Origin of the sequence: Serratia quinivorans, from assembly GCF_052113645.1 — a bacterium.
GTDB classification, from domain to species: Bacteria; Pseudomonadota; Gammaproteobacteria; order Enterobacterales; family Enterobacteriaceae; genus Serratia; species Serratia quinivorans_B.
The window spans coordinates 1-57,671 of record NZ_JBIEIU010000012.1; the positions used below are offsets into that span (position 1 = coordinate 1).

Here is a 57,671-nt window from a genome sequence, read left to right on the forward strand (position 1 = left end):
ATTTTTTCGAACCCGAAGGTTCTGGATATCGTCTTGTGGAGTGCCCACACAGATTGTCTGATAAATTGTTAAAGAGCAGTGAGTTAGCCGCCGCAGCTTGCTATCTCGAGGTGGCGTATAATACGCTTTCCTCTTTCAGAGTCAACCCCTAAATTTCAGGATTTTTTCTCTTCGAACCCCGGAGACTCTGTGAAGTTGTTCACATGTTCCGTGTCGATGGAGGCGCATTATAGGGAGCTGGTTCAGAATGACAAGGGTTTATATTCACTTTTTATCTGACCGCTCACTATTCATGCATAACGTCTACTAAACCCGCTTTTTGATGGCTTCCGGTAGGTCTGCCAGGCTGTTTAACACCCAATCCGCCAGTTTCTCACCTTGTTCAGTAACCGGTTTGCCGGTACGCACCAGCACTTTAGTGCCAACGCCTGCCGCTATTGCTGCCTGCATGTCTTCCGGTTTGTCACCAACCATATAAGAAGCAGCCATATCGATGTTTAATTCCTGCTGCGCCTGCAACAACATGCCCGGTTGAGGTTTACGGCAGTCGCACACCTGACGGAACTCTTCTATTACTGCATCAGGATGGTGCGGACAGAAATAGATGCCGTCCAGGTCAACATCGCGATCGGCCAGCGACCAGTCCATCCACTCGGTCAGGTACATAAATTGATCTTCGCTGAACTTGCCACGTGCGATGCCGGATTGGTTGGTCACCAATACCAGAGCAAAGCCCATCTTTTTCAGTTCGCGGCAGGCGTCAATCACGCCCTCTATAAAGTGGAAATTATCGATCTCATGGACGTAGCCATGGTCAACATTAATCGTGCCATCACGATCGAGGAAAATTGCTGGAACGCTTTGTGTCACCGGTTTGCTCCTGAGGGCCTGAAAACGCGGACAGTATCGCATGTTTTACCCGCTGCTGAGAACGGCAGAGAACAGCGTTGATCGTTGACTTAGACGTCTAGACGCCTTAACATCTGACTTATACCTTGGTCCACGCCAAGGTTTACTTTTATCTAGCCACGGGCAACCACGCTAAAATAAGAAGAATATGATTAAACTTTCTAACATCACCAAAGTGTTCCAGCAGGGTTCGCGCACGATTAACGCGCTCTCTGACGTGACTCTTCACGTCCCTGCCGGACAAATTTATGGCGTTATCGGGGCATCAGGCGCCGGTAAAAGTACACTGATCCGCTGCGCCAACATGCTTGAGCGCCCAACTTCCGGCCAGGTGCTGGTCGATGGCCAGGATCTGACCTCGCTGTCTGAAAGTGAACTGACGCGCGCACGCCGCCAAATCGGCATGATTTTCCAACACTTCAATCTGCTGTCGTCCCGTACGGTATTTGGCAACGTTTCGTTGCCGCTGGAGCTGGACAACACCCCGCGGGCTGAAATCAAAAAACGCGTAACTGAATTGTTGGAGCTGGTCGGGCTGTCAGACAAGCATGACGCCTACCCGGCCAACCTGTCAGGCGGCCAGAAGCAACGCGTGGCGATTGCCCGTGCGCTGGCAAGCCAACCTAAAGTCCTGTTGTGTGACGAAGCCACCAGCGCGCTGGATCCGGCCACTACCCGTTCCATTCTGGAACTGCTGAAAGACATTAACCGTCGTCTCGGCCTGACCATCTTGCTGATCACCCATGAGATGGATGTGGTGAAACGCATCTGCGATCAGGTTGCGGTCATCAGCCAGGGCCAGTTGATTGAAAAAGACAGCGTCAGCGAAGTGTTCTCTCACCCGAAAACACCACTGGCTCAACAATTCATTCAATCCACACTGCATCTGGATATCCCGGATGACTATGCCAAGCGTCTGGCGCCGGAACGCAGCGGTAGTCGTCAGCCACTGTTGCGTTTGGAATTCACCGGTCAGTCCGTTGATGCACCGTTGCTGTCGGAAGCCGCCCGTCGCTTCAACGTTAACAACAACATCATCAGTGCTCAGATGGATTACGCCGGTGGCGTCAAATTCGGCGTGATGCTGGCAGAGCTGCACGGCAGCGATGAAGACGCGCTGGCAACAATTAAGTTCCTGCAGGAAAATCAGGTAAAAGTAGAGGTTCTGGGTTATGTCTGAGGCAATGATGTGGTTAATGGCACGTGGCGTGTGGGAAACCGTCATGATGACCTTTGTCTCCGGCTTCTTCGGTTTCGTACTTGGCTTGCCGGTTGGCGTGCTGTTGTATGTGACTCGCCCGGGGCAAATCGCCGCCAACAATACGCTATATAGAACGCTGTCTGGGTTGGTGAACATTTTCCGTTCCATTCCGTTCATTATCCTGCTGGTATGGATGATTCCATTTACCCGGATGATCGTCGGCACCTCTATCGGTCTGCAGGCGGCTATCGTTCCGCTGACCGTAGGTGCAGCGCCGTTTATTGCCCGCATGGTAGAAAACGCCCTGCTGGAGATCCCTTCCGGCCTGGTGGAGGCGGCCCGCGCAATGGGCGCAACCCCGATGCAAATCATCAAAAAGGTGCTGCTGCCGGAAGCCCTGCCGGGCCTGGTCAACGCCGCCACCATTACCTTGATCACTTTGGTGGGTTACTCCGCCATGGGTGGCGCAGTCGGCGCCGGCGGCCTGGGGCAGATCGGCTATCAGTACGGTTATATCGGTTATAACGCCACAGTAATGAATACCGTATTAGTATTACTGGTGGTGCTGGTCTATCTGATTCAGTTCTTTGGTGACCGGATCGTCAAAGCCGTCACCCATAAATAATTTTCACAGCAACTGCGCTCACACAGCGTATTTCAAATGCGAGTCTAATGAGGAAGGGATATGTCGTTAAAATTTAAATCCATCGCGGCAATCGGCGCACTGATCGGTACTCTGGCTCTGGCAGGCTGCGGTCAGGAAGAAAAAGATCCGAACCATATCAAAATCGGCGTCATTGTCGGTGCTGAGCAGCAGGTTGCTGAAATCGCGCAGAAAGTGGCGAAAGAGAAATACGGTCTGGACGTCGAACTGGTGACCTTCAATGACTACGTGCTGCCAAACGAAGCGCTGAGCAAAGGCGACATCGATCTGAATGCCTTCCAGCACAAACCGTATCTGGATCAGCAAATCAAGGATCGCGGTTACAAGCTGGTGCCGGTCGGCAACACCTTCGTTTACCCGATTGCCGGTTACTCCAAGAAGATCAAATCTCTGGATGAGCTGAAAGACGGTTCTCAGGTTGCTCTGCCTAACGATCCAACCAATCTGGGCCGCTCCCTGCTGCTGCTGCAGAAGGTTAATCTGATTAAACTGAAAGACGGTGTTGGCCTGCTGCCTACCGTGTTGGACGTGACTGAAAACCCGAAAAACCTGAAACTGGTTGAGCTGGAAGCCCCCCAACTGCCACGCTCACTGGACGATCAGCAAATCGCTCTGGCGGTGATCAACACCACTTACGCCAGCCAGATTGGCCTGACGCCAGCGAAAGACGGCCTGTTCGTTGAAGATAAAGACTCACCGTACGTTAACCTGCTGGTTGCCCGCGAAGATAACAAAGACGCGGAAAACGTGAAGAAATTCGTTCAGGCTTACCAGTCTGACGAAGTGAACGAAGCGGCCAACAAAATCTTTAACGGCGGTGCCGTTAAAGGCTGGTAATCATTAATTACCGAATTTATTCCTATAATTGCAAGACGGGCTCCGGCCCGTCGAGACAGTTGATATAGTTCTTTGCGGCTAAAAGTAATGATTTAGTCCTAATGAAAACAAAGAATTAGAACTTCCGAATTACCCCAAACACTCGAAAACCACGTTTTTCGGGTGTTTGTCTTATCTCTGGACGGGCTCCGGCCCGTCTTGTTATTTCCACCATAGATTGCTTCAATAGCGCCACTTACCTATTCCATCAAGGCAGAGGAATCTCAATGCGTGCTTTACCTCTCTGTTTGTTAGCGCTCGCGCTGGCAGGGTGTTCGTCGCAGCGTTTCGCGCCCCCTTCAACAAACAGCACCAGCAAACCTGTCACCACCACACCGACAAAAACCACGCCTGCCGCACGTCCGGCACCGGTAAAACTGTATAAAAGTGCAGAAGAATTAGTCGGTAAACCCTTCCGTGATCTGGGTGAAGTCTCCGGCGAGTCTTGCCAGACGACGGTACAGGATTCGCCGCCAAACCTGGCTACCGCCCGTAAACGCATGCAAATCCGCGCGTCTTACATGAAGGCTAATGCCGTGCTGTTGCATGACTGCCAAATTGTCAGCGGCGTGGCCGGCTGTTACCAACAGGCCATTTGCCAAGGTTCAGCGCTTAACGTTTCGTCCAAATGACCGAGTTTGTCTTCAATCAGATCGGCACTATCCGCTCACCGTATAAAGAAAAGTTCGCCGTACCCCGCCAGCCGGGGTTAGTCGAAGACGGTGGCGGCGAGTTGTTGTTGCTGCCACCTTATAACCAGCCGGAAGCGGTACGCGGCCTCAGCGATTTCAGCCATCTGTGGGTGATGTTCATTTTCCATCAAACCCTGGACGGCGGCTGGCGGCCTACCGTTCGGCCCCCTCGCCTCGGCGGTAATGCCCGGATGGGAGTATTCGCGACTCGTTCGACCTTTCGCCCCAATCCGCTCGGCATGTCGCTGATCGAATTAAAAGGCGTACGTACTCAGGGCAGCGAAGTGGTGCTGGAGTTAGGCAGCCTGGATCTGGTTGACGGCACACCGGTGGTGGATATCAAACCCTATCTGCCGTTTGCCGAAAGCCAGCCACAGGCACGCGCCGGGTTTGCTCAGGCAGCGCCGACCGGCGATATGCCGGTCCGCTTTGCTCCCGAGGCGGAACACCAGTTGCAGCAACATCAACAGCGTTATCCGCAGCTACGCCGTTTTATCACTCAGGTACTGGCTCAGGATCCGCGGCCGGCTTACCGCAAGGGGCAACAGGCGGAACGGGATTATGCCGTCTGGCTGTTGGATTTCAACGTGCGCTGGCGGGTAGTGGATCAGCAAACCGAGGTGCTGTCTCTCGACCTGCGTTAAAATTACACCGTCTCTCTTTTGACAACCCGCTTGCACTGGTAAACTAAACCACTTTTGTCAATTTTGGCCGCCACTGTGGCTGCCCGATGCAATTTGCAGTTCTAACGGAACCAAAACACCATGCGTACTAGCCAATATTTGCTCTCCACTCTGAAGGAGACACCTGCCGATGCCGAAGTGATCAGCCACCAGCTGATGCTGCGCGCCGGGATGATTCGCAAGCTTGCCTCCGGCCTTTATACCTGGTTGCCGACTGGCCTGCGCGTTTTGAAAAAGGTTGAAAACATCGTTCGCGAAGAAATGAACAATGCTAACGCGATCGAAGTTTGCATGCCGGTGGTACAGCCTGCCGATCTGTGGCAAGAAAGCGGCCGTTGGGAGCAGTATGGTCCTGAACTGCTGCGCTTTGTCGATCGTGGCGATCGTCCATTCGTGCTGGGTCCAACGCACGAAGAGGTGATCACCGACCTGATCCGCAACGAGATCAGCTCTTACAAGCAGCTGCCGCTGAACTTCTTCCAGATTCAGACCAAGTTCCGCGATGAAGTGCGCCCGCGTTTCGGCGTGATGCGCTCGCGTGAATTCCTAATGAAGGACGCTTACTCGTTCCACACCTCGCAGGAATCTCTGCAGGCGACTTACGATGCGATGTATGAAGCCTACAGCAAGATCTTCAGCCGCATGGGCCTGGACTTCCGCCCGGTGCATGCCGATACCGGCTCAATCGGCGGCAGCGCCTCACACGAGTTCCAGGTGCTGGCCGACAGCGGTGAAGACGATATCGTGTTTTCCACCGAGTCCGACTTTGCGGCCAATATCGAACTGGCAGAAGCGGTTGCTCCGGCTCAGCCACGTGCCGCAGCCAGCGAAGAACTGCGCATTGTGGATACGCCGCACGCCAAAACCATCGCCGAACTGGTAGAGCAATTCCAACTGCCGGTCGAGAAAACGGTCAAAACGCTGCTGGTGCACGCCAAAGAAGAAAGCGGCCACAAGCTGGTTGCCCTGTTGGTGCGTGGCGATCACGAACTGAACGAAGTCAAAGCCGAGAAGCTGCCGCAGGTTGCCGTTCCGCTGACTTTCTCCACCGAAGAAGAGATCCGTGCCATCGTCGGCGCAGGCCCTGGCTCACTCGGCCCGGTCAATCTGCAGGTTCCGGTCGTAGCCGACCGCAGCGTAGCGGCGATGAGCGATTTTGGCGCCGGTGCCAACATTGACGGCAAACACTACTTCGGCATCAACTGGGAGCGTGATTTACCGCTGCCGCAGATCGCCGATATCCGTAACGTGGTGGATGGCGATGCCAGTCCGGACGGTAAAGGTACCTTGCTGATTAAACGCGGTATCGAAGTGGGTCATATCTTCCAGCTCGGCACCAAATACTCTGAAGCGATGAAAGCTACCGTTCAGGGTGAAGACGGCCGTAACCAGATCCTGACCATGGGGTGCTACGGTATTGGGGTCACCCGCGTGGTGGCGGCGGCTATCGAGCAGAACCATGACGATCGCGGCATCATCTGGCCAGACGCTATCGCGCCGTTCCAGGTTGCCATTCTGCCAATGAACATGCACAAATCTTTCCGCGTGCAGGCGCTGGCGGAAGAACTGTACAACACCCTGCGTTCGCATGGCATCGACGTGATCCTCGATGACCGTAAAGAGCGTCCGGGCGTGATGTTCGCTGATATGGAACTGATTGGCGTACCGCACTCTATCGTGATCGGCGACCGTAACCTCGACAGCGAAGAGATTGAGTACAAAAACCGCCGTGTCGGCGAGAAGCGAATGATTAAAACCGGCGAAATCGTTGATTTCCTGCTGGGGCAGATCAAACGCTGATCCGCAGTGACAGAAAGAAAAAACCCGCCGAGGCGGGTTTTTTTATAGTTGTTATTTGCTGTCGCAATTTTTGCTGCGGTCGAAAACGAGTTTACCGTCCGGCACCAGCGCCTTTTCGGTCAGCCCCTCTTCCATCGACGGTTGGACACTGAAATGGCCATTCAACGTCAGGAATACCGGCTCACCCGGCGTTTTGTACGCTTTGGCATAGCCTTGTTCCAACGCGATAGTATTGTCTACCGGGAACGTCTTGCCGGTAGCGCAGTCTTTAAACACTGCCGCATCCGCCATGTAGGTGTAGCTGCCTTTCAGCGCCATCGGCGTTTTAGGCAAGGCTTTCTCTACCGGATCCAGACGATAATTCAATTTGGACTCGATAACCGCACCGCTTTGATCCAGCATTTCCAGGCTTTTGCCTGCCGGTCGGAAATAGCGCTTACCGCCATGGCTGTCGGTCAGCACCAGCTTATCGGCAGTTCGCGCCCACTTGCCGTAGTCGGCGAAAGTCTGGTCACCGTCTTTGGTACCGCGATAGGTTTCTTGCAGCACGAAAGTGCCGTCTTCATCCAGGAACAGCGCAGTATCCAGGCCACCGCAGTCTGCACAAGGCAACACGCCCTGATAACTTTGCTGCATCGCCTGGAGGGGCTGTTCTTTCGGTTGATACTGGTTATTACATCCCAATAATGAGAGTGCCCCTGCTGCTAAAAACAGAGCTATTGTTATTTTCTTCACAGCTATTCTCCTACTGTGTCCATGTGTCCTTAAGTGCGGATTTTGCCGCGCAGCGCTTTAGTGGCGCCTTTACGTACCTTGCCTTCCAGCCGACGTAATTTAGCCCCTTTAGTGGGCTTGGTCGCTCTGCGCGTTTTTTCCACCACCATCGCCTGCTGAATCAGCGCCACCAATCTGGCCAACGCCGCTTCGCGATTTAATTCCTGACTGCGATATTCCTGCGCTTTAATAATCACCACCCCATCGGCGGTAATTAAATGATTATTCAGGGCCAGCAGTCTTTCCTTGTAATACTCTGGCAGGCTGGATGCCCGGATGTCAAAGCGCAAATGGATAGCCGTTGAGGCTTTGTTCACGTGTTGGCCGCCCGCTCCCTGCGCGCGGATCGCCGTCAATTCCAGCTCGTTATCCGGTATGGCAACGCTTCTAGACAGTTCCAGCACCGGTCACACCTGCGCCTGTTGCCATTCGGCAAACTGGATTTCCAGACTATTCTGAGCGTCAGAAAGCCAGATAGTTCCCTCTTGCAGCGTAGCCTGCAGCGTCATATTGCGACTGGCCAACGCCGCCAACTTGCTTAATTGTTCATCATCCAGGAAACGGATGCTTAGGTTTTTGTGGTTTGCCACTTTGCCCTGCATCGATTGCCACCATACATGGCCGGCGCGTTCTCCGTAGGCGTACAGCACCACTCGCGGCGACTGATTGCAGGCTTTCTTGATGCGCTTCTCGTCAGGCAGCCCCATTTCGATCCACATTTCCAGCCCGTTATGATCATTACGCCGCCAGATTTCCGGCTCGTCATCGGCACTCAGGCCTTTGGTAAACACCAGGCGCTCGTCGGCATGGCAGATCCAGGCCAGCAGACGCAGCATCATGCGCTGTTCGGTTTCAGAAGGGTGTTGGGCCAGGGTTAGCGTGGCGTCGTGGTAGAAATGACGATCCATATCAGCGATATTGACCGTGGCTTTATAAATGGTAGCTTTCAGCGCCATGGGTGACCTCATAATTATCAGGCGACAGTGTACTTGATTTGGCCCAACCGCTGCCAGCACGGCCGGGCAAAGCAGGGTGCGAAAGCCGCGCGGAGGTGCTAATAACTCCAGAATAGCTGTGCTATAGTCGTCTAGGATAGCGTCAAGCTCCGAGAGCCTGCGCCTCATCGCCAAAGGGTTTCGATGACGCAGAGGTTCTTAAGGGAGGAAACTGTGCAACAATACTGTGAGTTAGTACGCCGTTTTTACGCCGAGATCGGCAGTGGTGATCGCGGCTACGTGCCTGATGCGTTAGCATGTGTATTAAAGGCATTGGACGAAGTTGCTGCGGATAACGCACTACCGTCCTCCGTTAGGGAACAGGCGGCTTTTGCTGCCGCTAACTTATTGGTGAGCGACTATGTTGATGAATGATGAGTACCAATCCATCAATTGCGATGACTATGAAAGCCTGGAACTCGCCTGTCAGCATAACTACATTCTGAAGCTGGAGTTACGCGACGGAGATAAACTCGAAGGCAAAGCCACCGAGCTGAAGTTTACCAAGGGCGTTGAGTACCTGATTATCGATCAGGCCGGCAATGCTCTCAGCTTGCGTCTGGATCACATCCTCAGTTTCAGTCATCCGGAAATCGGTACCGTGGTCGTCAGCCTGTCTGACTGATTTAGCGGTAACGCCATCCCAACAGGGCAGCCCAACGGCTGCCCTCGTCATTTAGGGCTTTAGGCTGGGCTAAGGTTTGAGGCTGGCCTAAGGTTTGAGACTGGCATAATAAGCCGCCAGGTCAGCAATATCATCATCGGACAACGCGGAAACATAGGCTTTCATCACTTCAGCCTGACCGCCGTTACGCTCGCCTTTCTTATACGCCTGCAATGCATGTTCCAGGTACATCGCGTTTTGCCCGGCCAGATTCGGGTACATCGGCACCGTAACCTTCCCTTCTGCTCCGTGACACGCCATGCAACTGGCAGATTTATCCTTGCCCGCCGCCGCATCGCCCGCCGCCATGGCCGGCAGACTGCACAGGCCGACCATCACCGCTATTGCGCTCACAAATTTCATCATCGCTCCTTACTCTCTTATTATTTTTTACGCCAATGCAGCCGCAGGGGTTGCTGCCCCTCGGATGTCTGACCGGCCTCGCTGACAAAAACGCCCAGCGCAGCGATAAGCTGGTCATCATAATAGATCAACGGAGTGCGCTCACGCTGCCAGGGAGGAATACCCAACTCTTGCCACAGTTTTTTGATCGACCGGGAATGCGTGCGGCCCAAGATACGGAGTGTGCCCTGAGCGCTAAAGCGGACGCTCACCTTTTGCTGTGGTTGCGGCGCACACAGGCAAATGTCCCCTTCCCCACTGACCAATTCACCCAGCCCATCCGGCAGCGTCAGCGGCGCTGACAGTGCCCAGTCCAGACTGATTTGACGCAGACTGGCCATCAACGGCAGCAGGTATAAGCGTCGACGGAAGCGGCGGAACTGATATTGCCCCAACTGTAGCTGAGGTTCGGCATCGTCCCGGCTGAGCGCTACTTCGTCCCATAACCGTTGTAACTGTTCCCGGGAAGGCATGCTTGCCCCCAATAACGCGATCCACCGGCGCAACAAAGCAAAACGCCGGGCCGGCGAGCACGCCAGCAAACCGTCGATCATCAACGCATTTTCTTCATCGAGCAGCGCGTGGAGCTGCTCCGTCAACAGCTCATCCAAAAGCTGCTCTTGCTCCGCGCACAGGCTGGCACTGCGTGCCGTCGCGGCGGCAAAATGCGGCCAGCGCTGATTCAGCAATGGCAACACCTGCAGACGCAGAAAGTTGCGATCAAAACGCGGGTCCTGATTGCTGTCGTCTTCAATCCAACTGAGCTGATGCTGCTGCGCATAGGCCTCCAACTGCTTGCGTGAGCTACCGAGCAACGGGCGCAACAAGCCGTGGTGACCTAACGATGTCCGGGCAGCCATTGCCGACAGGCCCGCCGGGCCGCTGCCGCGCTTTAACGCCAAAAGAAAGGTTTCACATTGATCGTCAAGGTGTTGCGCGGTGAGCAAGGTTTCATCGGCGGTCAGCGTAGCGGCAAAGGCAGAGTAGCGGGCTGCGCGGGCTGCGGCTTCGATACCGTCCTGTCGACCATCAACCTGCACATGCTGCACCACCAGCGGCAACTGCCAGGCGGCGCATTGTTGGCGGCAGTGTTCCACCCACCGATCGGCAAAAGAGCTCAGGCCGTGGTGCACGTGCACCGCACGTAACTGTAAATCCGGCCACTGATGGCGTAACTGCACCAGCAGGTGCAACAGTACGCTGGAATCCAGCCCGCCACTGAATGCCACCAGCAAATGCCGGTGCGCACCCAATTGGCGGGCAAGCTGTGCAGATAATTGATTGCTATTCATTGATTAGGCTTAATGACGTCCAGATAGCTGCACGTTAACCCCCGCCATACCATCAATCAAGCATTAACCACACGCAGATGACGACCGGCCAGCAACCACCACATGGCCAATACCGCGATCACCGCCGCAGTGCACCCCAGCGCCCACCAGCCGATTTGAGAAAACAGGTGCGCGTAGGCCTGCGCCGTCGCCCCCGTGGCCGGGTCGTCTGCGGTCTGGCCCGCGATAATACCCGCCAGATAGTTCGCTATCGAGCCGGTGGTCAGCATGTAGATCCCCGTCAGCACCCCGGTGGCGCCGGGAATATTCAGCCGGGTGATTTGCGCCATGGCAACCGGATCGATAAACAACTCGGCCAACCCCATGACGGAAAGCCCGGCGATCATCAGGAACATCGAGCCCTGGCCGTAACGGGCATTAAGCGCCATCAGGGTGAAACCGACGCCAATCAGCAGCAAGCCAAAGGCGAATTTCCCCCAGATGCGCAGCGTACGGCTACCGCTGCCGTTTCCCCGCACCAACCAGGCCAGCATCACACCGCCAAACATCACGGCAAACGCGTTCACCGACTGGAACAACGCCGTAGGAACCGTCCAGGAAAACCATTGGCGATCGACATAGTGATCGATAAACAGGCTGATAGAACTGCCGCCTTGTTGCGCGAAGGCCCAGAATAAGGTGCCCAACAGCATCAGCATGACTATTTGCCACAGCCCGCGACGTTGCGCCGTCGTTGCCCGGATCATAATGCGCGCTACCATCACCACCGCAGCGGCACACACCAGCATCAGTAATTGGCCCGCCAGGCCGTAAATGAACAGTGAGGTGAAGAACAAGGGGGCCAGCAACAACATGGCGCTTAACCACACCCAGTTCGGTACCTTCAGCGTGTTGGCACACATCTGCGCACGGTCCACGCCGCGCGTATGGCTGAAATGGCGGCTGCCAAACAGGAAGATAGTCAGCCCGGCCAGCATGCCGATCCCCGCCAGCGCAAAGCCGACGTGCCAGCCATAACGCTCTGCCGCCAGCCCGCAGGCGATAGGCGCCAGAATCGACCCTACATTGCCGGCCGCGTACAGCAGTGAAAAGCCCCCTTCACGGCGCGAGTCTTGCGGTTGGTACAACTCGCCCAGCAGGCAGCTGATATTGGATTTAAACAGACCGTAGCCGCAGATGATGATCGCCAGGGCCAGATAAAGTGAATGCGTAGAGACGGCGCTTAACCCGAGGACAATGTGGCCCAGCGTCATTAACACGGCCCCGGCTATCACCGCAACGCGGTTGCCCAGCAGGCGATCGGCCAGCAGGCCGCCAAGGATTGGCGTGACGTAAACCAGAGAGGCGTAGGCGCTATAGAGGCTGATAGCGCGGCTGTCGGAATAACCAAGTTGGTGAGTAAGATAGAGAATAAGTAATGCACGCATGCCGTAAAAGCTGAAATATTCCCAAATTTGTATGGCTACGACATAGTAGATTGCGCGCGGCTGTGAGGGTGTTTTCATGGGTTTCTCCCATCAGTCGGTGAACGACAAAGGGGAGGCGCGAACGCCTCCCTGTTATTTCAGTTATTTATCGTTTTTCAACACCTTCACGGTGTAACGTCCATCCGCCTGGCGGTAAGCGCCGTGGATATCAGTTTCGAAGCCCGGATAATGCGCGCCGATTTCGCACAGCATCTGCAGGAACTCCAGCACCGGACGACTTTCTTCGGTGAGCATTTCACCCGGCATAACCAGTGGAACACCTGGAGGATATGGCAGGATCATGTTGGCATTCACTTTGCCGACCATGTCTTCCAAATAAACCTCTTCCACTTCACCGTGCAGTTCTTTCTGGAACGCCTTGAACGGGTTCATGACCAGCTTTGGCAGCACTTCAAATGCGCGGTACATCAGATCCGGCAGGTTGTGCTCCACAACCAGGTTGTGAATGTTCTGTGCCAGGTCCTGAATGCGCATGTTTTCATAGAACTCAGGCGCCTCTTTGTACAGTGACGGCAACATGTTTTTCACCCGCAGGTTCAGATCGAACGAGCGTTTAAAGTCAGTCAGGCCACGCAGCAGGCTGAGAGCTTTGGTTTTGTCGATACCGATACTGAACAGGAACAACAGGTTATATGGGCCGGTTTTCTCGACGATGATACCGTGCTCGTCCAGATATTTCGCTACCAGGCTGGCTGGAATACCGAACTCCTGCATTTCACCCTCTTTGCTCATCCCTGGGGTCAGGATGGTCACTTTGATCGGGTCGAGATACATGTGTTCGTTATCGATATCTTTGAAACCGTGCCACGCGTTGTCAGGCTTCAGTGGCCAGCATTCAGGCTGATCGATGTGCTCTGGCTGCCAGACGTCAAAGAACCAACCTTCGGACTCAACATTCAGCTGTTTGATTTCTTTACGGAACTTAATAGCACGTTCAATAGAACCGTTAATCAGACGCTTACCGGCGTTGCCTTTCATCATCGCCGCTGCGGTTTCGGTCGAGGCCACAATACCGTAGTGCGGTGAAGTGGTGGTTTGCATCATGTAGGCTTCGTTGAAGGTTTCTTCGTTGATATCGCCTTTCACGTGGATCATCGAAGCCTGCGAGAACGCCGCCAGCAGTTTATGGGTGGATTGGGTTTCGTAAATTACCTTCCCTTCCACACGGCCGCCGCTCATGCCGCATTTGCCTTTATAAATCGGGTGGAAATTGGTGTAAGGCACCCAGGCGGAGTCAAAGTGGATGGATTTCACATCCAGCGTGTTTTTAATATGATCGGTGTTGTACAGCAGGCCGTCATAGGTGGAGTTGGTGATTACCGCATGCACCGGCCAGGTAGCGTTTGGTGTTTCTTCAACGCGTTTGGCAATGGTGTCACGAGTGAATTCGCTCTGCGGGATACCACCGAGAATACCGTATGCATTACGGGTTGGGCGGAAATAGATCGGCGTAATGTCGCTCATCATCATCAGATGGGTCAGCGATTTGTGGCAGTTACGGTCAATCAGTACGGTGCTGCCGGCAGGCGCACTGTACATACCGACAATTTTGTTGGCGGTAGAGGTGCCGTTAGTCACCATATAGCTGCGTTCAGCGTTGAATACGCGGGCAATATACTCTTCCGCTTCTTTGTGCGGGCCGGTGTGATCCAGCAATGAACCCAGCTCGGAAACCGAAATCGAAATGTCGGATTTCATGGCATTGGCGCCAAAGAAATCATAGAACAGGCTGCCGACCGGGCTTTTCTGGAAGGCGGTGCCCCCCATGTGGCCTGGGGTACAGAAGGTGTATTTACCTTCACGCACGTATTTGAACAGCGCTTTGGTCAGCGGTGGCAGAATGGTGTCGATGTATTCATCGGTATTTTGTTTGATTTTGGCGGCAATATCAGTCGCCGCGCCCAGCGCATATTCAAAGAAACGTACCTGCATGCGCAGATCGTTCAGGCTGACATCAAGGGTTGAATGCGTATTGGCAAATGCATACAGAGGCATATATTCATTCAACTGGCTGATTTCTTCACACAACTCAAGGTTGTATTTATCCCAGTCGAAAATCACCCCGCACAAGCGCGCATTATTCTCGATCAGCTTTAGCAGGTCTTCGCGGTCGTTAGGATATACGACGCGGAAGTCCAGGCTTTCCAATGCTTTGTGCAGTTCGCGGATAGGCTCTTCTTTAAAGTAGACACCCATGTGGTTCATGATAGCAATAACGTTCATAATCATTTCTCCAGGTAAAGCGAGCCCCTTGCCATCACGAGTGACAATTACTGCAAGGGGCTAAATTAAGAAGTGGGTCAGTGCGTGCTTAGTGCGCTTTGGCCGTCGTGTTGCTGTCGAGGGCTACGGCTTTGGCCGTCTGACGAGTATTCATTTTGCGGGCGTAGAACATCAGGATGATCAGGCTGATGATGAAGGTACCGGACAGTTCGAACGAGTCGGCACCCATCAGTGCGATGAAGCAGAAGCCACAACCCAGCACCGAGGCAATCAGGCTCAGCAGGTTACGGATATTGACGCCTTCGAAGCGGATCAGGTCTACGCAAGAGTAGAAGTAAGGCAGCATGGTCAGCAGCACCGCGATACCGGTCAACATGCCGAACAGGTCGGAAGCTTTGCCACCGCCGGAGCTCATGGCGGTAATCAGCACCATCAGGGCGGTCATTTTGCAACTAGCCAGCAGCAGGCCTTTTTTAGGGATGCCGTTTTTATCCATTTCGCCATAAACTTTCGGGAAGTTGCCGTCGTTGGCAGCACGAACCCCAGCTTGACCTACCAGCATCATCCAGGAACCCAGGGATGTCAGACAGGCGAAGGCGGTGAAGGCAGAGACCATAGGTGCAGCCCAATTGCCCATAATGGTTGAGGCGCTGATGGCGAACGGTGCGCCGGAAGCCGCCATCTCAGCAGCCGGATACATGCCGCTGATGACCTGAGTTGCCGCGACATAGATGATGCCAGCCAGTGCAGTACCCAGCATGGTGGCCAGTGGTACGGTACGTTTCGGGTTTTTCACCATGCCGGTGCTCACAGCGGCAGACTCTACGCCGATAAACGCCCACAGGCACAGCAGGATACTTTTAACCACGGCATGAATGTCCGTAGTCCCGGAAGTGTTCCAGTTAGCGTGATAGGTGGCAGCGTCGAACCAATGCCAGCCCGCGGTCGCAGTGACAATCACCGGGATCAGCACCAATACCAGGCCCATGGTAGTCAAACGACTGACCCAGGAACCGCCGAGCAGGTTAATAAAGGTAAACACCCATACAATAGCGATACAGGCAATCCCCGCCGGTACCGGATTATTCAGTGCAGGGAAGAAGGTAGAAAGATAAGAAACCGCGGTAATGCCGATAGCCAGATTACCGATCCAGTTTGCATGGTAATAAAGCACGCCGGTTTGGAAGCCGAACGCCGGGGAAATTTCACCCGCGTAAGCAATAGGACCACCCTGCTGAGGATTTTTGGTGGCCAGACGGGCATAAACATAAGCCAGCGACATCGCGCCAATAATGGATATTACCCAACCCCAAATAGCGATGGATCCGAGACTTGCCAGGTTCGCGGGTAATAAGGCAATGCCGCTCCCCATCATATTACCGGCGACGACACCGGTGCAGGCAATAAGCCCTATTTTCTTGGATGAAGCCATGGTCAGTTTCTCCTGATTTTGATTTCTTATAAGTCCAGGTCGTTATGCAATTTTGCTAATGACCCGACTTGATGGTCAGGATGCTAATGAATGGCGTCAGTAAAGTCCTAAAGATAAAGTGATATTACGGTCATGATCATACAAATGATAACTTGAGCTTTTCCATTAACAAGTAAAGAGCTAAACCCGTCATCAAGAAAAGATCAATATCATTATAAAACAGCTGGATGGGTGTGTTATTTTTCATCTACAAACGTGAACAACAAAGAATAAATCACCAACCGATATATTTATTTAATTTAACAAATAAAACACAATAAATAACACCGTCGGTCAAATAAGCTGAACCGACGGCATTAACGGATGTTATTCATCTGGGGTGTAGTTGTTGAGATAGGGAACCACGGTATTTATTGAGGTATGAAATACGGCATTACTGATCCAATGCAACGTATTTTCTCCAGGGCGGAGATTAAAGGCGGTGATATAAGAATCTGCGGCCAGGTGGTTGAAGCCTTGCATTTCATAAACCTTACCCAGTAATACATAATTCATCCAGGACATCTGCAGCTCGATGCCTCTGTCGATTGCCTGGTGGGCCTGATCGGTATTGCCCTCCCCCAGCGCCTGTATCGTATGTATTTGCTGAATAATGGGGCTGTCTTTTAACGCCGGTAGCGTATCAAGACGGGTGATTTCAGCCTGCAATTGCGCTAACTGTACACCGTCAAAAGGTTGATAAGAGTTACGTAATAAATCTGCCAGCGCTTTTTCCGCAGAGAGATAGATAAAATTCGGCGTGGTTTTTAGCATTTCACCCAGCATGTTACTCGCATGGGTCAGGGAATCCATGTCCCCCTGAATCAATAACTGATGCGCCTGATAATACTGTTGCAAGGCCGGACCGGAGTTCGGCAACAGCTGCGTCAGACGTTGCTGCAACTGCGGCGGCCAGGGCTGCTTGAGAGCAGTAGACAGACTACTGAGGAAATCCTCCTGGATTTTCAGCTGGTTGTCATCGGTAACGAAGTAACGCTTATCCAACATGATGGAGCTGTCCGCATTGTTCACCAGGCGGACCGACAGGAAACACTGCTGAGCGCGATAGTGGCGCTGATTAACGAACTCAATAGTCAGAGACTTACCCGAACTGCTAGGCCCGGTGTAGTTGTAATTGGTCTGATCGTGCACCAGGAAGGTCGAGTAAGTATTCAGCGAATCCGTCACCACTTCGCTCAGGCCGACGACATAGGAAAGCTGCGGTGTCCAATTGCTGCAGCTGTTACCCCCCTGAATGCGGATGTCGATATCACGCGGATTCATCAGCACCGGCATGGTGGATTCCGGTATGCGTTGCGACAAGGTTGCGATAGCGACGAACACCACACAGGCGCTCAGTGCGGCAAGAAAGGCCAGCCATACCCAGAACGGCGATTGACGGTAAAAAGGCACCCTTGACGCTGCCGACGGCGTTTTTACCTTGGTGGGTTTTGGCGGTTCATAGGCGACTTCGTCTTCTTCGCTGCCGTCTTCCGGCTCATGCACGATCACCGCGACCTGCGGCACTGCCGGCGTTGCCGCATCTTCCCCTTCACACCACATGACCGGCGCAGCCAGTTTATAACCGCGCTTGGGCACGGTAATAATGTATTCCGGGCTGTCGCCATCGCCGTCTTTCAGGTATTTGCGCAGCTCTGAAATACTCTGAGTGACCACGTGGTTAGTGACGATGTTGCGTTTCCACACGTTATCGATCAGCTCATCACGGCTCAGCACCACATCCGGATGCCGGGCGAAATATTGCAGCATATCGATTAAGCGAGGTTCCAACGTCTGTTGGCGCCCGTCACGGCTTATTTTGTTGTCTGCGGGAGTAACTAACCACTCTCCAACGCGAAAAACAGGCTCTTGCATAGTGAAAATAACTCAAAAGGGGCGTGCGGCAAGCGCGGGATAATAGCATATGCGGATGCCGCCTGCGCCGATACGGCCCGATTAAGCATTCATAGCTCATATAATTCTAGAGGCAACCCATCAGGATCGCTGAAAAAAGTGAAACGCGACTGGGTATAAGGATCGACACGTACCGGTTCACACACCACCCCAGCATTCTGCAAATGCAAGATGGCCTGTTCGATATCGTCAACGCTGAACGCCAAATGACGCAGGCCGCAGGCTTCCGGGCGGCTGACGCGGGCTGGCGGTGACGGGAAGGAAAACAGTTCGATGCTGTATTGACCGTTGAGCGCTAAATCCGCTTTCCAGGAATCACGCTCCGCGCGGTAAAACTCGCCCAACAGGGTAAAACCCAGAATATCGCAGTAAAAATGCTTGCTGGTCGCATAATCTGAACCAATAACTGCGATGTGATGTACCTGACGTATTGCCAACATAGTGCTGCCTCTTTATCTGTTTGATAAGGCAAGGTATCCGGCGGCGGCGGCATCGTCAACGGCAAAAAGCCCCGCAGGATAAAGACGGGGCTGTTATTCAGTTACCAGCAACGCAGTGAGTCGATCAGGCTTTAAGATCCGCCAATGCCGCACCGTAGTTGATGTGCAGCACCTGCCCATCCACCACCAGCGCCGGTACGCTCTGTACCCCGGCCTTTTCCGCTTCGGCGATACGCGCCGGCTTTTCGCCCAGATGAACCACATCCACCTGCACATCCTGGCTCAACAGGCCCAATAACTGCTGCTCTGCACTGATGCAAACCGGGCAACCGGCATGATAGAAAACGGCCTTAGTCATGATAATTCTCCTTGATTCTGACTGTTGCGGGCGAAATGATGCCACCCATTTAGTTTCGACTCGAAACCAAATGCACAATAAATCCTCTATCACGCCTTGTCAATATAGTTTTTAATCGATACTATTTTATCCTGCTAACGAGGATCCCATGTTGAGACTGTTTGATTTACTGGAACGGCTGAATAGCCTGCAACGCAGCTGGCTGCGGAGTCATGAAGAACTGGAAAACCTGCCGCCGGTGCAGCTGAGTGCCCTGTATTATCTGGCGCGCTGCAACCATTATTCCAACACGCCGATGGCGGTGGCGGAATACCTCGGCCTGACGAAGGGCACGGTATCGCAATCGCTGAAAAAATTGGAAAGTAACGGCATGATCGCCCGTACGGCAGACGAGAAGGATCGCCGCAGCGTCAGGCTAAAGCTGACCGAAAAATCACGCTCGTTGATGGATGCCCTGTTCCCGCCGGCCTATTTGCAGCAAGCACAGGATGCCATGCAGCAGGATGGCGGGCAGTTGCTGGAATTGCTGACGCAGTTGCTGCGCCAGTTGCAAAAACAGGATGAGAATGTGGCGTTGTTCGGCGAATGCCATCGCTGCCGCTATCACCAGCGGCATGACGGCCAACCGTTTTGCGGTCTGACGCAGGAACCGCTGCCGACAAGCAGCGTGAACCTGATCTGCCGTGAGTTTGCTTAAAGCTGCGGTGCTTTGAGCACTTTCACCAGATAACGCCCGTCCTCGGTCAGTTTCGCACCGTGGATATCGGTTTCAAAACCCGGATAGCGTTCGCCGATAGAACACAGCATCAGCAAGAAATCGAGCACTGCCCGGCTCTCTTCGGTGATCATCTCACCCGGCATCACCAGCGGCACCCCAGGCGGATAAGGCAGGATCATATTCGCCGCGACTTTGCCGACCAACTGATCCAGTTCGCAGGTTTCTACGTTGCCGCGCACCTGCTGTTGGAACATCTGGTGCGGCGTCAGCTTCATTTCCGGCAACACGTCGAACGCGCGCTGCATCAGGCCCGGCAGATCATGTCGGCGGATCAAACTGTGGATCCCGGCCGCCAGATCCTGAATACGCATATTGCGGTAGAAATCCGGATCCTCTGCAAACAGATCCGGCAGCATGTTCTTCACCCGCAGGTTGAGATCGTAGGCGCGTTTAAAATCGGTCAGGCCACGCAGCAGGCTCATCGCCTTGGTTTTATCGATGCCGATACTGAACAGGAACAACAGGTTATAAGGTCCGGTTTTTTCCACCACGATACCGCGTTCGTCCAGGTACTTCGCCACCAGCGCCGCCGGTATCCCACTCTCTTCCAGCGCGCCAAGTTCGTTCATTCCCGGCGTCAGGATGGTGACCTTGATGGGATCGAGATACATATGATCGCGGTCGGTCTTGCCAAAGCCGTGCCAGTTGTCGTCCGGGTTCAGCGGCCAGCACTGCGCCTCGTCAATCTCCTCCGGCTGCCAGATGTCGAAGAACCAGCTATCGCTCTCCTCTCGCAAGCGCCGCACCTCGCGACGGAAATGCAGGGCACGCTCCACCGAACGGTTAATCAACCGCCGCCCCGGATTGCCGCGCAGCATCGCCGCCGCGGTTTCCATCGACGCCACAATGCCGTAATTCGGCGAAGTCGTGGTGTGCATCATGTAGGCTTCGTTAAAGGTGCTTTCGTCGTAATCACCCTTAATGTGGATCATCGAGGCCTGCGAAAACGCCGCCAGCAGTTTGTGAGTCGACTGAGTTTCGTAGATCACCTTACCGGGCGTACGTTCACCGCTCATGCCGCTCTTGCCGTCGTAAATCGGGTGGAAGTTGGTATAGGGTACCCAGGCAGAGTCAAAGTGTATTGAGGGGACGTCCAGCGTCTGCTTGATGTAATCGGTGTTGTACAGCAAGCCGTCGTAGGTCGAGTTGGTGATTACCGCATGTACCGGCCAACTGGCGTTAGCGGTAGTCGCTACCCGGGCGGCAATGCTGTCGTGAGTGAATTCACGTTGCGGGATACCGCCAAGAATGCCGTAGGCATTGCGCAGCGGGCGCAAATAAATCGGGACGATATCGCTCATCATCAGCAGGTGGCACAGGGATTTGTGGCAGTTGCGGTCGATCAATACCGTGCTGCCGCTCGGCGCAGAATACATGCCGACAATTTTATTGGCGGTGGAAGTCCCGTTGGTGACCAAATAACTCTGCTCGGCGTTAAAAGTACGCGCAATATACTCTTCGGCTTCCAGATGGGGACCGGTGTGATCCAGCAGCGAGCCCAGCTCAGTAACCGAAATCGACACGTCGGCTTTCAGAGTATTGGCACCGAAAAAATCGTAAAACAGGCAGCCGACCGGGCTTTTTTGAAAGGCCGTGCCGGCCATGTGGCCGGGGGTACAGAAGGTGTATTTCCCTTCACGCACGTAGTTGAACAGCGCCTTGGTCAGCGGCGGCGTAATAGTATCGATGTATTCCGCGGTATATTGCTGGATGCGCTGTGCAATATCATCTGCCGCATTCAGACCGTACTCGAAGAAATACAGCACCATACGCATTTCATGCAGGCTAACGTCGAAGATGGAATGGGTGTTGATAAACGCATACAGCGGCAAATATTCGTTCAGCTCGTTGATTTCGCTGCACAGTTCCAGGCTGTAGTCGTCCCAGTCGAAAATCACCCCGCAGATGCGTGCGTTAGCCTCAACCAGCTTTAACAGGTCGCCGCTGTTTTTGGGATACACCAGTTGGAAATCCATTGCAGCCAGTGCGGTGTGAAGCTCGCGGATCGGCTCGTCTTTGTAATAAACACCCGCTGGGCTCATGATCGCGATGATATTCATCGGCTGCTCCTGTCAGTTAACCGCCAAACCGCTATAACAACATGAAAATACGGCGGTGTGTAGACAAAAAAAACCGCCCGGAGGCGGTTTCTTGCAACGCATGACAACACTCAGCAATAGCCGTAGTTCATCAGGCGCTGATAGCGGCGGTTGAGCAGCTCTTCAGTGTTCAGACCGTCGAGATCTTTCAGGTCAGCCAGCAGTTGCGCTTTCAACGCTTCCGCCATCGCCGGCACATCGCGGTGGGCAGAACCCAGCGGCTCCGGGATCACCGAGTCGATCAGCTTCAGCTCTTTCAGGCGCGGTGCGGTAATGCCCATGGCTTCTGCGGCAATCGGCGCCTTGTCGGCGCTCTTCCACAGAATGGAGGCACAGCCTTCCGGCGAGATCACCGAGTAGGTGCTGTACTGCAGCATATTCACTTTGTCGCCAACGCCGATGGCCAATGCACCGCCCGAACCGCCTTCGCCGATCACCGTACAGATCACCGGGATTTTCAGGCGAGACATTTCGCGCAGGTTATGGGCAATCGCTTCTGACTGGCCGCGCTCTTCCGCGCCCACGCCCGGGTAGGCCCCTGGGGTGTCGATGAAAGTGATCAGCGGCATCTTGAAGCGAGAAGCCATTTCCATCAGGCGCAGCGCTTTGCGATAGCCTTCTGGTGCCGGCATGCCGAAGTTACGGCGGATTTTCTCTTTGGTCTCGCGGCCCTTCTGATGACCGATGATCATCACCGGACGGCCATCCAGGCGCGCAATACCCCCGACTATCGCTTTGTCATCGGCATAGGCGCGATCGCCAGCCAGTTCTTCGAAGTCGGTAAAGATGTGTTTGATATAATCCAGGGTATAAGGACGGCGCGGGTGGCGTGCCAATTGGGCAACTTGCCAAGCCCCAAGATCGGAAAAAATCTTGCGCGTCAGCTCAACGCTCTTTTCACGAAGGCGCTGAACCTCTTCGTCCAGATTAATATCTAATTTTTCGTCTTGACGGCTGACTGCAGTCAGCGAGTCAATTTTCGCTTCCAGCTCTGCAATCGGCTGTTCAAAATCAAGAAAATTCAGACTCATAGCATTCCTATTTTAGTCAAATTCCAGTTCCACCTGCTCATTACCTACCAAAGTCCGCAAATCAATCAATAAGCGGTCGGTGGGCGTCACGCGCCAGGTTGCGCCAAAACGCAGCTTGGCCCGCGCATCTTCCCGTTGATAGTAAAGATGCACTGGAATCGTCCCCGAGCGATGGGGTTCCAAAGACTGACGGAGACGGTTCAAAAGCTGGTCATCAATTTGCCTGTCCGTCAGCGAGATAGCAAGTCCGCGAGCGTATTTTTCACGGGCTTCACTGATATCCATTAGCTCGCGGGCGGTCATTTTAAGCCCGCCGCTAAAGTCATCAAAGCTGACCTGTCCACTGGCGATCAGGATACGGTCTTTTTCCAATAAATGCTGGTATTTTTCTAACGCATCGGTGAATAACATCACCTCCAGGCGGCCGGAACGGTCATCCAGAGTACAAATCCCGATACGGTTACCACGCTTGGTGACCATAACCCGCGAGGCGATCACCAGCCCAACGGCGGTTGTCATTTTGCCCCGATCCGTCGGGTGCATATCTTTCAAACGCTGGCCACCGGCGTAGCGTTCGATTTCCTTCAGGTACTGGGTGATCGGGTGGCCGGTGAGGTACAACCCCAACGTTTCCCGTTCACCGTCCAGTACCACCTGCTCCTGCCAGCGGGGCACGTTGGCGTAGGATTGCTCCACTTGCTCCGGCGCTTCCGCCAGTACGCCAAACATGTCCACCTGGCCGATCGCTTCGGCTTTGGCATGCTGATCTGCCGCTTTCAACGCGTCCGGCAACGAGTTCATCAGTGCGGCGCGATGCGGCCCAAGGCGGTCGAATGCCCCGGACATGATCAGCTTTTCCAGAATACGGCGGTTCAGTTTTTTGATATCAGAACGCGCGCACAGATCAAACAGGTCTTTGAAGTAGCCCTGTTCGCCGCTGTTGCGCGCTTCGAGAATGGCTTCAATCGGCCCTTCGCCAACGCCTTTGATAGCGCCGATGCCGTAAACGATCTCGCCTTCATCGTTAACGTGGAAATGGTACTGACCGCTGTTGATGTCCGGCGGCAGGATTTTCAGCCCCATGCGCCAGCACTCATCCACCAACCCCACCACCTTATCGGTGTTGTCCATATCGGCGGTCATTACCGCCGCCATAAACTCGGCCGGGTAGTGTGCCTTCAGCCACAGCGTCTGGTATGACACCAGCGCATAAGCGGCGGAGTGTGATTTGTTGAAGCCGTAACCGGCGAATTTCTCCACCAGGTCGAAGATTTTTACCGACAGTTCGCCGTCGATACCGCGCGATTTTGCCCCATCTTCGAAACCGCCGCGCTGCTTGGCCATCTCAACCGGGTTCTTTTTACCCATCGCACGGCGCAGCATGTCCGCGCCACCCAGCGAATACCCGGCCAGCACCTGAGCAATCTGCATGACCTGTTCTTGGTACAGGATGATGCCGTAGGTCGGCTCCAGCACCGGCTTGAGCGACTCATGCTGCCACTGGATATCCGGATAGGAAATCTCTTCACGGCCGTGCTTACGGTCGATAAAGTTATCCACCATGCCCGATTGCAGAGGGCCGGGACGGAACAGCGCCACCAGTGCGATCATGTCTTCGAAACAGTCGGGTTTCAGACGTTTGATCAAGTCCTTCATGCCACGCGATTCAAGCTGGAAGACCGCAGTGGTCTCCGAACGCTGCAACATGTCGAAGCTTTTTTTGTCTTCGAGCGGGATGGCGGCGATGTCGATCGGCTCCAGCCCGGTTTTGGCGCGCCGGGCGTTGATCATCCCCAGCGCCCAGTCGATGATGGTCAGGGTTCGCAGACCGAGGAAGTCAAACTTCACCAGCCCGGCATATTCCACGTCGTTTTTGTCAAACTGGGTAACCGGATGCTGGCCTTCGGCGTCACAATACAACGGCGCGAAGTCAGTGATTTTGGTCGGTGCGATCACCACGCCACCGGCGTGCTTACCGGCGTTACGCGTCACCCCTTCCAGCTTGCGCGCCATGTCGATCAGCGCTTTGACTTCCTCATCGGCCTCGTAGATTTCCGGCAGTTGGGGTTCCGCGGCAAAGGCTTTTTCCAGCGTCATGCCCGGATCGGGCGGCACCAGTTTGGAAATGCGATCGACGAAGCCATAGGGGTGACCCAGCACGCGGCCCACGTCGCGAATAACCGCTTTCGCCGCCATGGTGCCGAAGGTGATGATCTGCGAAACCGCCTCACGGCCGTACATTTCCGCCACGTGTTCAATCACCAGATCGCGTTTTTCCATGCAGAAGTCGACGTCGAAGTCGGGCATCGAAACACGTTCCGGGTTAAGGAAACGTTCGAACAGCAGATCGAATTCCAGCGGGTCAAGATCGGTGATTTTCAGCGCGTAAGCCACCAGTGAACCGGCACCGGAACCACGCCCCGGCCCTACCGGCACGTCGTTGTCCTTCGACCACTGGATGAACTCCATCACGATCAGGAAGTAACCTGGGAAGCCCATCTGGTTGATCACGTTCAGCTCAATATCCAGACGTTCATCGTATTCAGGACGACGCTGAGCGCGGACTTCCGGATCAGGGAACAGGAACTCCAGTCGGTCCTCCAGCCCTTCCTTCGACTTGAGGATCAGGAAGTCCTCGGTGGTCATATCACCGGTCGGGAACTGCGGCAGGAAGTATTCGCCGAGGCGGATAGTCACGTTACAACGCTTGGCGATCTCTACGCTGTTGAGCAACGCTTCCGGGATGTCGGCAAACAGCTCACACATCTCGTCTTCGCTACGCATGTATTGCTGTGCCGTATAGTTACGCGGGCGTTTGGGATCGTCCAGCGTGAAACCGTCATGGATGGCAACGCGGATCTCATGAGCGTCAAAGTCATCCTCGACCAAAAAACGCACATCGTTAGTTGCCACCACCGGCAGCCCGCGTTCGGTGGCCAACGCCACCGCAGCATGCAGGTAATTTTCTTCGTCCGGCCGACCGGTGCGGATCAGTTCGAGATAATAGCTGTCCGGGAAGTATTGCTGATAGAACTCCAGGCACTGCTCCACCTGCGGCTGATTGCCGCGCAGCAGAAACTTGCCGACGTCGCCCTGGCGAGCGCCAGAAAGCAGGATCAGCCCTTCACGGTGCTCGATAAGCCAATCACGGTCGATGATCGGACCGGCAGCACCGTAACCACGCTGATAAGCGCGGGAAATCAGCAACGTCAGGTTTTGGTAACCTTCATTATTGGCGGCCAGCACGGTGAGCTGCGCCAGCTCGTCGCCCAGCACTTCGCTTTGCACATGAAAATCCGCGCCGATGATCGGTTTGATCCCGGCGCCGTGCGCGCTGCCATAAAACTTCACCAGACCACACAGGTTGGTAAAGTCGGTAATTGCCAAAGCAGGCATGGCTAACGCGGCGGCTCTTTTCACCAAGGGTCCGATCTTGGCTAATCCATCAATCATGGAGTAGTCACTATGAACACGCAGGTGAATAAAACGAGGTTCGGCCATATCCAGATACCTGAATCTAGGGGTTCAGCGGACTGAACCCGGGTTTAACGCTATCGCGTGCCTGGCCCGGAGCCCCAGGCCTGCAGATTACAGCCCCAGCGCCCTTCTTACCGGGGCAAAACTGCGGCGATGATGCTCGGTCGCACCCAGCGCGGCCAGCCGCTCCAGATGGAAGGCGGTTGGGTAGCCCTTATGCTGCGCAAAGCCGTAATCGGGGAACACAAGATCCAATTCGGCCATTTCGCGGTCACGCGTCACTTTCGCCAGAATGGATGCCGCACTGATTTCCGCCACGCGGCTGTCCCCCTTTACTACCGCCTGCGAACGCATCGGCAGTTTCGGGCAACGGTTACCGTCGATCAATACCATGTCCGGCGCGATATGCAACCCGGCAACCGCACGCTGCATCGCCAGCATAGTGGCATGCAGAATATTCAGTTGGTCGATCTCTTCAGGCTCAGCGCGGCCCAGGCTCCAGGACAACGCCTTCTCGACGATTTCGTCATACAGCGCCAGGCGGCGCTTTTCACTGAGTTTTTTCGAGTCAGCCAGGCCAACGATCGGCCGTGCGGGATCCAGGATCACCGCAGCGGTAACCACCGCGCCCACCAAGGGGCCACGGCCCACTTCGTCCACGCCGGCAATCAGCGTGGCGACAGGATAGATGAAGGGTTCAATCATGCTTTTGCCAGTTCCAACACAGCCTGAGCGGCCTGTTCATCGGCACCGCAACGGATGCTCTGGTGCAAGGTGAGGAAAGTCTGTTTCAGCTCGTCAGTTTGCGGGCTGTCTTCCAGCAGCGGCATTACCGCCGCCGCCAGTTTGTCCGGTACGCAGTCATGCTGCAACAGCTCGGTGACGATTTCGCGACCGGCCAGCAGGTTAGGCAGTGAGACATACGGGGTCTTCACTAACCGTTGCGCCAACCAGAAGGTAAAGGGTTTCATGCGGTAGCCCACCACCATTGGGCATTTGGCCAGCATGCACTCCAGCGCGGCGGTGCCTGAAGCCAGTAATGCCGCGTCGCTGGCAATCATCGCCTCACGCCCCTGGCCGTTCAGCAGGTGAACCCGCAGTTCTGGCGCCACTTCGGCCTTGATGCGCTCGAACTGCTCGCGTCGTTTGGCGTTCACCAGCGGCACCACCAATTCCAGGTCGGGATAACGGGTACGCAGCAACTGCGCCGTTTTCAGGAAATCGGCGCTCAGCATCTCGACTTCCGCATTGCGGCTGCCCGGCAGCAGAGCCAGACAACGCGCATCAGGCGCTATGCCCAGCGTGGCGCGCGCAGCCAGTTTGTCCGCCTGCAGCGGCATGGCATCAGCCATGGTGTGGCCGATAAACCGGCAGGGAACGTTAAAACGATCGTAAAACGCTTTTTCGAAAGGGAGAAACGCCAGCACCAGATCGGTGGCTTTGCCAATTTTGAAAACGCGCTTTTGACGCCAGGCCCAGACTGACGGGCTGACATAGTGAATGGTGCGGATGCCGTGTTGTTTCAGGCGGCCTTCCAGGGTGATATTGAAGTCCGGCGCGTCGATACCCACAAACACGTCAGGCTTCAGTTCTGTGAACCGGCGGGTAAGATCCTTGCGGATCTTCAACAGGCGTGGCAGGCGCTCAAGCACCTCCACCACGCCCATTACCGCCAGCTCTTCCATTTCGTACCAGGTTTCACAGCCTTCGGCCTGCATCAGCGGGCCAGCGACGCCAACAAAACGCGCGTCGGGGACTTGCGCCTTAAGCGCACGGATCAAACCGGCGCCAAGAATATCACCGGAAGTTTCTCCGGCGACCAATCCGATAGTCAATGGACGATTTTGCATAGGTCAGCGAATGATACCGCGGGTTGAACGACCAAAGAAATCGAGGAACTGCTGCACCACCGGCTGTTCTTTCGCCAGGGTTTCGATTTCTGTTTTCGCTTCATCCAGCGTTTTCTCGCTGCGATAAAGGATCTTGTAGGCATTACGGATTGCCTGCATTTCATCTTTATCAAAACCACGACGCTTCAGGCCAACGGCGTTAACACCGAATGGCGTGGCGTGGTTACCCTGCGCGATGACAAAAGGAGGCACGTCCTGGGCAACACCGGAACAACCGCCCACCATGACGTGGGTGCCGATAATGCAGAACTGATGGATAGCCGTCATACCGCCGATAATGGCATGGTCGTCAATTTCCACATGCCCGGCCAGCGTAGCATTGTTCGCCAGGATACAGGAGTTACCCACCACACAGTCGTGTGCAACGTGCACGTTAACCATCAGCAGGTTGTCATTACCCACCTTGGTCAACCCTGTGCCCTGCGCTGTGCCGCGATGGATGGTAACGCTCTCGCGGATGCGATTGCGATCGCCAATCTCGACACGCGTAGGCTCGCCCGCGTATTTCAGATCCTGATTCACTTCACCAATAGAGGCGAACTGATAGATCTGGTTGTCGCGACCGATTTTGGTCAGGCCATTCACCACGATGTGGGACTTCAGTACCGTGCCTTCGCCGATTTCCACCTGGGAGCCGACGTAACAGAAGGGACCGATGTGCGCGCCAGCGCCGATAACGGCGCCTTCTTCGATAATCGCGCTAGGATGGATAAAGGCGGTTTTGTCGATCACGGATTAAGCCTCCCGGCTGCGCGCACACATCATGGTTGCTTCGCAGACAATTTTGCCGTCGACGGTCGCCACGCCTTTAAAGCGCGTCAGACCACGACGTGTTTTCTCAAAGGTGACTTCCATGATCATCTGATCACCAGGCACTACCGGGCGTTTGAAGCGGGCTTCATCGATACCGGCGAAGTAATACAGCTCACCCGGCTCCAGTTTGCCGACGCTTTTAAACGCCAGAATACCGGTGGCCTGCGCCATGGCTTCCAGAATCAATACACCTGGAAAAATCGGCTTACCAGGGAAGTGTCCCTGGAAAAACGGCTCATTTACAGATACGTTCTTCACCGCACGCAGGAATTTGTGCTCCTCAAACTCGAGGACGCGGTCAACCAGCAAGAACGGGTAACGGTGAGGAAGCAACTCTAAAATTTCTGCAATATCCAGAGTATGAGTGTCAGTAGTCAAAATACTCTTCCTGTCTCTAAAAACTGATGGCATCAACAACACGGCCTGCGCTGACCCCAAAAGGAGATCATCATGCAGGCCGCAAATTAACAACTCTTTGCGCTTTTGGTCTCATGACCAACGCGTTTCGTTTTGTACCCAGCGAGGCGGGCGGTAGTGATTAGTCTTTTCCGACTTTTCGTTCGACAGCTTTTAAGCGCTTGCTAATCTCATCGATATTCATCACCAACGCAGCGGTTTTACGCCAAACTTTGTTGGGTTGTAACGGAATGCCCGAAGAGTATACCCCAGGTTCGGTGATTGGTCGCATAACCATTCCCATTCCAGTGACAACAACCTTGTCGGCGATCTCCATGTGACCGTTGATCACGCTGGCTCCACCAATCTGGCAGTAGCGGCCGATTTTCAGGCTGCCCGCCATGATAACACCGCCGGCAACGGCAGTATTGTCGCCAATCACAACGTTATGTGCAATCTGGCATTGGTTGTCGATGATAACACCATTCCCGATCTGGGTGTTATCCAACGCGCCGCGGTCAATGGTGGTGCAAGCGCCGATCTCGACGCGATCGCCGATAATCACCGTGCCCAACTGAGGAATTTTAATCCAGTTGCCGCGTTCGTTGGCATAGCCGAAACCGTCGGCACCGATCACGGTGCCCGATTGGATCAGACAGTGCTGACCGATCTCGACTTCATGATAAATCGTTACGTTCGCCCACAGACGCGTACCTGCGCCGATGCGTGCACGTTTGCCGATAAAACAGCCCGGGCCAATAACCACGTTATCGCCAAGTACTGCACCCGACTCGATCACCGCATTGGCACCGATAGCGACCTGCTGTCCCAGAGTGGCTTCAGGTGAGATTACCGCACTTGGGGCAATATCCTGGGCCGGAGACGGTGTCGTATCCATCAGTTGCGCCATGCGCGCGTAAGTCAGGTAAGGGTTTTTAACCACCAGCGCCGCAGAACGGCAGTGTGGTAAATCCGCCTCGGTAAGCACGACTGCGCTTGCCTGGCAGGAAGCCAGCTGCTCTTGATAGCGGCTGTTTGACAAAAACGTGATTTGGCCAGCCTGTGCCGAATGCATAGAAGCAATGCCGGTGATGACGAGATCGCCATCACCGTGCAATTGTGCATCCAACTGCTGCGCTAAATCAGCCAGTCGAATTGAAGGCATGTGTTATTTAACCTGTTTCAGCACGTCAGCAGTGATGTCTTTAGAAGAACCTGCGTAGGCAACTGCGTTAGCATCGATCACTACGTCGTAGCCTTCTTTGCTGGCAACAGATTTCACAGCGTCCTGAATACGGCTCAGGATTTTGTTACGCTCTTCCATCTGACGGCGACGGTTGTCCTGCTCAAAAGCCTGAGCTTTCTGAGAGAACTGCTCGCGCTGTGCCATCACGTCTTTTTCCATCTTGCTGCGATCGCTGGCTTTCATGGTAGCGCCATCACGCTGCAGACGTTGCATCTTGGTCTGAAGGCTACGCTCCATGTTCTGAAGCTCACCCGCACGGCCTTTAAACTCGTTTTCCAGCTGTTTAGCTACGGTTTCACGAGCCGGCAACTGTTGGAAAATGCTGGAGACGTTAACTACAGCGATCTTATCTGCTGCCTGAACGCCAGCTGAAGCAGCCATTGCTAAACCGAGGCCTGCGGCACACAACCACTTTTTCACTATAAACTCCTTACCATCACCCATTTGTGCCATATGACACTTGAAGTACACAATCTGCCAGACTTATCCCGTAAAACAATGAGAATCATCTCTGTGTTTTGACGGGCGCCTGGCATTTGCGATTCTTAATAACTGCTTATGCCCAGAAGCGGGACCTGTTACCAGGTCTTGCCAATGTTAAATTGGAACTGTTCGGATTTGTCGCCTTCGTATTTCTTGATCGGGTTGGCGTAAGAGAACACCAATGGACCCAAAGGTGACATCCACTGCAAGGCGATACCGGCAGAAACGCGAATGTTGCTCGCTTTGCTGTAGTCCGGAACATCGTACATGCTGGTCTGAGAAGTATTCTGCCAGTTGGTATCCCATACGGTACCCGCATCCATGAACAAGGAAGTACGCACTGAGTTTGCGTATTTCTCGCTGATGAATGGCGTTGGCGTAATCAGCTCCATACTGGCGACAGCCATGGCGTTACCGCCCACCGCATCGTCCGAATTACAAATCGGCGTGCCGTTGCTGCAGCCATACGAGTTGGAATTGTAGTACACCGCTTTTGGACCGATGGTGTTCGAGCCAAAACCACGTACGGTGCTTGAGCCACCGGCGTAGAAGTTCTCGTAGAACGGCATTTCTTTACCGCCGAGACCATCCGCGTAACCCAGACGGCCACGTCCCAACAGCACCCAGGTGCGATCGTCGTTGATTGGAACGTATTGCACGCTGTCCAGCGTCAGTTTGTAGTATTCGTTATCCGATCCCGGAATGGTGACTTTACCATTCAGCGTCGTGCGGTTACCCGAGGTAGGGAAATAACCACGGTCTAGGTTGTTGTAAGTCCAACCCAGGTTCAGCGTGAAGTCATCCGCAGAGTAGCTGGCGCGGTCGGTGGTGTTCGGATCCAGCCCCATCGAGTCCAGATAACGCCACATGGCAACCTGCGGCTGCATGTTGGACAGGCCGTTATGCACGTAACCCAAACCGGTACGCAACGAGTTGTTTTCGTTGATCGGGAAGCCCAGGGTACCGTCTATACCGTAACTCTTGTTGGTATAGTCGGACAGGTCCGCGTCATCCGCTTTAAAGTCGTTGTAGAAGATACGCCCGCCCAGACTCACACCGTCAACGGTGAAGTACGGGTTGGTTACCGACAGTTCGGTGTAGGTCTGGTAGTCGTTCTTGGTACCGCTGATGCCGACGGAATAGCCGGTACCCAGCCAGTTGTCCTGCTGAACACCCGCCTGGAAGCTAACACCGCTCTCGGTGCCGTAACCGACGCCAAAGTTAAAGGTACCGGTGTTACGCTCTTTCACCTTGTAAGTGACGTCAACCTGATCCGCAGTGCCAGGTACGCGCTGAGTTTCCACGTCTACCGTTTCAAAGTAACCCAAACGGTTCAGACGTTCTTTACCCTGCTCGACCTGAGCGTTGCCCAGCCACGCACCTTCCATCTGACGCATTTCACGGCGCAGTACGGAGTCTTTACTGGTGTCGTTACCTTCGAACTTGATGCGGCGCACGTAGAAACGGTTACCCGCATCAATATTCACGTGCAGCTTCACGGTTTTATCCGCGTCGTTGATTTCAGGCTGAGTAGAAACGCGCGGATAGGCATAACCATAACGGCCCAACATCGTTTTGATGTTGTCTTCCATCTTGGTCACTTTGCTGCCGTTATACAGCTCACCCGGCTCGATCTTGGTCAACTGGGCGACTTCCGCCGAGTGGCCGGCCAGGTTGCCGTTCACCATCACGTCGGTGAGCTTGTACTGCTCGCCTTCGGTGATATTGATGGTGATGTAGATGCCTTTTTTGTCCGGCGTCAGGCTGACCTGAGTCGAATCAATATTAAAGCGCGCGTAGCCGCGGTCCAGATAGAAACTGCGCAGGGTTTCGAGATCACCCGCCAGCTTTTGCTTCTGATATTTGCGATCGCCAACCAGGTTCCACCACGGCACTTCATCACGCAGTTGGAAGCGTGAAATCAGCTCGTCGTTAGTGAAGGCATGATTGCCGACAATGTTGATTTGTTGAATCTTGGCGGAAACCCCTTCCGTGAACACCAGTTTCAGGTCGACACGGTTGCGCGGCAATGGCGTGACAACGGCTTTCACCGAGGCACTGTATTTACCGACGCTGTAGTAGAAGTCTTCCAGCCCTTTTTCAATGCTGGATATTGTGGTGCGGTCGAGCGCTTCGCCAACCCGAACGCCAGAGGCCTCCAGGTTTTGCTTAAGCATGTCATCTTTCACCGACTTGTTGCCGGAGAAAGTGATGCTGGCAATGGTAGGGCGTTCCTTAACCTGAACAATCAGCGTATTACCATCGCGCAGCACGCGAACGTCCTCGAAGTTGCCAGTGGCAAACAAGGCACGGATGGTATTACTGATATCATCGTCAGAGACGGTATCGCCTACGCGAACCGGCATGTTGAGTAACGCCGCACCGACGGCGACTCGCTGCAGGCCTTCGAAATGAATATCCTTCACTACGAACCCGTCTGCACCGTATACGGTGGCGCTGCCAAACAGCAGCGACGCTATGAGCAACTTTTTCATCGCCATCGTTGTTATGCGTTCTTCCTAACCTATCCCCGCCCCTAAAGGCGAGAAAAATCATTGAAAAGTGCAAGACCCATTAAAAGCACCAACACGATCGAACCTATGCGGTAACTGTAGTCCTGTACTCGCTCGGAAACCGGCCCACCCTTCAGCTTTTCTATCGCCAGGAAGAGGAGATGCCCACCATCTAACACCGGTAATGGGAACAGGTTGATGATACCCAGGTTGACACTGATCAACGCCAGGAACATCAAATAATACACCAACCCGACCCCGGCTGACGCCCCTGCTCCCTGTGCAATCGAAATCGGGCCACTCAGGTTGTTCAGCTTTACATCACCGGTTATTAATTTACCCAGCATTTTGACCGTGAGGCTCATTAGCTGCCAGGTCTTGTCCCCAGCCTGATACAGCGCAGGGAACGGTCCATACTGGCGAATCGTTTTATACTCGTCCGGCAGCGGCAACACCTTTGGAATGATGCCTGCAAACCCCACCGATTTGTCTTTTCCCACCGGCTTTGTATCCGGTATCAGCGTCAAAGACAAGGGGGCGCCGTTTCTTTCAATCTCTAAAACCAGCGGTTGCCCAGGGCCGTTGTGGATCCGTTTAACCAACGTCTGCCAACGACCCAACAGCTGACCGTCGACTTTAACGATCCTGTCCCCCGCTTGCAAACCCGCCTTTTGTGCCGCCGACCCCGGCTGCACTTCGGCAAGGACAGATTCTATCTGCGGACCGCGCGGAATAATACCCAGCGCAACCACGGGATCCTGTTTGTCCGGCTCAAAATTCCACTGGCGCAAATCCAGGGTTTTCATCACCACCTGTGAAGAGCCAAACGGCGCGATACCCACTTCGGTTTCTGCGTCGCCGATCTTCGCTACCAGCGCCAGACGAACTGATTCCCAATCAGGCGTTTCGATGCCATCTACGGACTTAAGTTCCATTCCAGGCGAAATTTCAGCGTGGGCGGCAATCGATTGTGGCGATATTTCACCAATCACCGGACGGAAGCTGGGAACGCCGATAATAAATACCAGCCAGTAAGCAAGGATAGCAAACAGGAAGTTGGCGACAGGTCCGGCGCTGACGATAGCGGCGCGCTGCCAAACGGTTTTGTTGTTGAATGCCTGATGACGGAGTTCCGGTGCAACCGAATCAACCCGCTCATCGAGCATTTTCACATAGCCGCCCAGAGGGATCAGGGCAATCACGTATTCCGTACCCTGACGGTCAGTACGGCGCCATAAGGCGCGGCCAAAACCGATGGAGAAGCGTTCTACACGGACGCCGCAGCGACGGGCGACCCAAAAGTGCCCGAACTCGTGCACGGTGATTAAAACACCGAGCGCAACCAGAAATGCGACTAAGTTCCAGAGCACACTACCCATCATCCCTTCACTCCCCGTCGTTGACGGATTAAAACACTAACAGCATCAGGCAGGCAAATACAGGCACTGCTGCGGTCAGGCTGTCGATACGATCCAGTATACCGCCATGACCCGGTATCAAATGACCACTGTCTTTGATACCCGCTTCGCGTTTAAACATGCTCTCGGTAAGATCGCCCAGCACGGAAGCCAGCGCGGCAATCACCGAACAAATCAGTAAGGTCGCCGGCACGATAGTCAACGGGGCGTAACGGCCGAACAGCCAGGATATCAGGGCCGAGGTAATCAGACCACCGATGAGCCCCTCCCAGGTTTTCCCCGGAGAAACTTTTGGCGCCAGCTTATGCTTGCCAAACAGTTTGCCAAACATGTAGGCACCGGAATCCGCGCCCCAAACCAGCAACATCACGTACAGCAGCCACCAGGCGCCGGTGAAGTGGTTTTGTTCATAGCCGAACTGGCGCAGCGACAGCATGCCCCAGAAGAACGGCACTATGGTCAACAAACCAAAAATCAGACGTATCGGGCGTGAATTACGCCACAGTGCAGCCGAGCCGGGATAGAACAGCACCAGCAACAAGGCTGTCAACCACCAGGCCAGTGACAGCCACAGCGGCCCGCCTACCTGAGGCAGGTGGACCGACTGGTGGTATGCCGGAATGCTGAGCATCATCAACGCCAGCAGAAAACCGCATAATATCGCCAACCAGATGCGCTGCGAGCGGGAGGTAAAACCGGCCAGTTGGCCCCACTCCCAGGCGGCTAACATACACACAACGAGCGTTACCAGGGCAAAGCCCACCGGCGGCAGCAAAAACAGCGCCGCGATAACAATCGGGATTAAAATCAGAGCCGTTATGAGGCGATACTTCAGCAAAAGTTCCCCCTAGGACGCATCGGCGCCGATAGGTGTTGTTCCCCCGAAGCGACGCTCGCGTTGTGCAAATGCATTCAGCGCACCTTCAAAGACAAGTTCATCAAAATCAGGCCAGAGTACATCAGTAAAGTAAAGTTCTGCATAAGCAATTTGCCACAGCAAGAAGTTACTGATGCGGTGTTCACCGCCAGTGCGGATCACCAGATCCACCGGTGACAGATCGTGCATGCAGACCCGCTCACCCAGTAATTCTTCGCTAATTTGATCCGGACGCAGTAAACCATCCTTCACCTGCTCAGCCAGTTCCCTTACTCCCTGAATAATATCCCAACGGCCACCGTAGTTGGCGGCAATGTTGAGCGTCAGGCCATCGTTATTTTCTGTCAGTTGCTCAGAGCGACGGATCCGCTCTTGCAAACGCGCGCTGAAACGGCTGATGTCGCCGATCACCCGCAGTCTGACGTTATGTTTATGCAGGCTTTTTACTTCACTGTCCAAGGCACGAACGAAAAGCTCCATGAGGGCGGAGACTTCCTGCACCGGACGGTTCCAGTTCTCGCTGCTGAAGGCATAAAGCGTGAGTGCATCTAAATGGTTGTTGGCAGCAAAACTGACCGCGCGACGAACCGATTTCACCCCTGCTTTATGACCGAAGACACGTAACTTACCCTGACGTTTAGCCCAGCGCCCGTTACCGTCCATAATAATGGCAACATGCCGTGGTCCCAGAGTGGACGGATTAGCCTCTTGTTGATTTGCGGACGACATAACTCGTACTTATTTCCTCAATAGAAATACAACTGCCCTTCCGGAACATCAGGCCCTTACGCGCAAAAAAAGCCGTGTGCCCGACACGGCTTTTCAGTCTGCCCCGCGACAGCCGGTAATTTCCGCTGCGCCGTTGGCGTTCGAGATATCAATCGGGCCAAAATTCAACGGTATAACCGCTGACAAGTGGCGCAGACTATATCACCTCAGCCGAGCCTGAACAAACGGCCCCACTGCGGCACGCGTAATTTGCGAACAAAATAGGATAATTGCCGCTATCAGTTACGCAGTGATTTAACCAACCCAACCGCAGCCTCACGCGCCTGACGATCTATCTCTAAGACCGCATCAATGCAGGACGGTTCCTGCAATGACAGCCGTTCGACCACTTTTTGGTTCACTGCCGCAATATCGGTAAAGCGAATCTGCTCCTGCAGGAAAGCCGCCACGGCCACTTCGTTGGCCGCATTCAGTGCGGTGGTTGCCGCCTGCCCGGCGTCAAAGGCCTCTATGGCCAGATACAGGCAGGGATAACGTTCCCGCTCAGGTTCGGCAAAGGTCAGCGAGCCGATACGGCAAAAATCCAGCGCTTCCACGCCAGAGCTGACCCGCTGTGGGTAAGCCATTGCATGGGCGATCGGCGTGCGCATATCCGGCGTGCCCAACTGGGCCAGCACGCTGCCATCGGTGTAGCGCACCATCGAGTGGATCACCGACTGCGGATGCAGAATCACTTCCATTTGTTCGGCCGAGGCGTTAAACAGCCAGCGGGCCTCAATATATTCCAGTCCTTTGTTCATCATGGTGGCGGAATCCACCGAGATCTTGCGCCCCATCGACCAATTAGGGTGGGCACAGGCCTGATCCGGTTTCATCGTGGCAAACTGCTCCAGCGGCGTAGTACGGAACGGGCCGCCGGAGCCGGTGAGCACTATGCGCGACACACCATGACTGTCTAATGAAGAGTATCCCAACTGACGCTGAATGCTCTCAGGCAAACTCTGAAAAATCGCGTTATGTTCGCTGTCCAGCGGCAGCAGCTGCGCCTGGCTCTGTTGCACCGCGTCCATAAACAGGCGTCCACAGGTCACCAGCGACTCTTTGTTCGCCAACAGCACCTGCTTACCGGCGCGGATTGCCGCCAGTGTCGGCAGCAGCCCGGCAGCGCCAACGATGGCCGCCGTCACCTGGTCAACGTCATCCAACGCCGCCAACTCGCAAGCAGCCTGCTCGCCCGACATCACCTCGGTAGCAATGCCATTTTCTGCCAGCAGAGTACGCAGTTCACGCGCTGCGCCTTCGTCCGCCATCGCCGCATAGGCCGGGCGGAATTCTATGCACTGTTGCGCCATGACCGCTACGTTGCGGCCGGCAACCAGCGCTTTAATCGCAAAACGGTCGGGATTTTCCCTGACCACGGCCAGGGTACTGGTCCCCACTGAACCGGTGGAGCCAAGAATAGTCAGTTGCTTCATGAGCTCACTCTGAATAACTGTCTGATGCGATCGGAGGTGCTCCAGTGTGTAACCTTGGCCACCGCTTGTCCATGATCAATCAGTACGATGAAACGGGATCTGCGCCACAAAAAACAAAGCGCCGCCCAGGCGACGCTTTTTTTCTGCGCGATGCTGATTAGAAATCCATCAGCTCTTTTTCTTTTTCCGCCAGAGCGGCATCCAGAAGTTTGATGTAAGCATCGGTCAGCTTCTGAACATCGTCTTGTGAACGGCGATCTTCGTCTTCGCTGATTTCTTTGTCTTTCAGCAGCGCTTTAACTTTATCGTTGGCATCACGGCGTACGTTACGTACCGCCACACGGCCCTGCTCCGCTTCGTTGCGCACGACCTTGATCAGGTCTTTACGGCGTTCTTCGGTCAGAGGAGGCAGTGGAACACGGATCACGCTGCCGGCTGAACTTGGGTTCAGGCCGAGGTCAGAAGCCATGATGGCCTTTTCTACCGCTGAACCCAGGGAGCGATCAAACAGGTTAATTGCCAGGGTACGGGAGTCTTCAACGGTCACGTTAGCCAATTGACGCAGCGGCGTCGCTGAACCGTAGTATTCCACCATGATGCCGTCCAGGATGCTTGGAGAAGCACGGCCGGTACGGATTTTGCTGATTTGGTTTTTGAATGCTTCTACGCTTTTTTCCATGCGTGAATCAGCATCTTTTCTGATTTCATTAATCACGTTGCAAACCCTTGGAAGCTGGATACTTGGCAGGCCATACCACAGTATAGCCCGTGAATTTTACTCAAGGAGAGTGCATAACGCATAGCGTTACCCGCTCCCGCTAAATTTGGCAGAACAGCCTTATTTGCTGATCAGCGTACCTTCGTTTTCACCCATCACTACCCGGCGCAGCGCACCTGGCTTGTTCATGTTGAAGACGCGGATTGGCAGACCGTGATCGCGGGCCAGCGTAAATGCCGCCAGATCCATCACTTTCAGCTCGCGCTCCAGCACGTCCTGATAGGTAATATGTTCGTACAGCGTCGCATCCGGGTTTTTAACCGGATCAGCGGAGTATACACCATCCACTTTGGTCGCTTTCAATACCACGTCAGCTTCGATCTCGATCCCACGCAGACACGCAGCAGAATCGGTAGTGAAGAACGGGTTGCCGGTACCGGCGGAGAAGATCACCACGCGGTTATTGCGCAGCAGGCTGATCGCCTCTGCCCAGCTGTAGTTGTCGCACACGCCGTTCAACGGAATTGCAGACATCAGGCGGGCGTTCACATAGGCACGGTGCAGTGCATCACGCATAGCCAGGCCGTTCATCACGGTAGCCAGCATTCCCATGTGGTCGCCCACTACGCGGTTCATGCCGGCCTGCGCCAGGCCCGCGCCGCGGAACAGGTTACCGCCGCCAATAACTACACCGACCTGAATTCCCAGTTCGACCAGCTCTTTAACTTCCTGAGCCATGCGATCCAAAACGCTAGCGTCGATACCAAAACCTTCTGCGCCTTGCAGGGCTTCGCCACTCAGTTTGAGCAGAATACGCTGATATACGGGTTTTGCATTGGTTGCCATGGTGATCTGTCCTAAGAAGCAGTATTAGTATTGGGGATTTCAGCCGATGAAACGCGCCTGTGCTGAGTATATTGCCACAGGGCCTGCCATCGGTGTAATTCTGGCTGGATAAAATGGAACCGCCAGACGGCGGCCCCATTAACAGTCATTAAGACTGCTTGCTCATTGCAGCAACTTCAGCTGCAAAGTCATTTGCCGCTTTCTCGATGCCTTCGCCCACTTCGAAGCGGATGAAGTTAACCACGTCAGCGTTGTGCTCTTTCAGCACCTGGCCAACGGACTTGCTTGGTTCGATCACGAAAGGCTGACCGGTCAGAGAAACTTCGCCGGTGAATTTCTTCATGCGGCCTTCAACCATTTTCTCTGCGATTTCTTTCGGTTTGCCAGACTGCATGGCGATGTCCAACTGAACCTGGTACTCTTTTTCTACCACGTCAGCAGACACATCTTCCGGCTTAACGAATTCTGGCTTGCTCGCCGCAACGTGCATCGCGATTTGCTTAACCAGCTCTTCGTCAGCGCCTTTAGCCGCGATCAGAACGCCGATACGTGCGCCGTGCAGGTAGCTGCCCAGCACTTCGCCTTCCAGGGAAGCCACGCGACGGATGTTGATGTTTTCACCGATTTTTGCAACCAGCGCTACACGTTCATCTTCGAACTGTGCTTTCAACACCTCAACATCAGTGATTTTGCCTGCAACAGCAGCGTCCAGCACTTTGTCAGCGAATGCCTGGAAACCGGCATCTTTAGCAACGAAGTCAGTCTGGCAGTTAACTTCCAGGATCACGCCGTAGTTGCCTTCGATCTTGGTTTTGATCACGCCGTCAGCAGCTACGTTGCCTGCTTTTTTCGCCGCTTTGATCGCACCAGATTTACGCATGTTTTCGATGGCCAGCTCGATGTCGCCGTTAGATTCGACCAGAGCTTTTTTGCAATCCATCATGCCAGCGCCAGTACGCTCGCGCAGTTCTTTTACCAGAGCAGCGGTAATATCAGCCATTTCTATTTCCTCGGTTATCTCACGTGGAGACAGTTCTCATTCAGATAAGCAAAGGGGGCCTATAAAGGCCCCCCTAACCAACATATTCAATACCTGGTTAATAAGGGCTCAGTGACGAGCTTGCCTTATTATTCAGCTTCTACGAAGCTGTCTTCCGCTTGAACGGCCAGATCTTGAGAACGACCTTCACGGACGGCGGCAGCAACGGCAGTCAGGTACAATTTGATTGCACGGATTGCATCGTCGTTACCAGGGATGATGAAGTCAACGCCGTCTGGATCGGAGTTGGTATCAACGATAGAGAATACCGGGATACCCAGGTTGTTGGCTTCTTTGATCGCAATGTGTTCGTGATCAGCATCGATGACGAACAGAGCGTCAGGCAGACCACCCATGTCCTTGATACCACCCAGGGAGTTTTCCAGCTTGGCCAGTTCGCGAGTACGCATCAGCGCCTCTTTCTTGGTCAGCTTGTCAAAGGTGCCATCTTGAGACTGGATTTCCAGATCTTTCAAACGCTTGATTGACTGACGAACGGTTTTCCAGTTAGTCAGCATGCCGCCCAACCAGCGATGGTTCACGAAGAACTGATCGCAGGTGTTAGCATATTCTTTTACCGCTTCGCTTGCTGCGCGCTTAGTACCAACGAACAGGATCTTACCTTTACGGGAAGAGATCTTGGTCAGTTCAGCCAGTGCTGCGTTGGCCATTGGTACAGTTTTTTCCAGGTTGATGATGTGAACCTTGTTACGTGCGCCGAAGATGAAAGGCTTCATTTTCGGGTTCCAGTAACGGGTCTGGTGACCAAAGTGTACACCGGCCTGGAGCATGTCGCGCATGGAAACAGTTGCCATGATTAAACCTCTATAGAGTTAGTTGGGGTTATGCCTCCACGTATCCCATAACGCCGACCCTGGCGGTGATAATCACCTCAGGGCACCCCGGCGGATGTGCCGATACGTGTGTGTTATTTACACAAAGTGAGTGCAGTTAAAGTATTTTCGGCCTTTTCCGTCATTATCACAAGGACGAAGAGCGGATCTGCCGGCGCGCTTTATACCATAAACCCGCCACCGACACCAACTTTTGTTGCCATCGCCCAAGCCGCCAGGAAATCAAATTTGGCAGCCTCAGGCGGGGCTGATACCATAAGAGACTGCTTCTTATTTCTTTCTGTTGTCGGCGAGCACGACACCTGCGGACGAACTTCATGGCAATCTCAATTAAAACACCTGATGACATCCAAAAAATGCGCGTGGCCGGCCGCCTGGCCGCCGAAGTGCTGGAAATCATCGAGCCGCACGTCAAACCTGGCGTGACCACCGGCGAACTGGATCGTATCTGTCACGATCACATCACCAACCAGCAGCAGGCGATTTCCGCCTGTCTGGGTTATCACGGCTTCCCGAAATCCGTGTGCATCTCGGTCAATGAAGTGGTATGCCACGGCATCCCGAGTGATGACAAAGTCCTGAAGGACGGCGACATCGTGAATATCGACGTCACCGTGATCAAAGACGGTTTCCACGGCGATACCTCCAAGATGTTCATCGTCGGTAAACCGACCATTCTGGGCGAGCGCCTGTGCCGCATCACCCAGGAAAGCCTGTACCTGTCACTGAAAATGGTGAAGCCGGGTATCCGCCTGCGTACGCTGGGCAAAGAGATCCAGAAATTCGTCGAAGCCGAAAACTTTTCCGTGGTGCGCGAATACTGTGGCCACGGCATTGGCGAAGTGTTCCACGAAGAACCTCAGGTACTGCACTATGACGCGGACGACGGCGGCGTGGTACTGCAACCCGGTATGGCCTTCACCATCGAGCCTATGGTCAATGCCGGTGATTACCGCATCCGCACCATGAAAGACGGCTGGACGGTAAAAACTAAGGATCGCAGCTTGTCGGCGCAGTATGAGCATACTATTGTGGTCACAGATAACGGCTGCGAGATAATGACGTTGCGCAAGGATGACACCATCCCCAACATCATTACGCACGAGATGTAAGCGCCGCGGCGTTTTGCCGCGATGCATGATGTCACAGGCCGGCTTTTGCCGGCCTTTTTTATGGGCTGCGTATTATGTCTGAAAACTTTCGCCAACAAGACACCTCGGTCATTCCACGACAGGCCGTGCCGGAGCAGCCTGAATATCCCAACGCCTATGGCGATGAGGAGATTAACTGCGTCGCGCTGAAACAGCGCCTCGAACAGTTCCAACTGTGGCTGGCAGAAGCGTTCAATGCCGGTTCCAGCGCCGAAAGCCTGGTCGCCGCCCGCAGCGACTTTATCGATCGCCTGCTGCGTCGCCTGTGGACCTTCTACGGCTTCGAAGATATTCCCGAAACCGCATTGGTGGCGGTCGGCGGCTATGGCCGTGGCGAACTGCACCCGCTCTCGGACATTGACGTGTTGGTGCTGAGCCAGCGCCGTCTGAATGAACAGCAATCCCAACGCGTGGGGGAATTTATCACCCTGCTGTGGGATCTGAAGCTGGAAGTGGGCCACAGCGTGCGTACGCTGGAGGAGTGCCTGCTGGAAGGCCTGGCGGATCTGACCGTCGCCACCAACCTGATTGAATCGCGCATGATCTGCGGCGATGTCGCCTTGTTTCTGCAAATGCAAAAGCACATCTTCAGCGACGGTTTCTGGCCCTCCCCCCAATTTTTCCACGCCAAGGGGATTGAACAGCAAGAGCGCCACCAGCGCTACCACGGCACCAGCTACAATCTGGAGCCGGACATCAAGAGCAGCCCTGGCGGTCTGCGGGATATTCACACCCTGCTGTGGGTCGCGCGCCGTCACTTCGGCGCCACTTCGCTTGACGAAATGGTCGGCTTTGGTTTTCTGACCCAGGCCGAACGCAACGAACTTAACGAATGCCAAAGCTTCCTGTGGCGTATTCGCTTCGCGCTGCACCTGGTATTACCGCGCTACGATAACCGGCTGCTGTTCGATCGCCAGCTCAACGTGGCGCAACTGCTGCGTTATGAAGGAGAAGGCAACGAGCCGGTCGAGCGCATGATGAAAGATTTTTATCGCATGACGCGCCGCGTCGGCGAATTGAATCACATGCTGCTGCAACTGTTCGATGAGGCGATTCTGGCGCTGGACGCCACGGAAAAACCCCGGCCGCTGAACGATGACTTCCAACTGCGCGGTGACCTGATCGACCTGCGTGACGAAACGCTGTTCATCCGCCAGCCGGAATCCATCATGCGGATGTTCTACCTGATGGTACGCAACCGCGAAATCAAAGGCATTTACTCCACCACTGTGAGGCAGCTGCGCCATGCGCGCCGCCATCTGAAACAGCCGCTGTGCACCATCCCGGAAGCACGCGAACTGTTTATGGCCATTCTGCGCCACCCAGGCGCAGTGTCGCGGGCGTTGGTGCCCATGCACCGCCACAGCGTGCTGTGGGCTTATATGCCGCAGTGGGGCAAAATCGTCGGGCAAATGCAGTTCGACCTGTTCCACGCCTATACCGTCGACGAACACACCATTCGCGTCCTGCAAAAGCTGGAAAGCTTTGCCGATGCCGAAACGCGGCCGCGTCATCCGCTGTGCGTAGAGCTGTATCCGCGCCTGCCGAATCCGGAGCTTCTGCTGCTGGCGGCGCTGTTCCACGATATCGCCAAAGGCCGCGGCGGCGACCACTCGATCCTCGGCGCACAGGATGCGCTGGAGTTCGCCGAGCTGCACGGTTTGAATTCCCGTGAGGCTCAACTGGTGGCCTGGCTGGTACGTTGCCATTTATTGATGTCGGTCACCGCTCAGCGCCGCGACATTCAGGATCCGACGGTGATCCAGCAGTTCAGCGCCGAAGTGCAGAGCGAAACCCGCCTGCGCTATCTGGTTTGCCTGACGGTGGCAGACATCTGCGCCACCAACGAAACCCTGTGGAACAGCTGGAAACAGAGCCTGTTGCGTGAACTGTATTTCGCCACCGAAAAACAGCTGCGCCGCGGTATGCAAAACAGCCCGGATCTGCGCGAACGCGTGCGTCACCACCGTCTGCAAGCGCTGGCGCTGCTGCGCATGGACAATATCGACGAAGAGGCACTGCACCGCATCTGGAGCCGCTGTCGCGCCGATTATTTCCTGCGCCATTCGCCTAACCAATTGGCCTGGCACGCCCGCCACCTGCTGGCCCACGACTCCACCAAACCGCTGGTGCTGGTCAGCCGTCAGGCCACGCGCGGCGGCACCGAGATTTTCATCTGGAGCCCGGATCGTCCGTACCTGTTTGCTGCCGTGGCCGGCGAGATGGATCGGCGTAACCTGAGCGTCCATGACGCGCAGATCTTCACTAACCGCGACGGCATGGCGATGGATACCTTCATTGTGCTGGAGCCGGACGGCAGCCCGCTGGCACAGGACCGCCACACGGCGATCCGTCATGCGCTGGTGCAAGCCATTACCCAGCGGGAATATCAGCCGCCGCGCGTGCGCAGGCCGTCCTCCAAGCTGCGTCATTTCAGCGTGCCGACCGAAGTCAGCTTCCTGCCGACCCATACCGACCGCCGCAGCTATCTGGAACTGACCGCGCTCGATCAACCGGGCCTGCTGGCTCGGGTGGGCGAAGTGTTCGCCGATCTCGGCCTGTCACTGCACGGCGCGCGCATCTCCACCATCGGCGAGCGGGTTGAGGATTTATTTATTCTGGCCGACAGCGATCGACGCGCCCTTAACCCGGAAACGCGCAGAAAGTTGGAACAACGGTTGACAGAGGCCCTCAATCCAAACGATAAAATGTGATACAAGTAACCTTTTCGTAGACAACATCAGGACAGAGAACAGCATGCAGCAATTACAAAACGTTATTGAAAACGCCTTCGAACGCCGCGCGGAAATCACCCCGGCGAACGCAGACACCGTAACGCGCGAAGCGGTAAACCAGGTGATCGGCCTGCTGGACAGCGGCGCCCTGCGCGTTGCCGAGAAGATTGACGGTCAGTGGGTAACGCATCAGTGGCTGAAAAAAGCCGTGCTGCTTTCTTTCCGCATCAACGACAACAAAGTGATGGACGGCGCCGAAACCCGTTATTACGACAAAGTGCCAATGAAATTCGCCGATTACGACGAAGCGCGTTTCCAGAAAGAAGGCTTCCGCGTAGTGCCGCCGGCGACCGTTCGCCAGGGCGCATTCATCGCCCGCAACACGGTGCTGATGCCTTCCTACGTGAACATCGGTGCTTACGTTGACGAAGGCAGCATGGTAGACACCTGGGCCACCGTCGGCTCTTGCGCGCAAATCGGCAAGAACGTTCACCTGTCCGGCGGCGTCGGCATCGGTGGCGTACTGGAGCCTCTGCAGGCCAACCCGACCATCATCGAAGACAACTGCTTTATCGGTGCGCGTTCAGAAGTGGTCGAAGGCGTGATCGTAGAAGAAGGTTCTGTGATCTCCATGGGCGTATACCTGGGCCAGAGCACCCGCATTTACGACCGCGAAACCGGTGAAGTGCACTACGGCCGCGTTCCTGCCGGTTCAGTCGTCGTGTCCGGCAACCTGCCGTCCAAAGATGGCTCTTACAGCCTGTATTGCGCGGTGATCGTCAAAAAAGTCGATGCCAAGACGCGCGGAAAAGTCGGCATTAATGAGTTATTACGCACCATCGACTAAATTAAGATAGCGGGTGAATCACCCGCTATTTTTTTGTCTTCATTACGTGAGCAGTCACAGTCTCTGGCGCGGTTATTCGCCATAATCCCAGACCGTGGAATAAAGTCTATTTATAAGGTGGCGCTATTATGTATGACAACCTGAAAAGCTTAGGAATCAATCAACCGGAAGATGTCGATCGCTATAGCCTGCGTCAGGAGGCCAATAACGACATTCTTAAGATTTATTTCCGCAAGGATAAAGGCGAATTCTTTGCCAAGAGCGTGAAATTCAAATACCCGCGCCAACGCAAAACCGTGGTAGCGGACAATGCCGGCCAGGGTTACAAAGAAATCCACGAAATTAACCCGAATCTGCGCTACGTGATCGATGAACTGGATCAGCTGTGCCAGCGTGATCAGGTCGAAGTGGATCTGAAGCGCAAAATTCTTGATGACCTGCGTCATCTGGAAGGCGTGGTCTCCCACAAGATTGCCGAGATCGAATCCGATCTGGAAAAACTGACCCGCGGTAAATAAGGGTTCAGCAAACTGGATCTACTGGACTTCATTTTTACCCTATGAATTTCGAGTTGCAGCTAACAACGCTGCAACTCGAAAGGAGACAGGGAATTCTATTTCAGCAGCGTGCCCCACTGCTCGACCCACGGGCAAGAAACCACTTCCGGTTCCGGCTGTTCCATCGCATCGATTTCCAGCACCTCACCCACGCGGGTGGCCCCTTGTTCCTGCAGCAATGCGTCGAATGCGCGCCCTGCGCCACAGAAATTGTCATAGCTGCTGTCACCCAAGGCAATCAGCCCATAGTGCAGCTCCGGTTGGTAGCCGACCTGATCGCGAATGGCATGGAACAGCGGTGCAATGCTGTCCGGCAAATCGCCCTGGCCGGTGGTGGAGGTAATCACCAACGCGTAATGCTGACGGTAAAACTGCCAGGCTTCCAGTGTGCCCTCTTCGAACAGTTTGACCTCGTGGCCCTGTTCGCCAAGGATAGTTTCCGCCTCTTCCGCCACCAACAGTGAGTTGCCGTAAACCGTTCCCACGAAGATTCCAACCTGAGCCATTGCCCCTACTCCCTTAAATACCTTTAAAAATGATCAGATATCCTGACCGCTAGCCGAGGGAAACTCAACCCTGGCAAGCTCAGGGATACTCTCTGTCCAGCCAAACTGTGACATAACGCCCTGCCAGGGTTCGTCCCAGCGAGCGGAAATATGCAGCGGTTCACCGGTCACCGGATGATTCAGTTGCAGGTGGCTGGCGTGCAACATCAGGCGCGAACAACCGAAATGCTGAGCCATGCCGCGGTTCTGGCGCAAATCGCCGTGTTTGCTGTCACCGATGATCGGATGGCGGATATGCACCATATGACGGCGTAACTGGTGCTTGCGACCATTTTCCGGTTTCAGTTCAATCAGGCTGTAGCGCGCACTGTCGTAACGGCCAATCGCCACCGGCATTTCTGCCTGCGCCAGCGGCCGATAATGGGTAACCGCCGGCTGTGGGCCTTTGTCCGCCGAGGCAAACTTGTCGGCGATCTTGTCCAACTCCTCCGTCAGCGGGTAGTCGATGGTAGCGCCTTCCAGCACGTAACCGCGCACCACCGCATGGTAGGTTTTCTGCATTTGATGCTGTTCAAGCTGTTGCGACAACAGTCTCGCCACGTCGCTGGACAGCGCCATCAGCAATACCCCGGAAGTAGGACGATCAAGGCGATGCACGGTAAACACATGCTGGCCAATCTGATCGCGCACGGTCTGCATGACAAACCGGGTTTCATGACGATCCAGCCAGCTGCGGTGCACCAGCCAACCGGACGGTTTGTTCACCGCCACCAGGTGCTCATCCTGATACAAAACCTCAATCACAATCTCTTTTCCTACGTAAAAGCCCAGATTCCGGCGCGAGTATACAGGAGTGTATCGGCGCTAGTTAACCCATTCGATGGTCACCAGACGACTATCGGCACGGCCGCGATCGTCCACCGCCCGAATGCGGTACTGCCCGTTGTTGATCGGCCGAGTCGATAGCCTGTCCTGGCGTCTGCGCTAATACATTAGTTTGCCGCTGAGCGAAAATCAGCGGCCAGGCCGACGGGGGATTACGGCTCTTTATTCAACATGTTATCCAACTGCTGCAGCACGACCAACAGCGGCATGCAGTTAGGTTCATTGTTTTTCAGCGCCTCTTCAAAATAAGGCGTGATAGCGAAACGCGTCGGCAAGGGTGCATTCGCATCCAGCAGCGCGTACATCCGCGGCAGAAACACCCACTGCAACCACGCTTCGGCCGACATGCTGTCTACGCAGAAAGGTTCAGTACTGGCGAAAGCCTCAGGCTCAGGCGGCGCGGCCTGCCACAGAGCCAGATCGCGCATTGACTGTTCAATCGCCTGCAAACGGTGGCGAACCTGATTATTTATACTCATCTGCATTCCCGATCTATTTTCATGATGATGATCCAGCCGCGTGGCTGAAAAGCGGCAAAGCATAGCATTTTTATAGCCCAAATTCGGCTGACTTGACTACCGCGACCGTTTTTATCTGGTGGCGCTCAGCGCCCCACGGCACAATAGGCTCACCGACTAAACCACACAGATTAGACACATGTCCGCAATCACACCGACAAAAAATCACGCTACGCCCGGCAAAGCCATGCTGGCTTCGGTCACCGGCTACGCCATGGACGGCTTCGACCTGCTGATCCTCGGCTTTATGCTGCCGGCCATCAGTATCGAAATGGGATTGAGCTCTTCCGCCGCCGGTTCTCTGGTCACCTGGACGCTGATCGGCGCCGTTCTGGGCGGGGTGATTTTCGGTCACCTCAGCGATCGCTTTGGCCGTATCCGGGTATTGACCATCACTATCCTGATGTTCTCGCTGTTTACCGGCTTGTGCGCCCTGGCGCAGGGCTACTGGGATTTGCTCGCCTACCGCACGCTGGCAGGCATCGGGCTGGGCGGCGAATTCGGCATCGGCATGGCGCTGATCGCCGAAGCCTGGCCGGCGGAAAAACGCAATCGCGCCTCAGCCTACGTGGGCATGGGCTGGCAGCTGGGCGTGCTGGCGGCAGCGTTTCTCACCCCGCTGCTGCTGACGCATATCGGCTGGCGCGGCATGTTCCTGGTCGGCTTGTTGCCGGCGCTGGTGTCATTCCTGATCCGTCGCACCCTGGGTGAACCGGAAGAGTTCGTACGCCAGCAAAGTACCGGCGAACAACTGTCTTTTGCCCAACGGATCAGGCTGCTTTTCAAAGACCGGGCCACCAGCAAAGCCAGCATCGGCATTTTTATTCTGTGTTCGGTGCAAAACTTCGGTTATTACGGACTGATGATTTGGATGCCGACCTACCTGGCAAAAAACTTCGGTTTTTCATTAACCAAGTCAGGCCTGTGGACGGCGGTCACGGTGATCGGCATGACGTTCGGTATCTGGCTGTTCGGTGTCTTGGCCGACCGCTTCACCCGCTGGAAGATTTTTATCAGCTACCAGATTGGCGCGGTGGTCATGGTGGTGGTCTATGCGCAGCTTAGCGACCCAACGTTAATGCTGTTTGCCGGTGCGCTGATGGGGTTGTTCGTTAATGGCATGATTGGCGGCTACGGCGCGTTGATTTCCGACACCTACCCCGTGCAGGCGCGGGCGACCGCACAAAACATTCTGTTCAACCTGGGGCGGGGTGTCGGCGGCCTCGGGCCATTGGTGATCGGCGCATTGGTAACGCAGGTGTCTTTCACCGCGGCAATCAGCCTGCTGGCAGCGATTTATCTGTTGGATATTTATGCCACGCTGTTCCTGTTGCCAAAAAAACAGGTCGATGGCGATACGCTGGGGGCCATTGGTTAACTGCCGAGAGGAATTTGAGCAGGGTTAAGCCTGCTGGATGCTTAAAACAGGGATCCGTATAAAAAGTTGAGGGCACTGCGTTAACAGTGCCCTCGGTTCGTTTTATAGCTGTCCCGCTACACAGTGTGCTCCCTGCTCAATCCTTGAAAACTTTTCCTGCGGCCATCCTGACCAAACCTTCCTGGTGTCATCCCGTAGCATCGTCCTGATGCGGTTCCTTAGTCTTCATGACCCGCCAACCTTCCTTTGCCGGCTCTCAATCTCCATCCTGGAGGTGTCCCTGGTTTCAATCCTGAAACATCCTGGCATCTCCTGACGCCGTCCTTCGCTCTTCACTGAGCGCATCCACTTCTTCATCCTGAAGCTGCATCTTCCTGATGCTTTCCAGCTCCGCCGTATCCCTTCCGGTGAACATAAGATCGCTTAATTATCCCGGGTTCACAAGAGCTTACTGGAAGGCTGACAGCAAATTAATGCTAAGAGTTATCCTAAAGAAAAACTAACCAATTGATCTGGATAACAATAAAATGCTACTGGCCTGCCAAGAGGGAAAAATTAAAAGCGATCTCTCACAGTCCGTGTGAGAGATCTCGCACACGGGCTGTGGTTAAATTAGCATCAAACGTCAATGCGTGGGCGCAAGGCATCGAGGAAATTGCCCAACGAAGCCGCCAGCAGGGTGCGCTTATCGCTGCCAAACTGCTCCAGCACCACGTTCCCGCTGACGTTGCACAGCGAAACCAGGGTCATTTCAGATTCGGTGGTTGCCAGGAACAGCGTCGGCAACAGTTTCAGACGTTTTTGCGTCACCAGATGGCCGATCAGGTTTTCCTGCAGGCGAATAAAATCGTCCTCGCTCCACACCTGCAACAGGGTCAAATGATGTTCGCCGAACTGCGCGCCCATATCGCCCGCGTACTGCTGGGTATAAAACAGGTTGATGTCCGGTTGCAGCCGTAGCTCAAGCGCAGTTTCTACCTTTTCCAGCGTCGCTGCCGGGGTGAACGGCTGCGGTAACCAGAGCACCTCGTCATCGCGGTTCTCTACCAGGCAAGGTGACGGCACGCCGTACAGATCCTGGCTTGCCGGCGCATGCCCGCGCTCCTGTTGCCAAAGATCAACATAGCGCTGGGTGAATTCACGCAAGGCGTGCGGTACATCGTGGTCCATATTTTTTCTCGCATACGGTAAACTGGCGACCATTGTACCTATCTATCACCAAGGTGACAGCAGATGTCCTCATATCAAGACCACCACGCCCTGTCAGAGCTGACGTTGGGCAAAGCTACCGCGTACCGCGATCGTTACGACGCCACGTTGCTGCAGGCGGTGCCGCGCAGCATGAACCGCGAACCACTGGGGTTATATCCGGACAACCTGCCGTTCCACGGTGCCGATATCTGGACGCTGTACGAACTGTCCTGGCTGAACGACAAGGGTCTGCCGCAGGTGGCGGTCGGCGAGATCAGCCTCAACGCCGACAGCATCAACCTGATTGAGTCCAAGAGCTTCAAACTTTATCTCAACAGCTTTAACCAAACGCCGTTTAGCGACTGGGAAAAGGTACGCACCACTCTGCAACGCGATCTGTCCGCCTGTGCACAGGGCGAGGTCAGCGTCACATTGTTCCGCGTGGATCAGTTGGAAGACAGCCCGATTGCCCGGTTGGACGGCGAATGCATCGATGACCAGGATATCCGCATCGATGACTACCGGTTCAACGCCGATTATCTGCAAAATGCCGCCGGCACCCAGCAGGTGGAAGAACAGTTGGTCAGCCACCTGCTGAAATCCAATTGCCTTATCACCAACCAGCCGGACTGGGGCTCAGTACAAATCCACTACCGTGGGGCGCAAATCAATCGTGAAGCACTGCTGCGCTATCTGGTGTCCTTCCGCCACCACAACGAATTCCACGAACAATGCGTCGAACGCATTTTTAACGATTTGATGCGCTACTGCCGGCCGCAGAGCCTGACGGTGTATGCTCGCTACACCCGCCGCGGCGGGTTGGACATCAATCCATGGCGCAGCAACACGGACTTTGCGCCGTCACATGGCCGCCTGGCACGCCAATAATGCGCAGCATTGCTCAACAACTGAGCTAACGAGCGGTTTGTATTGGTAAAAACCAGGGGACGGCGGTAAGGTTAAATCAGCAGCGCCGGGCATTCCGGTCGGGTTTCGCCGCCGTGCGCTAACAATAACGAGATGCTGTTCTGCTGCGTATGGATTACTACTGCCCCGTTCCGGGTGCAAAGGAGTTACCTTGATTACACACATCAGCCCGCTTGGCTCTATGGATTTGCTGTCGCAGCTGGAAGTAGACATGCTGAAGCGTACCGCCAGCAGTGATCTATACCGTTTGTTCCGCAACTGTTCGCTGGCCGTCTTGAACTCCGGCAGCCAGACCGACAACAGCAAACAGCTGCTGTCACGCTACGAAACCTTTGATATCAACGTGCTGCGCCGTGAGCGCGGCGTCAAGCTTGAACTGGTGAACCCGCCGGAAGACGCCTTTGTCGATGGCCGAATTATCCGTTCGCTGCAGGCCAACCTGTTCGCCGTGCTGCGCGACATCCTGTTTGTTCACGGGCAGATCGACAGCGCCGGCCGTTTCCAGCATTTGAATCTGGAAAACTCGGCCCATATTACCAACCTGGTGTTCTCTATCCTGCGCAATGCCCGAGCGCTGCACCTCGATGAAGATCCTAACCTGGTGGTGTGCTGGGGCGGCCATTCGATCAACGAAAACGAATACCTGTACGCCCGCAAGGTCGGCAGTCAGTTGGGCCTGCGCGAGCTGAATATCTGTACCGGTTGCGGACCGGGCGCCATGGAGGCACCGATGAAAGGCGCCGCCGTGGGCCATGCCCAACAGCGCTACCGCAACAGCCGCTTTATCGGCATGACCGAACCTTCGATCATTGCCGCCGAACCGCCAAACCCGCTGGTCAATGAGCTGGTGATCATGCCGGACATTGAAAAGCGCCTGGAGGCTTTCGTCCGTATCGCCCACGGTATCATTATCTTCCCGGGCGGCGTCGGCACGGCAGAAGAGCTGCTGTATCTGCTGGGTATCCTGATGAACCCGGAAAACAGCGAGCAGGTATTGCCGCTGATCCTCACCGGGCCAAAAGAGAGCGCCGACTACTTCCGCGTGCTGGATGAATTCATCATGAACACACTGGGTGATGAAGCGCGTCGCCACTACACCATCATCATCGACGATCCGGCGGAAGTGGCGCGTCAGATGAAAAAGGCCATGCCGCTGGTGAAAGAAAACCGCCGCAATACCGGCGATGCCTACAGCTTTAACTGGTCGATCCGCATTGCGCCGGACCTGCAATTGCCGTTTGAGCCGAGCCATGAAAATATGGCGAACCTCAACCTGTATCCGGACCAGCCGGCCGAACAGTTGGCCGCTGCGCTGCGTCGCGCGTTTTCCGGCATCGTCGCCGGCAACGTGAAGGAAAATGGCATTCATGCCATCGAGCAGTTCGGTCCGTACAAGCTGCACGGCGAACCGCAGATGATGAAACAAATGGATAGTCTGCTGCAGGGTTTTGTCGCTCAGCACCGTATGAAATTGCCGGGCAGCGCCTATGTGCCCTGTTATGAAATCGTAGCCTGATAATCCATCTTGGGCGGCCTAATCACCGCCCTTCTTTTACCTGACTTTTTCCGCCTTTACTCTATGGATTTCAAGTTGCAGCCAGGCGGCAAGCGTGCTCATCCCCCGGAGCTTACTTAGGTAAGTGATGAGGTGAGTACGTGAAGTCAACAACGCTGCAGCTTGAAAGACGACGAGCAATGCCTATACACCTACTGATTGTCGACGCCCTTAACCTTATCCGACGCATTCACGCCGTGCAGGGATCTCCCTGCGTGAATGCCTGCCAGCACGCGCTGCAACAGTTGATCCAGCACAGCCGCCCCACGCATGCAGTAGCGGTGTTCGACGAAGACGATCGCAGCGAAAGCTGGCGCCACCAAATCCTGCCCGACTATAAGGCGGGCCGTTCGCCGATGCCGGAGAATTTACAGCAGGAAATGCCGCAGCTACGTCAGGCTTTCGAAGCGCTTGGCGTCGCCTGTTGGCACTCGCCCGGCAATGAGGCGGACGATCTGGCGGCAACGCTGACGGCCAAGATCGCCGGTGGTGGCCATCAGGTGACGATTGTCTCCACCGACAAAGGCTACTGCCAACTGTTGGCACCCAGCGTGCAAATCCGCGATTACTTTCAAAAACGCTGGCTGGATATGCCGTTTGTACAGCAAGAGTTTGGGGTATCGCCGCAGCAGCTGGCAGATTATTGGGGACTGGCGGGGATCAGCAGCAGCAAAATTCCTGGCGTAGCCGGTATCGGACCGAAAACGGCGGTATTGCTGTTGCAGCAGGCAGGTTCGCTGGATGGACTGTATCAGGCCCTGGAACAGGTACCGGAGAAATGGCGCGGCAAACTTCAACAACACCGCGAAATGGCCTACGTCAGTAAAAAGGTCGCAACCCTGCGAACCGACCTGACGTTAACCGGTAACCTGCAACAACTGCGGTTACCGGTTTAACCCAGCGCGCTGTTTGACGGCGCGCTATCGATTAATCACGTTCGTCGCGGCGCCCCGCCACGGCCGACCACATGCGGCGGACGTGTACGGTAACTTCTTCACGATCGTGGTACAGCTGTTTGGCATGAATTTCTGAGCTGATACCCGCCGCATCCAAGGCTTCCTTGATCGACTGCAGGTTCTGTGAAACCTCTTCGTAGCGTTTTTTCATCGGCAGTTTCAGGTTGAAGATCGCCTCGCGGCACCAGCCTTTCACTAACCACTGGATCATCAAGCTGGTCACCTTCGCAGGTTTCTCCACCATGTCACACACCAGCCAGTAAATCTTGCTGCTGGAAGGTTCATATCTGAAACCATCGGCACGGTGATGCGTCACCTGCCCGGTATCCATCAGGCTCGGCGCCATCGGGCCATTGTCCACCGCGTGCACCATCATGCTGCGCTGCACCAGTTGATAGGTCCAACCGCCCGGACAGGCGCCCAGATCGACCGCATGCATGCCGCTGGCCAAACGTTCGTCCCACTCGTCGGCAGGAATGAACACATGGAATGCCTCTTCCAGTTTCAGCGTAGAACGGCTTGGCGCGTCGGAGGGGAACTTAAGCCGCGGGATGCCCATATAGAACGGCGAATTGTTGTTACTGAAGGAGTAACCGACATAACAGCAACCCGGCGCGATAAAGAACACGTGCACCACAGGGCGGGTCGCGTTCTCACGCGCCATCAGCACTTTCTGCTCACGCATCGCAGCGCGCAGCGGCACCGTCAGTTTGCGGCAGAACTTCATCAGCTCTTTGCTTTCGTTGGTGTCCGGTACTTCCACCCGCAGCTCACCGCCGCGATCGACCACGCCTATCAGCATGCCGACAATCGGCGACACGCGATCTTCCGGCGGCAAATCACGCAGTAACTCGCCCACCACCAGTATCTGACGCGCAAAGATCAGCTCACGGAACGGAATTTCCCGCGCCAGGCGATCGGCATCATCCGGCTGATAGCACTCGAAAAGCACATAGCCGCTGTTGTCCTTCACTCTGGCGAAGCCGAACACTTCCAGTTCGGCAGCCTTGGCGGTAATTTCCGCCGCACACTCTTTTTCAAAACCCTGACGGCAATACAACGCAAGCTTATTCATGGCGCTCGGCCTTTTTCCTCAGACGCAAAGCGCCAATCAACATCAATACCCAACCAGCCAGGAAACACACGCCGCCAATCGGCGTGATATAAACCCAGACCTTCAGGTGCGACAGCGCCAGACAGTAAAGGCTGCCGCTGAACAGTACGGTGCCGAGTGCCAAAAGCGCTCCACTCCAATAAAACCACAGGCTGACGCGGCGTTGCATCGCCACCGCCAGCGCCAGGATCGTCAGGGTATGGAACCCCTGATAGTCCAACCCGGTACGGATCCAGGCCATCTCGTTGGCACCCAGCGTACCGCTTAATACGTGTGCGCCAAACGCGCCCAGAGCAACAAATACAAAGCCGCTGATAGCGGCAAAAATCAGCATTGAACGACTGCTCATCGTTATTTACCTTTATTGAAGAAAACCGGTGGCGGTAAAACGGCGACCGGCCTTATTGTTCGTAGCGAAAGCGGAACTTTTCTTGTTCGCTGGCTGCCCGTGCCAGGATCCACTGACGAAAGGCGGCTATTTTACCCAGTTCTGCCTGGCTGTCATGACATACCAGATAAAAAGCATTTTTACTGACCAGAACGTCGTTGAACGGGCATACCAACCGCCCGGCTTCGATCTCGGTCTGCGCCATCACGTTATTGACCAGCGCAATCCCCTGCCCGTGCACCGCCGCCTGAACCACCATGGCGCTGTGGCTGAAAATCGGCCCCTGCTGCACATTAATGTGCTGCAACCCCAACTGACGCGTGTAGGCCAGCCAATCGCGGCGTGAAGTATCATGCAGTAGCGTGTGATAAGCCAGATCGCTCGTCACTTTTAACGCATGTTCCCCGGTAAGCAGGCTAGGCGAGCATACGGGCAACAGATATTCCGCGTATAAACGCTCGGCACGCAGCCCTGTCCAGTTGCCGCGGCCATAGAAAATCGCCACGTCGACGTCATCCGCCAGCTTGTCCTCTTCACGATCCACCGCCTGGATACGCACATCGATTCCCGGATAAGCTGAGTTAAAGCCGGACAGACGAGGCACCAGCCACTGAATAGCAAAACTCGGCGGCAAACTGACGGTTAATGCGCCCTTGGCGCTACGCGCCTGCAGCTTGCGTGTAGCCTCATTGATCGAGGAGAAGATTTCCTTGATATCCAGATAGTAACTTTGCCCTTCTTCCGTCAGCAACAGCGAGCGGTTGCGGCGCCGAAACAGCTTCAGGCCGAGGAAGTCCTCCAGCGACTTGATCTGGTGGCTCACCGCGGCCTGGGTGACAAACAGTTCTTCAGCCGCTTTGGTAAAACTCAGATGACGAGCAGCAGCGTCAAAGACTCGCAGTGCATTAAGAGGTGGTAAGCGTTTAGACATTTATTAGCTACTTTTGTGTAACAATATTCCGAGTGATTCGGCATAAAAAATCAGGCGGCTTTGTGTGCCGTGCAATAGGCACAGAACAGCAAGACGCTACCATTAGTTTTTTTAATCCGAGCCATTATAAATTGTCCGTTGAGCCTGCGCCAGCAAATACCTATAGTGGCGGCACTTCCCGGGCCGGAACGAAAAGGGAGTGGGTGTCGAGGACGCCGATGAACTTTTGGCTTGTGGTTGTGATGTTGTGTTTGCAAATTGTCTGGCAATCCAGACGTGGTAGCTAAGCTACTGTTTTTTCACTTCCTGTACATTTACCCTGTCTGTCCATAGTGATTTTATGCAGCACCGCAATCTTTGCGGTGCTTTTTTTTGCCCGTTTTTAACGAGGTTACTGGTCGTTTTCAACCATTTCCTTCACGTCTGAACGGTTGATCTGCTGCTCAATGCCGTTGGCATCCTTATAGCTGATCATGCCGGTGTCG

At 54.8% G+C, this 57,671-nt stretch carries 55 protein-coding genes (1 of these 55 running past the window's edge); 17 read left to right on the top strand and 38 right to left on the bottom strand.

Annotation, left to right across the window (positions count from 1 at the left end):
* Nucleotides 1–306: 306 nt before the first annotated feature.
* Nucleotides 307–870, bottom strand: a complete 564-nt coding sequence (gene gmhB / locus ACGS9J_RS19995) for a D-glycero-beta-D-manno-heptose 1,7-bisphosphate 7-phosphatase (protein WP_442232531.1) — start codon at nt 868–870, stop codon at nt 307–309.
* 187 nt (nt 871–1,057) lie between these two features.
* On the opposite strand from gmhB, the gene metN reads away from it, so the two are divergent.
* The 6 genes from metN (at nt 1,058) to proS (ending at nt 6,825) form a co-directional block, all read left to right on the top strand.
* On the top strand, nt 1,058–2,089 hold the full coding sequence (metN, locus tag ACGS9J_RS20000) for a methionine ABC transporter ATP-binding protein MetN (RefSeq protein WP_442232532.1): 1,032 nt from the start codon (nt 1,058–1,060) through the stop codon (nt 2,087–2,089).
* Nucleotides 2,082–2,735, top strand: a complete 654-nt coding sequence (locus tag ACGS9J_RS20005) for a methionine ABC transporter permease MetI (protein WP_442232533.1) — start codon at nt 2,082–2,084, stop codon at nt 2,733–2,735. The genes metN and ACGS9J_RS20005 overlap by 8 nt, the downstream gene beginning before the upstream one ends.
* Before the next feature lie 60 nt (nt 2,736–2,795).
* On the top strand, nt 2,796–3,611 hold the full coding sequence (locus ACGS9J_RS20010; RefSeq protein ID WP_020828332.1) for a MetQ/NlpA family lipoprotein: 816 nt from the start codon (nt 2,796–2,798) through the stop codon (nt 3,609–3,611).
* Nucleotides 3,612–3,877: 266 nt separating this feature from the next.
* Nucleotides 3,878–4,282 carry an Rcs stress response system protein RcsF gene (rcsF, locus tag ACGS9J_RS20015; RefSeq protein WP_085118874.1) on the top strand — a complete coding sequence of 135 codons (405 nt, stop codon included), beginning with the start codon at nt 3,878–3,880 and terminating at the stop codon, nt 4,280–4,282.
* On the top strand, nt 4,279–4,986 hold the full coding sequence (tsaA, locus tag ACGS9J_RS20020) for a tRNA (N6-threonylcarbamoyladenosine(37)-N6)-methyltransferase TrmO (RefSeq protein WP_442232534.1): 708 nt from the start codon (nt 4,279–4,281) through the stop codon (nt 4,984–4,986). The genes rcsF and tsaA overlap by 4 nt, the downstream gene beginning before the upstream one ends.
* Nucleotides 4,987–5,106: 120 nt before the next feature.
* A complete protein-coding gene (gene proS, locus ACGS9J_RS20025; RefSeq protein WP_442232535.1) occupies nt 5,107–6,825 on the top strand; it encodes a proline--tRNA ligase in 1,719 nt (572 codons plus the stop codon).
* 51 nt (nt 6,826–6,876) lie between these two features.
* On the opposite strand, the gene nlpE is transcribed toward proS, so the two are convergent.
* The 3 genes from nlpE to ACGS9J_RS20040 are packed head-to-tail and all read right to left on the bottom strand — an operon-like array spanning nt 6,877 to nt 8,555.
* On the bottom strand, nt 6,877–7,560 hold the full coding sequence (gene nlpE / locus ACGS9J_RS20030) for an envelope stress response activation lipoprotein NlpE (RefSeq protein ID WP_442232536.1): 684 nt from the start codon (nt 7,558–7,560) through the stop codon (nt 6,877–6,879).
* Between the two features lie 29 nt (nt 7,561–7,589).
* Nucleotides 7,590–8,003 carry an alternative ribosome rescue aminoacyl-tRNA hydrolase ArfB gene (gene arfB, locus ACGS9J_RS20035; protein WP_442232537.1) on the bottom strand — a complete coding sequence of 138 codons (414 nt, stop codon included), beginning with the start codon at nt 8,001–8,003 and terminating at the stop codon, nt 7,590–7,592.
* A 3-nt stretch (nt 8,004–8,006) separates the two neighbouring features.
* The gene (locus ACGS9J_RS20040; RefSeq protein ID WP_442232538.1) at nt 8,007–8,555 is read right to left on the bottom strand and encodes a YaeQ family protein; all 549 of its coding nucleotides are present in this window, start codon (nt 8,553–8,555) and stop codon (nt 8,007–8,009) included.
* Between the two features lie 213 nt (nt 8,556–8,768).
* Here ACGS9J_RS20040 and ACGS9J_RS20045 point away from each other — a divergent pair, with 213 nt between their 5' ends.
* Both ACGS9J_RS20045 and rof read left to right on the top strand, forming a co-directional pair.
* Nucleotides 8,769–8,969: a YaeP family protein gene (locus tag ACGS9J_RS20045; RefSeq protein ID WP_041415645.1), complete on the top strand. Its 201-nt coding sequence runs from the start codon at nt 8,769–8,771 to the stop codon at nt 8,967–8,969.
* A complete protein-coding gene (rof, locus tag ACGS9J_RS20050) occupies nt 8,962–9,219 on the top strand; it encodes a Rho-binding antiterminator (RefSeq protein ID WP_230090436.1) in 258 nt (85 codons plus the stop codon). Before ACGS9J_RS20045 ends, rof begins: the two co-directional genes overlap by 8 nt.
* Before the next feature lie 87 nt (nt 9,220–9,306).
* Here rof and ACGS9J_RS20055 read toward each other — a convergent pair whose 3' ends face one another.
* The 8 genes from ACGS9J_RS20055 to ACGS9J_RS20090 form a co-directional block, all read right to left on the bottom strand.
* Complete coding sequence (locus tag ACGS9J_RS20055) at nt 9,307–9,624, bottom strand: c-type cytochrome (RefSeq protein ID WP_442232539.1); 318 nt, start codon at nt 9,622–9,624, stop codon at nt 9,307–9,309.
* A gap of 17 nt (nt 9,625–9,641) precedes the next feature.
* Nucleotides 9,642–10,952 (bottom strand): tRNA lysidine(34) synthetase TilS, encoded by a 1,311-nt coding sequence (gene tilS, locus ACGS9J_RS20060; RefSeq protein ID WP_442232540.1) that lies wholly within the window; start codon nt 10,950–10,952, stop codon nt 9,642–9,644.
* Between the two features lie 56 nt (nt 10,953–11,008).
* A complete protein-coding gene (gene dtpD, locus ACGS9J_RS20065) occupies nt 11,009–12,457 on the bottom strand; it encodes a dipeptide permease DtpD (RefSeq protein ID WP_442232541.1) in 1,449 nt (482 codons plus the stop codon).
* 63 nt (nt 12,458–12,520) lie between these two features.
* Complete coding sequence (locus ACGS9J_RS20070) at nt 12,521–14,662, bottom strand: lysine decarboxylase CadA (RefSeq protein WP_442232542.1); 2,142 nt, start codon at nt 14,660–14,662, stop codon at nt 12,521–12,523.
* 88 nt (nt 14,663–14,750) lie between these two features.
* Nucleotides 14,751–16,094, bottom strand: a complete 1,344-nt coding sequence (cadB, locus tag ACGS9J_RS20075; protein ID WP_442232543.1) for a cadaverine/lysine antiporter — start codon at nt 16,092–16,094, stop codon at nt 14,751–14,753.
* A 366-nt stretch (nt 16,095–16,460) separates the two neighbouring features.
* Nucleotides 16,461–18,008, bottom strand: a complete 1,548-nt coding sequence (cadC, locus tag ACGS9J_RS20080) for a lysine decarboxylation/transport transcriptional activator CadC (RefSeq protein WP_442232544.1) — start codon at nt 18,006–18,008, stop codon at nt 16,461–16,463.
* Between the two features lie 89 nt (nt 18,009–18,097).
* Nucleotides 18,098–18,487: a VOC family protein gene (locus ACGS9J_RS20085; protein WP_442232545.1), complete on the bottom strand. Its 390-nt coding sequence runs from the start codon at nt 18,485–18,487 to the stop codon at nt 18,098–18,100.
* A 124-nt stretch (nt 18,488–18,611) separates the two neighbouring features.
* Nucleotides 18,612–18,845, bottom strand: a complete 234-nt coding sequence (locus ACGS9J_RS20090) for a glutaredoxin family protein (protein WP_442232546.1) — start codon at nt 18,843–18,845, stop codon at nt 18,612–18,614.
* Between the two features lie 151 nt (nt 18,846–18,996).
* Between ACGS9J_RS20090 and ACGS9J_RS20095 the strand changes: the two genes are divergently transcribed.
* Nucleotides 18,997–19,542, top strand: coding sequence for a MarR family winged helix-turn-helix transcriptional regulator (locus tag ACGS9J_RS20095; protein WP_442232685.1), 546 nt, complete (start codon nt 18,997–18,999; stop codon nt 19,540–19,542).
* On the opposite strand, the gene ACGS9J_RS20100 is transcribed toward ACGS9J_RS20095, so the two are convergent.
* The 18 genes from ACGS9J_RS20100 to rpsB form a co-directional block, all read right to left on the bottom strand.
* Nucleotides 19,539–21,683 carry a lysine decarboxylase LdcC gene (locus ACGS9J_RS20100; RefSeq protein WP_442232547.1) on the bottom strand — a complete coding sequence of 715 codons (2,145 nt, stop codon included), beginning with the start codon at nt 21,681–21,683 and terminating at the stop codon, nt 19,539–19,541. The two genes, ACGS9J_RS20095 and ACGS9J_RS20100, sit on opposite strands and share 4 nt — an antisense overlap.
* 110 nt (nt 21,684–21,793) lie before the next feature.
* Complete coding sequence (gene accA, locus ACGS9J_RS20105) at nt 21,794–22,753, bottom strand: acetyl-CoA carboxylase carboxyl transferase subunit alpha (RefSeq protein WP_262241040.1); 960 nt, start codon at nt 22,751–22,753, stop codon at nt 21,794–21,796.
* A gap of 12 nt (nt 22,754–22,765) precedes the next feature.
* Nucleotides 22,766–26,254, bottom strand: coding sequence for a DNA polymerase III subunit alpha (gene dnaE / locus ACGS9J_RS20110; protein WP_442232548.1), 3,489 nt, complete (start codon nt 26,252–26,254; stop codon nt 22,766–22,768).
* An 87-nt stretch (nt 26,255–26,341) separates the two neighbouring features.
* Nucleotides 26,342–26,935 carry a ribonuclease HII gene (gene rnhB, locus ACGS9J_RS20115; protein ID WP_020828353.1) on the bottom strand — a complete coding sequence of 198 codons (594 nt, stop codon included), beginning with the start codon at nt 26,933–26,935 and terminating at the stop codon, nt 26,342–26,344.
* Nucleotides 26,932–28,080 (bottom strand): lipid-A-disaccharide synthase, encoded by a 1,149-nt coding sequence (gene lpxB / locus ACGS9J_RS20120; RefSeq protein ID WP_442232549.1) that lies wholly within the window; start codon nt 28,078–28,080, stop codon nt 26,932–26,934. Before lpxB ends, rnhB begins: the two co-directional genes overlap by 4 nt.
* Nucleotides 28,081–28,083: 3 nt before the next feature.
* Nucleotides 28,084–28,872, bottom strand: a complete 789-nt coding sequence (gene lpxA, locus ACGS9J_RS20125; RefSeq protein WP_135317742.1) for an acyl-ACP--UDP-N-acetylglucosamine O-acyltransferase — start codon at nt 28,870–28,872, stop codon at nt 28,084–28,086.
* A 3-nt stretch (nt 28,873–28,875) separates the two neighbouring features.
* Entirely contained in the window at nt 28,876–29,331 is a 456-nt protein-coding gene (gene fabZ, locus ACGS9J_RS20130) for a 3-hydroxyacyl-ACP dehydratase FabZ (RefSeq protein ID WP_017893789.1), read from the bottom strand.
* A 160-nt stretch (nt 29,332–29,491) separates the two neighbouring features.
* Nucleotides 29,492–30,514: a UDP-3-O-(3-hydroxymyristoyl)glucosamine N-acyltransferase gene (gene lpxD / locus ACGS9J_RS20135; protein WP_442232550.1), complete on the bottom strand. Its 1,023-nt coding sequence runs from the start codon at nt 30,512–30,514 to the stop codon at nt 29,492–29,494.
* 3 nt (nt 30,515–30,517) lie between these two features.
* The gene (gene skp, locus ACGS9J_RS20140) at nt 30,518–31,015 is read right to left on the bottom strand and encodes a molecular chaperone Skp (protein ID WP_442232551.1); all 498 of its coding nucleotides are present in this window, start codon (nt 31,013–31,015) and stop codon (nt 30,518–30,520) included.
* Between the two features lie 158 nt (nt 31,016–31,173).
* The gene (gene bamA, locus ACGS9J_RS20145) at nt 31,174–33,579 is read right to left on the bottom strand and encodes an outer membrane protein assembly factor BamA (protein WP_442232552.1); all 2,406 of its coding nucleotides are present in this window, start codon (nt 33,577–33,579) and stop codon (nt 31,174–31,176) included.
* Nucleotides 33,580–33,614: 35 nt separating this feature from the next.
* The gene (gene rseP / locus ACGS9J_RS20150) at nt 33,615–34,970 is read right to left on the bottom strand and encodes a sigma E protease regulator RseP (protein WP_442232686.1); all 1,356 of its coding nucleotides are present in this window, start codon (nt 34,968–34,970) and stop codon (nt 33,615–33,617) included.
* A gap of 28 nt (nt 34,971–34,998) precedes the next feature.
* Nucleotides 34,999–35,847 carry a phosphatidate cytidylyltransferase gene (cdsA, locus tag ACGS9J_RS20155; RefSeq protein ID WP_442232553.1) on the bottom strand — a complete coding sequence of 283 codons (849 nt, stop codon included), beginning with the start codon at nt 35,845–35,847 and terminating at the stop codon, nt 34,999–35,001.
* Nucleotides 35,848–35,856: 9 nt separating this feature from the next.
* Nucleotides 35,857–36,615: a (2E,6E)-farnesyl-diphosphate-specific ditrans,polycis-undecaprenyl-diphosphate synthase gene (gene ispU / locus ACGS9J_RS20160; RefSeq protein WP_442232554.1), complete on the bottom strand. Its 759-nt coding sequence runs from the start codon at nt 36,613–36,615 to the stop codon at nt 35,857–35,859.
* 278 nt (nt 36,616–36,893) lie between these two features.
* Nucleotides 36,894–38,090 carry a 1-deoxy-D-xylulose-5-phosphate reductoisomerase gene (ispC, locus tag ACGS9J_RS20165; RefSeq protein ID WP_442232555.1) on the bottom strand — a complete coding sequence of 399 codons (1,197 nt, stop codon included), beginning with the start codon at nt 38,088–38,090 and terminating at the stop codon, nt 36,894–36,896.
* A gap of 157 nt (nt 38,091–38,247) precedes the next feature.
* A complete protein-coding gene (gene frr / locus ACGS9J_RS20170) occupies nt 38,248–38,805 on the bottom strand; it encodes a ribosome recycling factor (RefSeq protein WP_442232556.1) in 558 nt (185 codons plus the stop codon).
* A 123-nt stretch (nt 38,806–38,928) separates the two neighbouring features.
* Entirely contained in the window at nt 38,929–39,654 is a 726-nt protein-coding gene (gene pyrH, locus ACGS9J_RS20175; protein ID WP_004952223.1) for a UMP kinase, read from the bottom strand.
* A gap of 148 nt (nt 39,655–39,802) precedes the next feature.
* Nucleotides 39,803–40,654, bottom strand: coding sequence for a translation elongation factor Ts (tsf, locus tag ACGS9J_RS20180; protein WP_442232557.1), 852 nt, complete (start codon nt 40,652–40,654; stop codon nt 39,803–39,805).
* Between the two features lie 128 nt (nt 40,655–40,782).
* Nucleotides 40,783–41,508: a 30S ribosomal protein S2 gene (gene rpsB / locus ACGS9J_RS20185; RefSeq protein WP_442232558.1), complete on the bottom strand. Its 726-nt coding sequence runs from the start codon at nt 41,506–41,508 to the stop codon at nt 40,783–40,785.
* Nucleotides 41,509–41,864: 356 nt separating this feature from the next.
* On the opposite strand from rpsB, the gene map reads away from it, so the two are divergent.
* From map to ACGS9J_RS20205, 4 genes are all read left to right on the top strand, one after another.
* Entirely contained in the window at nt 41,865–42,659 is a 795-nt protein-coding gene (gene map / locus ACGS9J_RS20190) for a type I methionyl aminopeptidase (RefSeq protein WP_037418856.1), read from the top strand.
* 74 nt (nt 42,660–42,733) lie between these two features.
* Nucleotides 42,734–45,412 carry a bifunctional uridylyltransferase/uridylyl-removing protein GlnD gene (gene glnD, locus ACGS9J_RS20195; RefSeq protein WP_442232559.1) on the top strand — a complete coding sequence of 893 codons (2,679 nt, stop codon included), beginning with the start codon at nt 42,734–42,736 and terminating at the stop codon, nt 45,410–45,412.
* Nucleotides 45,413–45,455: 43 nt separating this feature from the next.
* Nucleotides 45,456–46,280: a 2,3,4,5-tetrahydropyridine-2,6-dicarboxylate N-succinyltransferase gene (dapD, locus tag ACGS9J_RS20200; protein WP_085118544.1), complete on the top strand. Its 825-nt coding sequence runs from the start codon at nt 45,456–45,458 to the stop codon at nt 46,278–46,280.
* Between the two features lie 128 nt (nt 46,281–46,408).
* Nucleotides 46,409–46,798: a DUF3461 family protein gene (locus tag ACGS9J_RS20205; protein WP_006318690.1), complete on the top strand. Its 390-nt coding sequence runs from the start codon at nt 46,409–46,411 to the stop codon at nt 46,796–46,798.
* 95 nt (nt 46,799–46,893) lie between these two features.
* On the opposite strand, the gene ACGS9J_RS20210 is transcribed toward ACGS9J_RS20205, so the two are convergent.
* The 3 genes from ACGS9J_RS20210 to ACGS9J_RS20220 form a co-directional block, all read right to left on the bottom strand.
* A complete protein-coding gene (locus ACGS9J_RS20210) occupies nt 46,894–47,343 on the bottom strand; it encodes a flavodoxin (RefSeq protein ID WP_442232560.1) in 450 nt (149 codons plus the stop codon).
* A 33-nt stretch (nt 47,344–47,376) separates the two neighbouring features.
* Nucleotides 47,377–48,147 carry a tRNA pseudouridine(65) synthase TruC gene (truC, locus tag ACGS9J_RS20215; protein WP_442232561.1) on the bottom strand — a complete coding sequence of 257 codons (771 nt, stop codon included), beginning with the start codon at nt 48,145–48,147 and terminating at the stop codon, nt 47,377–47,379.
* A gap of 233 nt (nt 48,148–48,380) precedes the next feature.
* A complete protein-coding gene (locus tag ACGS9J_RS20220; RefSeq protein WP_442232562.1) occupies nt 48,381–48,707 on the bottom strand; it encodes a YqcC family protein in 327 nt (108 codons plus the stop codon).
* 178 nt (nt 48,708–48,885) lie between these two features.
* Here ACGS9J_RS20220 and ACGS9J_RS20225 point away from each other — a divergent pair, with 178 nt between their 5' ends.
* Complete coding sequence (locus ACGS9J_RS20225) at nt 48,886–50,124, top strand: MFS transporter (protein WP_442232563.1); 1,239 nt, start codon at nt 48,886–48,888, stop codon at nt 50,122–50,124.
* A 618-nt stretch (nt 50,125–50,742) separates the two neighbouring features.
* Here the strand turns inward: ACGS9J_RS20225 and syd are convergent.
* A complete protein-coding gene (gene syd / locus ACGS9J_RS20230) occupies nt 50,743–51,294 on the bottom strand; it encodes a SecY-interacting protein (RefSeq protein WP_442232564.1) in 552 nt (183 codons plus the stop codon).
* A gap of 63 nt (nt 51,295–51,357) precedes the next feature.
* On the opposite strand from syd, the gene queF reads away from it, so the two are divergent.
* The 3 genes from queF (at nt 51,358) to xni (ending at nt 54,693) form a co-directional block, all read left to right on the top strand.
* Complete coding sequence (queF, locus tag ACGS9J_RS20235; protein WP_442232565.1) at nt 51,358–52,203, top strand: NADPH-dependent 7-cyano-7-deazaguanine reductase QueF; 846 nt, start codon at nt 51,358–51,360, stop codon at nt 52,201–52,203.
* Between the two features lie 190 nt (nt 52,204–52,393).
* The gene (ppnN, locus tag ACGS9J_RS20240; protein ID WP_004952240.1) at nt 52,394–53,758 is read left to right on the top strand and encodes a nucleotide 5'-monophosphate nucleosidase PpnN; all 1,365 of its coding nucleotides are present in this window, start codon (nt 52,394–52,396) and stop codon (nt 53,756–53,758) included.
* A gap of 179 nt (nt 53,759–53,937) precedes the next feature.
* Entirely contained in the window at nt 53,938–54,693 is a 756-nt protein-coding gene (gene xni, locus ACGS9J_RS20245) for a flap endonuclease Xni (protein WP_442232566.1), read from the top strand.
* Nucleotides 54,694–54,724: 31 nt separating this feature from the next.
* Here xni and rlmM read toward each other — a convergent pair whose 3' ends face one another.
* From rlmM to ACGS9J_RS20265, 4 genes are all read right to left on the bottom strand, one after another.
* A complete protein-coding gene (gene rlmM / locus ACGS9J_RS20250) occupies nt 54,725–55,828 on the bottom strand; it encodes a 23S rRNA (cytidine(2498)-2'-O)-methyltransferase RlmM (RefSeq protein ID WP_442232567.1) in 1,104 nt (367 codons plus the stop codon).
* Entirely contained in the window at nt 55,821–56,216 is a 396-nt protein-coding gene (locus tag ACGS9J_RS20255) for a DUF423 domain-containing protein (RefSeq protein ID WP_156033854.1), read from the bottom strand. Before ACGS9J_RS20255 ends, rlmM begins: the two co-directional genes overlap by 8 nt.
* A 52-nt stretch (nt 56,217–56,268) precedes the next feature.
* Entirely contained in the window at nt 56,269–57,186 is a 918-nt protein-coding gene (locus ACGS9J_RS20260) for a transcriptional regulator GcvA (RefSeq protein WP_020828381.1), read from the bottom strand.
* A gap of 391 nt (nt 57,187–57,577) precedes the next feature.
* Nucleotides 57,578–57,671 carry the 3' portion of a YgdI/YgdR family lipoprotein gene (locus ACGS9J_RS20265; protein WP_442232568.1) on the bottom strand. It continues 131 nt past the right edge of the window, so 94 of the gene's 225 nt are visible here — the last part of the coding sequence; the start codon falls outside the window, past its right edge; its stop codon occupies nt 57,578–57,580.

Coding starts and splice junctions, on each gene's coding strand:
- rseP (WP_442232686.1), bottom strand. CDS start 34,970: ATGGGTAGTGTGCTCTGGAACTTAGTCGCATTTCTGGTTGCGCTCGGT.
- bamA (WP_442232552.1), bottom strand. CDS start 33,579: ATGGCGATGAAAAAGTTGCTCATAGCGTCGCTGCTGTTTGGCAGCGCC.
- ACGS9J_RS20260 (WP_020828381.1), bottom strand. CDS start 57,186: ATGTCTAAACGCTTACCACCTCTTAATGCACTGCGAGTCTTTGACGCT.
- lpxB (WP_442232549.1), bottom strand. CDS start 28,080: ATGCAAAATCGTCCATTGACTATCGGATTGGTCGCCGGAGAAACTTCC.
- glnD (WP_442232559.1), top strand. CDS start 42,734: ATGTCTGAAAACTTTCGCCAACAAGACACCTCGGTCATTCCACGACAG.
- ACGS9J_RS20210 (WP_442232560.1), bottom strand. CDS start 47,343: ATGGCTCAGGTTGGAATCTTCGTGGGAACGGTTTACGGCAACTCACTG.
- cadC (WP_442232544.1), bottom strand. CDS start 18,008: ATGCAAGAGCCTGTTTTTCGCGTTGGAGAGTGGTTAGTTACTCCCGCA.
- cadB (WP_442232543.1), bottom strand. CDS start 16,094: ATGGCTTCATCCAAGAAAATAGGGCTTATTGCCTGCACCGGTGTCGTC.
- tsaA (WP_442232534.1), top strand. CDS start 4,279: ATGACCGAGTTTGTCTTCAATCAGATCGGCACTATCCGCTCACCGTAT.
- ACGS9J_RS20220 (WP_442232562.1), bottom strand. CDS start 48,707: ATGAGTATAAATAATCAGGTTCGCCACCGTTTGCAGGCGATTGAACAG.
- ACGS9J_RS20040 (WP_442232538.1), bottom strand. CDS start 8,555: ATGGCGCTGAAAGCTACCATTTATAAAGCCACGGTCAATATCGCTGAT.
- metN (WP_442232532.1), top strand. CDS start 1,058: ATGATTAAACTTTCTAACATCACCAAAGTGTTCCAGCAGGGTTCGCGC.
- ACGS9J_RS20255 (WP_156033854.1), bottom strand. CDS start 56,216: ATGAGCAGTCGTTCAATGCTGATTTTTGCCGCTATCAGCGGCTTTGTA.
- ACGS9J_RS20100 (WP_442232547.1), bottom strand. CDS start 21,683: ATGAATATCATCGCGATCATGAGCCCAGCGGGTGTTTATTACAAAGAC.
- rof (WP_230090436.1), top strand. CDS start 8,962: ATGAATGATGAGTACCAATCCATCAATTGCGATGACTATGAAAGCCTG.
- ACGS9J_RS20005 (WP_442232533.1), top strand. CDS start 2,082: ATGTCTGAGGCAATGATGTGGTTAATGGCACGTGGCGTGTGGGAAACC.
- rcsF (WP_085118874.1), top strand. CDS start 3,878: ATGCGTGCTTTACCTCTCTGTTTGTTAGCGCTCGCGCTGGCAGGGTGT.
- ACGS9J_RS20070 (WP_442232542.1), bottom strand. CDS start 14,662: ATGAACGTTATTGCTATCATGAACCACATGGGTGTCTACTTTAAAGAA.
- ispU (WP_442232554.1), bottom strand. CDS start 36,615: ATGTCGTCCGCAAATCAACAAGAGGCTAATCCGTCCACTCTGGGACCA.
- ACGS9J_RS20010 (WP_020828332.1), top strand. CDS start 2,796: ATGTCGTTAAAATTTAAATCCATCGCGGCAATCGGCGCACTGATCGGT.
- xni (WP_442232566.1), top strand. CDS start 53,938: ATGCCTATACACCTACTGATTGTCGACGCCCTTAACCTTATCCGACGC.
- dapD (WP_085118544.1), top strand. CDS start 45,456: ATGCAGCAATTACAAAACGTTATTGAAAACGCCTTCGAACGCCGCGCG.
- ACGS9J_RS20085 (WP_442232545.1), bottom strand. CDS start 18,487: ATGTTGGCAATACGTCAGGTACATCACATCGCAGTTATTGGTTCAGAT.
- rnhB (WP_020828353.1), bottom strand. CDS start 26,935: ATGATTGAACCCTTCATCTATCCTGTCGCCACGCTGATTGCCGGCGTG.
- dnaE (WP_442232548.1), bottom strand. CDS start 26,254: ATGGCCGAACCTCGTTTTATTCACCTGCGTGTTCATAGTGACTACTCC.
- ACGS9J_RS20055 (WP_442232539.1), bottom strand. CDS start 9,624: ATGATGAAATTTGTGAGCGCAATAGCGGTGATGGTCGGCCTGTGCAGT.
- dtpD (WP_442232541.1), bottom strand. CDS start 12,457: ATGAAAACACCCTCACAGCCGCGCGCAATCTACTATGTCGTAGCCATA.
- rlmM (WP_442232567.1), bottom strand. CDS start 55,828: ATGAATAAGCTTGCGTTGTATTGCCGTCAGGGTTTTGAAAAAGAGTGT.
- rpsB (WP_442232558.1), bottom strand. CDS start 41,508: ATGGCAACTGTTTCCATGCGCGACATGCTCCAGGCCGGTGTACACTTT.
- ACGS9J_RS20205 (WP_006318690.1), top strand. CDS start 46,409: ATGTATGACAACCTGAAAAGCTTAGGAATCAATCAACCGGAAGATGTC.
- queF (WP_442232565.1), top strand. CDS start 51,358: ATGTCCTCATATCAAGACCACCACGCCCTGTCAGAGCTGACGTTGGGC.
- ispC (WP_442232555.1), bottom strand. CDS start 38,090: ATGAAGCAACTGACTATTCTTGGCTCCACCGGTTCAGTGGGGACCAGT.
- map (WP_037418856.1), top strand. CDS start 41,865: ATGGCAATCTCAATTAAAACACCTGATGACATCCAAAAAATGCGCGTG.
- tsf (WP_442232557.1), bottom strand. CDS start 40,654: ATGGCTGATATTACCGCTGCTCTGGTAAAAGAACTGCGCGAGCGTACT.
- pyrH (WP_004952223.1), bottom strand. CDS start 39,654: ATGGCAACCAATGCAAAACCCGTATATCAGCGTATTCTGCTCAAACTG.
- lpxD (WP_442232550.1), bottom strand. CDS start 30,514: ATGCCTTCAATTCGACTGGCTGATTTAGCGCAGCAGTTGGATGCACAA.
- tilS (WP_442232540.1), bottom strand. CDS start 10,952: ATGAATAGCAATCAATTATCTGCACAGCTTGCCCGCCAATTGGGTGCG.
- proS (WP_442232535.1), top strand. CDS start 5,107: ATGCGTACTAGCCAATATTTGCTCTCCACTCTGAAGGAGACACCTGCC.
- accA (WP_262241040.1), bottom strand. CDS start 22,753: ATGAGTCTGAATTTTCTTGATTTTGAACAGCCGATTGCAGAGCTGGAA.
- syd (WP_442232564.1), bottom strand. CDS start 51,294: ATGGACCACGATGTACCGCACGCCTTGCGTGAATTCACCCAGCGCTAT.
- ACGS9J_RS20225 (WP_442232563.1), top strand. CDS start 48,886: ATGTCCGCAATCACACCGACAAAAAATCACGCTACGCCCGGCAAAGCC.
- ACGS9J_RS20090 (WP_442232546.1), bottom strand. CDS start 18,845: ATGACTAAGGCCGTTTTCTATCATGCCGGTTGCCCGGTTTGCATCAGT.